At 39.9% G+C, this 57671-nt stretch carries 57 protein-coding genes and 1 riboswitch (1 of these 58 running past the window's edge); of the genes, 46 read left to right on the top strand and 11 right to left on the bottom strand.

Translation table 11 applies throughout. The features are described 5' to 3' along the window. Together LF817_RS11230 and LF817_RS11225 are read left to right on the top strand one after the other, a co-directional pair. A protein-coding gene (locus LF817_RS11230; protein ID WP_253935910.1) for an EAL domain-containing protein crosses the window boundary here: on the top strand, positions 1-263 show its end. It extends 454 nt beyond the left edge of the window; only the last 263 of its 717 coding nucleotides appear in the window; the start codon falls outside the window, past its left edge; its stop codon occupies positions 261-263. Positions 264-275: 12 nt separating this feature from the next. After that, complete coding sequence (locus LF817_RS11225; protein ID WP_253935909.1) at positions 276-809, top strand: PilZ domain-containing protein; 534 nt, start codon at positions 276-278, stop codon at positions 807-809. A 162-nt stretch (positions 810-971) separates the two neighbouring features. On the opposite strand, the gene LF817_RS11220 is transcribed toward LF817_RS11225, so the two are convergent. Continuing rightward, positions 972-1163 carry a hypothetical protein gene (locus tag LF817_RS11220; RefSeq protein ID WP_253935908.1) on the bottom strand — a complete coding sequence of 64 codons (192 nt, stop codon included), beginning with the start codon at positions 1161-1163 and terminating at the stop codon, positions 972-974. Positions 1164-1416: 253 nt separating this feature from the next. Between LF817_RS11220 and LF817_RS11215 the strand changes: the two genes are divergently transcribed. The 8 genes from LF817_RS11215 to thpD all read left to right on the top strand — a co-directional run bounded on the left by LF817_RS11215 (position 1417) and on the right by thpD (position 9603). Beyond that, positions 1417-3480 (top strand): cation:proton antiporter, encoded by a 2064-nt coding sequence (locus LF817_RS11215; RefSeq protein WP_253935907.1) that lies wholly within the window; start codon positions 1417-1419, stop codon positions 3478-3480. A gap of 605 nt (positions 3481-4085) precedes the next feature. Then, positions 4086-5576, top strand: coding sequence for a potassium/proton antiporter (locus LF817_RS11210; protein ID WP_253935906.1), 1491 nt, complete (start codon positions 4086-4088; stop codon positions 5574-5576). Between the two features lie 109 nt (positions 5577-5685). Further along, positions 5686-5838, top strand: coding sequence for a hypothetical protein (locus LF817_RS11205; RefSeq protein ID WP_253935905.1), 153 nt, complete (start codon positions 5686-5688; stop codon positions 5836-5838). Positions 5839-5957: 119 nt separating this feature from the next. Next, positions 5958-6152 carry a hypothetical protein gene (locus tag LF817_RS11200; RefSeq protein ID WP_253935904.1) on the top strand — a complete coding sequence of 65 codons (195 nt, stop codon included), beginning with the start codon at positions 5958-5960 and terminating at the stop codon, positions 6150-6152. Between the two features lie 253 nt (positions 6153-6405). After that, a complete protein-coding gene (locus LF817_RS11195; RefSeq protein WP_253935903.1) occupies positions 6406-6603 on the top strand; it encodes a hypothetical protein in 198 nt (65 codons plus the stop codon). 40 nt (positions 6604-6643) lie between these two features. Then, positions 6644-6904: a hypothetical protein gene (locus LF817_RS11190; protein WP_253935902.1), complete on the top strand. Its 261-nt coding sequence runs from the start codon at positions 6644-6646 to the stop codon at positions 6902-6904. A 132-nt stretch (positions 6905-7036) separates the two neighbouring features. Next, complete coding sequence (locus LF817_RS11185; protein WP_253935901.1) at positions 7037-8239, top strand: S8 family peptidase; 1203 nt, start codon at positions 7037-7039, stop codon at positions 8237-8239. A 461-nt stretch (positions 8240-8700) separates the two neighbouring features. Further along, the gene (gene thpD, locus LF817_RS11180) at positions 8701-9603 is read left to right on the top strand and encodes an ectoine hydroxylase (RefSeq protein WP_253935900.1); all 903 of its coding nucleotides are present in this window, start codon (positions 8701-8703) and stop codon (positions 9601-9603) included. 84 nt (positions 9604-9687) lie between these two features. Here thpD and LF817_RS11175 read toward each other — a convergent pair whose 3' ends face one another. Next, positions 9688-10410 carry a 3-ketoacyl-ACP reductase gene (locus LF817_RS11175; protein WP_253935899.1) on the bottom strand — a complete coding sequence of 241 codons (723 nt, stop codon included), beginning with the start codon at positions 10408-10410 and terminating at the stop codon, positions 9688-9690. Positions 10411-10597: 187 nt separating this feature from the next. Between LF817_RS11175 and LF817_RS11170 the strand changes: the two genes are divergently transcribed. The 12 genes from LF817_RS11170 to LF817_RS11115 all read left to right on the top strand — a co-directional run bounded on the left by LF817_RS11170 (position 10598) and on the right by LF817_RS11115 (position 22074). Beyond that, positions 10598-12019, top strand: coding sequence for an MDR family MFS transporter (locus tag LF817_RS11170; protein WP_253935898.1), 1422 nt, complete (start codon positions 10598-10600; stop codon positions 12017-12019). Between the two features lie 818 nt (positions 12020-12837). Further along, on the top strand, positions 12838-13455 hold the full coding sequence (locus LF817_RS11165; protein WP_253935897.1) for a DUF3267 domain-containing protein: 618 nt from the start codon (positions 12838-12840) through the stop codon (positions 13453-13455). Between the two features lie 223 nt (positions 13456-13678). Further along, positions 13679-13924: a hypothetical protein gene (locus LF817_RS11160; protein ID WP_253935896.1), complete on the top strand. Its 246-nt coding sequence runs from the start codon at positions 13679-13681 to the stop codon at positions 13922-13924. A gap of 497 nt (positions 13925-14421) precedes the next feature. Then, the gene (locus LF817_RS11155; protein WP_253935895.1) at positions 14422-14697 is read left to right on the top strand and encodes a four-helix bundle copper-binding protein; all 276 of its coding nucleotides are present in this window, start codon (positions 14422-14424) and stop codon (positions 14695-14697) included. A gap of 97 nt (positions 14698-14794) precedes the next feature. Further along, entirely contained in the window at positions 14795-15487 is a 693-nt protein-coding gene (locus LF817_RS11150; RefSeq protein WP_253935894.1) for a Na-translocating system protein MpsC family protein, read from the top strand. Between the two features lie 203 nt (positions 15488-15690). Beyond that, positions 15691-15966, top strand: coding sequence for a hypothetical protein (locus LF817_RS11145; protein WP_253935893.1), 276 nt, complete (start codon positions 15691-15693; stop codon positions 15964-15966). A 28-nt stretch (positions 15967-15994) separates the two neighbouring features. Continuing rightward, on the top strand, positions 15995-16207 hold the full coding sequence (locus LF817_RS11140) for a hypothetical protein (protein WP_253935892.1): 213 nt from the start codon (positions 15995-15997) through the stop codon (positions 16205-16207). Positions 16208-16222: 15 nt separating this feature from the next. Then, complete coding sequence (locus LF817_RS11135; protein ID WP_253935891.1) at positions 16223-16396, top strand: hypothetical protein; 174 nt, start codon at positions 16223-16225, stop codon at positions 16394-16396. 177 nt (positions 16397-16573) lie between these two features. After that, entirely contained in the window at positions 16574-17365 is a 792-nt protein-coding gene (locus tag LF817_RS11130) for a GNAT family N-acetyltransferase (RefSeq protein ID WP_253935890.1), read from the top strand. 407 nt (positions 17366-17772) lie between these two features. Continuing rightward, positions 17773-18552 carry a PAS domain S-box protein gene (locus LF817_RS11125; protein WP_253935889.1) on the top strand — a complete coding sequence of 260 codons (780 nt, stop codon included), beginning with the start codon at positions 17773-17775 and terminating at the stop codon, positions 18550-18552. Between the two features lie 486 nt (positions 18553-19038). Further along, positions 19039-20379 carry an NAD(FAD)-utilizing dehydrogenase gene (locus LF817_RS11120; RefSeq protein ID WP_253935888.1) on the top strand — a complete coding sequence of 447 codons (1341 nt, stop codon included), beginning with the start codon at positions 19039-19041 and terminating at the stop codon, positions 20377-20379. A 486-nt stretch (positions 20380-20865) separates the two neighbouring features. Then, positions 20866-22074 carry a Bcr/CflA family efflux MFS transporter gene (locus LF817_RS11115; protein ID WP_253935887.1) on the top strand — a complete coding sequence of 403 codons (1209 nt, stop codon included), beginning with the start codon at positions 20866-20868 and terminating at the stop codon, positions 22072-22074. Positions 22075-22310: 236 nt separating this feature from the next. Here the strand turns inward: LF817_RS11115 and LF817_RS11110 are convergent, their stop codons facing one another. Further along, complete coding sequence (locus LF817_RS11110) at positions 22311-22844, bottom strand: DUF420 domain-containing protein (RefSeq protein ID WP_371925047.1); 534 nt, start codon at positions 22842-22844, stop codon at positions 22311-22313. Positions 22845-23129: 285 nt separating this feature from the next. Between LF817_RS11110 and LF817_RS11105 the strand changes: the two genes are divergently transcribed. Beyond that, a complete protein-coding gene (locus tag LF817_RS11105; RefSeq protein WP_253935885.1) occupies positions 23130-23432 on the top strand; it encodes a hypothetical protein in 303 nt (100 codons plus the stop codon). A 146-nt stretch (positions 23433-23578) separates the two neighbouring features. Next, positions 23579-24115: a DinB family protein gene (locus LF817_RS11100; protein WP_371925042.1), complete on the top strand. Its 537-nt coding sequence runs from the start codon at positions 23579-23581 to the stop codon at positions 24113-24115. Between the two features lie 56 nt (positions 24116-24171). Here LF817_RS11100 and rlmN read toward each other — a convergent pair whose 3' ends face one another. Then, positions 24172-25257, bottom strand: a complete 1086-nt coding sequence (gene rlmN, locus LF817_RS11095) for a dual-specificity RNA methyltransferase RlmN (protein WP_253935884.1) — start codon at positions 25255-25257, stop codon at positions 24172-24174. 197 nt (positions 25258-25454) lie between these two features. Between rlmN and LF817_RS11090 the strand changes: the two genes are divergently transcribed. The 4 genes from LF817_RS11090 to LF817_RS11075 all read left to right on the top strand — a co-directional run bounded on the left by LF817_RS11090 (position 25455) and on the right by LF817_RS11075 (position 28948). Beyond that, on the top strand, positions 25455-26186 hold the full coding sequence (locus tag LF817_RS11090) for a ZIP family metal transporter (protein ID WP_253935883.1): 732 nt from the start codon (positions 25455-25457) through the stop codon (positions 26184-26186). A gap of 102 nt (positions 26187-26288) precedes the next feature. Continuing rightward, positions 26289-26945: a reverse transcriptase-like protein gene (locus LF817_RS11085; protein ID WP_253935882.1), complete on the top strand. Its 657-nt coding sequence runs from the start codon at positions 26289-26291 to the stop codon at positions 26943-26945. 193 nt (positions 26946-27138) lie between these two features. Next, positions 27139-27408 carry a 30S ribosomal protein S14 gene (rpsN, locus tag LF817_RS11080; RefSeq protein WP_253935881.1) on the top strand — a complete coding sequence of 90 codons (270 nt, stop codon included), beginning with the start codon at positions 27139-27141 and terminating at the stop codon, positions 27406-27408. Positions 27409-27733: 325 nt separating this feature from the next. Continuing rightward, on the top strand, positions 27734-28948 hold the full coding sequence (locus LF817_RS11075; protein ID WP_253935880.1) for an EAL domain-containing protein: 1215 nt from the start codon (positions 27734-27736) through the stop codon (positions 28946-28948). Between the two features lie 141 nt (positions 28949-29089). Here the strand turns inward: LF817_RS11075 and LF817_RS11070 are convergent, their stop codons facing one another. Continuing rightward, entirely contained in the window at positions 29090-29275 is a 186-nt protein-coding gene (locus LF817_RS11070; RefSeq protein WP_253935879.1) for an H-type small acid-soluble spore protein, read from the bottom strand. A 267-nt stretch (positions 29276-29542) separates the two neighbouring features. On the opposite strand from LF817_RS11070, the gene LF817_RS11065 reads away from it, so the two are divergent. The 3 genes from LF817_RS11065 to LF817_RS11055 all read left to right on the top strand — a co-directional run bounded on the left by LF817_RS11065 (position 29543) and on the right by LF817_RS11055 (position 34024). Further along, the gene (locus LF817_RS11065; protein WP_256558282.1) at positions 29543-30001 is read left to right on the top strand and encodes a flavodoxin; all 459 of its coding nucleotides are present in this window, start codon (positions 29543-29545) and stop codon (positions 29999-30001) included. A gap of 788 nt (positions 30002-30789) precedes the next feature. After that, on the top strand, positions 30790-33519 hold the full coding sequence (locus LF817_RS11060) for a UPF0182 family membrane protein (RefSeq protein ID WP_253935878.1): 2730 nt from the start codon (positions 30790-30792) through the stop codon (positions 33517-33519). Between the two features lie 301 nt (positions 33520-33820). Next, positions 33821-34024 (top strand): anti-sigma-F factor Fin, encoded by a 204-nt coding sequence (locus LF817_RS11055; RefSeq protein ID WP_253935877.1) that lies wholly within the window; start codon positions 33821-33823, stop codon positions 34022-34024. A 53-nt stretch (positions 34025-34077) separates the two neighbouring features. On the opposite strand, the gene LF817_RS11050 is transcribed toward LF817_RS11055, so the two are convergent. After that, the gene (locus tag LF817_RS11050) at positions 34078-35202 is read right to left on the bottom strand and encodes a DUF2515 domain-containing protein (protein ID WP_253935876.1); all 1125 of its coding nucleotides are present in this window, start codon (positions 35200-35202) and stop codon (positions 34078-34080) included. A gap of 188 nt (positions 35203-35390) precedes the next feature. Between LF817_RS11050 and LF817_RS11045 the strand changes: the two genes are divergently transcribed. Then, the gene (locus LF817_RS11045; RefSeq protein ID WP_253935875.1) at positions 35391-35600 is read left to right on the top strand and encodes a helix-turn-helix transcriptional regulator; all 210 of its coding nucleotides are present in this window, start codon (positions 35391-35393) and stop codon (positions 35598-35600) included. 361 nt (positions 35601-35961) lie between these two features. Here the strand turns inward: LF817_RS11045 and LF817_RS11040 are convergent, their stop codons facing one another. Further along, positions 35962-37518 (bottom strand): ABC-F family ATP-binding cassette domain-containing protein, encoded by a 1557-nt coding sequence (locus tag LF817_RS11040; protein WP_253935874.1) that lies wholly within the window; start codon positions 37516-37518, stop codon positions 35962-35964. Positions 37519-37725: 207 nt separating this feature from the next. Between LF817_RS11040 and LF817_RS11035 the strand changes: the two genes are divergently transcribed. The 3 genes from LF817_RS11035 (at position 37726) to LF817_RS11025 (ending at position 39424) form a co-directional block, all read left to right on the top strand. Continuing rightward, on the top strand, positions 37726-37881 hold the full coding sequence (locus tag LF817_RS11035) for a DUF1540 domain-containing protein (RefSeq protein ID WP_253935873.1): 156 nt from the start codon (positions 37726-37728) through the stop codon (positions 37879-37881). A gap of 61 nt (positions 37882-37942) precedes the next feature. Further along, positions 37943-38503 carry a hypothetical protein gene (locus LF817_RS11030; protein ID WP_253935872.1) on the top strand — a complete coding sequence of 187 codons (561 nt, stop codon included), beginning with the start codon at positions 37943-37945 and terminating at the stop codon, positions 38501-38503. Between the two features lie 411 nt (positions 38504-38914). Then, positions 38915-39424 carry a hypothetical protein gene (locus LF817_RS11025; protein WP_253935871.1) on the top strand — a complete coding sequence of 170 codons (510 nt, stop codon included), beginning with the start codon at positions 38915-38917 and terminating at the stop codon, positions 39422-39424. Positions 39425-39437: 13 nt separating this feature from the next. Here LF817_RS11025 and LF817_RS11020 read toward each other — a convergent pair whose 3' ends face one another. Both LF817_RS11020 and LF817_RS11015 read right to left on the bottom strand, forming a co-directional pair. Then, positions 39438-40088 (bottom strand): YczE/YyaS/YitT family protein, encoded by a 651-nt coding sequence (locus LF817_RS11020; RefSeq protein ID WP_253935870.1) that lies wholly within the window; start codon positions 40086-40088, stop codon positions 39438-39440. Positions 40089-40102: 14 nt separating this feature from the next. Continuing rightward, positions 40103-40525: a GNAT family N-acetyltransferase gene (locus tag LF817_RS11015; RefSeq protein ID WP_253935869.1), complete on the bottom strand. Its 423-nt coding sequence runs from the start codon at positions 40523-40525 to the stop codon at positions 40103-40105. 371 nt (positions 40526-40896) lie between these two features. Between LF817_RS11015 and LF817_RS11010 the strand changes: the two genes are divergently transcribed. Then, positions 40897-41670, top strand: a complete 774-nt coding sequence (locus LF817_RS11010) for an SDR family NAD(P)-dependent oxidoreductase (protein ID WP_253935868.1) — start codon at positions 40897-40899, stop codon at positions 41668-41670. Between the two features lie 910 nt (positions 41671-42580). On the opposite strand, the gene metC is transcribed toward LF817_RS11010, so the two are convergent. After that, entirely contained in the window at positions 42581-43768 is a 1188-nt protein-coding gene (metC, locus tag LF817_RS11005; protein WP_253935867.1) for a cystathionine beta-lyase, read from the bottom strand. Further along, positions 43761-44885 carry a methionine biosynthesis PLP-dependent protein gene (locus tag LF817_RS11000; protein WP_253935866.1) on the bottom strand — a complete coding sequence of 375 codons (1125 nt, stop codon included), beginning with the start codon at positions 44883-44885 and terminating at the stop codon, positions 43761-43763. The genes metC and LF817_RS11000 overlap by 8 nt, the downstream gene beginning before the upstream one ends. 83 nt (positions 44886-44968) lie before the next feature. Beyond that, a riboswitch (SAM riboswitch) is annotated at positions 44969-45085 on the bottom strand. A gap of 156 nt (positions 45086-45241) precedes the next feature. Between LF817_RS11000 and LF817_RS10995 the strand changes: the two genes are divergently transcribed. The 10 genes from LF817_RS10995 (at position 45242) to ilvA (ending at position 57493) form a co-directional block, all read left to right on the top strand. Continuing rightward, positions 45242-46114 carry an SMP-30/gluconolactonase/LRE family protein gene (locus tag LF817_RS10995; RefSeq protein ID WP_253935865.1) on the top strand — a complete coding sequence of 291 codons (873 nt, stop codon included), beginning with the start codon at positions 45242-45244 and terminating at the stop codon, positions 46112-46114. A 1134-nt stretch (positions 46115-47248) separates the two neighbouring features. Then, positions 47249-48154: a branched-chain-amino-acid transaminase gene (gene ilvE / locus LF817_RS10990; protein ID WP_253935864.1), complete on the top strand. Its 906-nt coding sequence runs from the start codon at positions 47249-47251 to the stop codon at positions 48152-48154. A gap of 362 nt (positions 48155-48516) precedes the next feature. Then, positions 48517-50232, top strand: a complete 1716-nt coding sequence (ilvB, locus tag LF817_RS10985; RefSeq protein WP_253935863.1) for a biosynthetic-type acetolactate synthase large subunit — start codon at positions 48517-48519, stop codon at positions 50230-50232. Next, a complete protein-coding gene (gene ilvN, locus LF817_RS10980; RefSeq protein ID WP_253935862.1) occupies positions 50229-50750 on the top strand; it encodes an acetolactate synthase small subunit in 522 nt (173 codons plus the stop codon). The genes ilvB and ilvN overlap by 4 nt, the downstream gene beginning before the upstream one ends. A 24-nt stretch (positions 50751-50774) precedes the next feature. Continuing rightward, a complete protein-coding gene (gene ilvC / locus LF817_RS10975; protein ID WP_253935857.1) occupies positions 50775-51806 on the top strand; it encodes a ketol-acid reductoisomerase in 1032 nt (343 codons plus the stop codon). Beyond that, entirely contained in the window at positions 51793-53337 is a 1545-nt protein-coding gene (locus tag LF817_RS10970; RefSeq protein WP_253935854.1) for a 2-isopropylmalate synthase, read from the top strand. The genes ilvC and LF817_RS10970 overlap by 14 nt, the downstream gene beginning before the upstream one ends. 12 nt (positions 53338-53349) lie before the next feature. Next, positions 53350-54456 carry a 3-isopropylmalate dehydrogenase gene (gene leuB / locus LF817_RS10965; RefSeq protein WP_253935852.1) on the top strand — a complete coding sequence of 369 codons (1107 nt, stop codon included), beginning with the start codon at positions 53350-53352 and terminating at the stop codon, positions 54454-54456. 18 nt (positions 54457-54474) lie between these two features. Continuing rightward, the gene (gene leuC / locus LF817_RS10960) at positions 54475-55893 is read left to right on the top strand and encodes a 3-isopropylmalate dehydratase large subunit (RefSeq protein WP_253935851.1); all 1419 of its coding nucleotides are present in this window, start codon (positions 54475-54477) and stop codon (positions 55891-55893) included. A 3-nt stretch (positions 55894-55896) separates the two neighbouring features. Then, a complete protein-coding gene (gene leuD, locus LF817_RS10955) occupies positions 55897-56484 on the top strand; it encodes a 3-isopropylmalate dehydratase small subunit (RefSeq protein ID WP_371925040.1) in 588 nt (195 codons plus the stop codon). After that, on the top strand, positions 56441-57493 hold the full coding sequence (ilvA, locus tag LF817_RS10950; protein WP_256558280.1) for a threonine ammonia-lyase: 1053 nt from the start codon (positions 56441-56443) through the stop codon (positions 57491-57493). The genes leuD and ilvA overlap by 44 nt, the downstream gene beginning before the upstream one ends. Positions 57494-57671 lie beyond the last annotated feature (178 nt).

The following is a 57671-nucleotide window of genomic DNA, read 5'->3' as shown; positions in this document are numbered from 1 at the left end:
GATTCTCGGATATAGAGTCTATAATCGAAAGCAAGCCGGATTACATTAAGCTGGATAAATATTTTACGCGCGATTTAGACACTTCTAAAGAAAAACAGTTGTTTGTGGAATTCATCATTCATTATTGTGAGCAATTAGATATGAAATTAGTAATTGAAGGAATTGAAAAGCCGACTGAGTTAGCTATTGTGAAATATTTGGGGGGCACACTTGCTCAGGGCTATGCGCTTGGCTACCCAGAGCATTTAAAAAATTTGAAATAACGAGGTGATGTGATGACACTTCTAGTAGTTTACTTCATCGTGATCAATTTGTTGCTGACAGGGCTTATCATCTATTTGCAAAAGCAGTCAAAAACTGAAAGAAAAAGAATCTATAGTTTACTTGATGAAGAGAGAAATAAATTGAAGAAGAAACATTCAGAGGACAAGAACCGCAGAGGGAACTTCCGTTTAACCTTAAATAGGAAAGATTGTACATTAGTATTAAAGGAGTCTACTCATGATAATATGGAAAAGCTCAAGGAGAGGTCTTTAAAAGGTTACATTGAAAACATCAGTGCTTCAGGGGTGAAATTCGTCTGCCGCTATGATCTTCCGGTAAAATTCAACTTCAAGGTGACAGCCGTATTTGAATTGAGAGGTGAAGAATTCTCCTTAAATGCGGATATAGTAAGGAAAGAGGAGCATACCAACCATAAACTGATGATTTATGGCCTGAAGTTCGTCGGGATGGCGGCAAAAGATCAAGAAAGACTTAGTATCATATTGCATAGAATTGAGTCGGAAAATAGAAAAAGAATTTCCTGAGCGAGAAATAACGTGAAAATGATTGAAACGCCTTTCACTTTTTGGTGGGACCGGCATATCCTAAGATAATAAGCACAGAACCTGTCAAAAGACGTTCTGCGCTTATTTTTTGTAAGCTAGTTGTCTTATTGCTATTCCAGACGCAATAATCGAATTCAGGTCTCAGCTGTTTTTAATAGAGTAAATCAAATGGATAATCTTTTTTAAATATTGATACGATAAGTATGCTATCCCAATAACTAGAAGGATCCCGAGGCTGAACCAGAAATAGCTTAAAAAATCGGGCATAAACAGAGTGAATAACGTAAAAATGACAGCACCGATCATAAAGAAAGTAATTAATCGAATGACCATAATCATCCCTCCGAAAGTGAATAGATATCATCAGTATAAAATAGTGCACCTCTCACTTACAATCGTTCTTTTCACCCAGTAAATGTAAGGGGTGTAAAGTTAGTATTAATTTTTTGAGGAACTGAAGATAAATTATTGCCATTTAGATAGGATGTATAGTATATTGTTGACTTATAAAATAAAATCGACCCATAAACCTTTATGTAGTTGACACTTAGTCAGTGATGGTCATTAAGATTGTGAGGAATTGACTATGGATATACCTTTGCAGGAACCTGTCATCATATTCGGATTAGCTGTTCTGATGTTTTTATTCTTCCCTATTCTAATGGGAAAGCTGAGAATCCCAGCCATTATCGGTCCGATTGTAGCCGGTATTATTATTGGGCCTAATGGGTTGAACCTGCTCGCTAGAGACTCGACCATTGAGCTTCTTGGGACTGTGGGATTACTATTTATTATTTTTATTGCAGGGTTAGAATTAGATATTGACGGATTTAAGAAATACAGGAAACGCAGCGTAGTTTTCGGAGTACTATCTTTCTGTATACCATTGGTCTTGGGAACGGCCGTTGGGGTGTATCTTGGCTTCAGCATCCCTGCTTCGATCTTGTTAGGGTCCATTGTCGGTTCGCACACTCTTTTAGGATATCCGATTGTAAGCCGGCTTGGGGTCACGAAAAATAAAGCGGTGACTACGGCTATCGGCGGGACTTTATTAACAGACACACTTGCAATGCTGGTGCTAGCAGTTATTACTGGTGCGGCAGAAGGGGAATTATCTGTCGGCTTTTGGGCTCAGCTTATCATTGCAACGACGTTGTTTGCTCTTGGAGTCTTAGTCCTTACCCCTTATCTGTCCAAATGGTTTTTCAAAAACTCGAACAATGATGGAGCCACTGAATTCAACTTTGTGATGGCCGTTCTGTTTGTAGCAGGAAGTATTGCCTTATTTGCAGGACTGCAGCCTATTATTGGAGCCTTCCTTGCAGGTCTGGCCCTGAACCGCTACATTTATGATCATGGTCCGCTGATGAACCGGATAAGGTTTACTGCAAATGCTTTGTTTATCCCGTTCTTCTTATTGTCTGTCGGAATGTTGATGGACTTAAGTGTGTTAATATCCAGTCCAGAAGCATGGGTAGTCACAGGATTGATTCTGTTCGCTGTAATATTCGGTAAAGCTTTAGCTGGATGGATTACAAGTAAGGTATATGGCTATACAGTAAAAGAGCGCAAATTGATTTTCGGCTTATCGATCTCTCAAGCCGCCGCAACACTCGCGTCTACACTTGTAGGTTTTGAAATTGGTCTCTTAAATCAACAGACGGTCAACGCTGTCATTGTGATGATTTTACTGACTTGTATCTTAGGCCCGTATTTTTCCGAAAAATACGCTCGAAAATTAGCTACCAGACAAGAGCAAAGCCCTCAGGATGAAACGATGCCCGAGCGGATTCTCATCCCACTTGCGAACCCAGGAACAATGGAGTCCTTAATGGATTTAGGATTCATATTGAAGAAGGCAAAAGGAACAGAGGAGCCGCTTTACCCATTGAGCGTAGTCCAAAAAGACTTGAAAAAGGCTACAGCAGAGGTGGCTCATGCTGAGCGGATGCTTGGTCACTCGGTCATATACGCTTCAGGTGCAGATGTTCCTGTGAAACTATTGACTCGAGTCGATCGGAACATTGGTCTTGGCATAGAGAGGGCAGTCGCTGAAGAACGAATTACTACGATCATTGCAGGCTGGAACGGTCAAAAAGTAGGAAGCCAGAAGATTTTTGGCGGAATTATTGATAACTTTTTAGAACATACCTACCAACGGTCTTTGATCACTAAAATTCAGCACCCTTTAAATATGACAGAACGGATCATTATGATCATACCTAATAATGTTGCTTTTAAACCAGGATTCGACGACTCAATCTCTATCATTAAAGATATCGCAGTCCAGCTGAATGCATCATTAAAAGGATATGTAGTAAAGGATAATTTGGACACGTACCAAAGTGTTTCTGACCGAATCCGTCCCGGGATTCAAATTGATTTATGTTCTGCTGAAAGCTGGGAATCACTATATGAAGAAAATCTGCAGGATATTAAAAACAACGACCTGGTTATTCTTGTCAGTGCACGCCGGGGAACGGTAGCCTGGCATCCTGAGTTAGAACGACTGCCTAAGATACTTGCGGATATGAGCCGCGGCAGTCTGATCGTGTTTTATCCTACAGAAATGAAAGAAGCAGATATTCGTGGCACCCGCGGGACTGAGCTGCCAAAAGAAGTATTATTTAGAAGTGATTATAACGACTGAAAAAATGCCGGTTTGAGAAAACCGGCATTTTTTATTTTACTTTGTTAAACCTCGTTGTTGAATTTTCAGAAGTGAATTATTATATGAGACAGCATATTGTTGAAGAATCGATTGGTTAGTGGGATTGAGGTGGCGGGGAATGGCTCACATCTCCCTGTATGCAAAGTATCTAAACTGAGTATTCAACGGAGCTTATAAGAATATCAACACCCAAATTTAACAAAGCCATTATTTTATATAACCCTTGAAGTGTTTGAAGTTAAGTTTCCCTAAGTTTATGGTATTATAAGATTAAACCTTCATTTAATTACACGTTTTGCTATTCATTTCCTCTGCATTGCTCAATGATTCACGCATAAGACTTCTTTTCGGTTCTATTACATAGAAGGATCTCCTTTGTATAACGCACAGACTACACATGTACAAACACTACAAGCAATATTTAAACGATTGATATCGCCGAGAACACTTCGTTTTCCTCTGCGCGGAGAGATAACTGCCTACTTAATCTATGTTCCCTCTGAATGAAATAGTACGCACCCATATATTCCGGTACATGAAGCTATTTAAGAACTTTAATTCAATAAAAGGAGACTCTCATATTTATGCTTTTTGAATCATTTGGAACAGATTCCTTTTTACTTATTACAGCTTTATTGTTTTTCAGCGGAATCTTAGTAGCAAGGTTTTCTAGTCGCTGGGGGATACCATCGCTAGTGCTTTTTATCTTGGTAGGTATGCTCGTAGGAAGTGATGGATTAGGTTTAATTTATTTTGATGATGCCCGGGTTGCTCAAATTATAGGTGTGTTTTCTTTAGTGATCATCCTGTTTGAGGGTGGGTTACATACTAAATGGTCAACCGTACGATCTGTGGCTGGACCGTCCTTATCTTTAGCAACGTTAGGTGTCTTAATTACCTCTTGTATAGTCGGCTTTGCGGCATATTTCATATTGGACATCAGGTTGGTTGAAGGCCTTTTATTCGGTGCTATTGTTGGTTCAACGGATGCGGCTGCAGTTTTTGCAGCATTAAAAGAACGGAATATCAAAGCAAAAATGGGTGCAACATTAGAAGCGGAATCGGGAACAAACGACCCGATGGCTGTATTTTTGACGTTATCCCTCATTGAATTGATCATTATGGAAGATAGCAGCATTTTCATGATGATCCCAACGTTTTTTATTCAAATGGGTTTAGGCTTAATTCTTGGTGTTGCGTTCGGCAAATTAGCCTCTTTCTCCATCAATCATATAAAATTGGACTCAAGTGCTCTTTATCCGATTTTTTCCGTTGCTTTTGCTTTAATAACGTATAGTGTTACATCATTTGCCGGAGGAAGCGGTTTTCTGGCTGTTTACGTTGCTGCACTTGTTATAGGCAACTCTGAGTTAACATACCGTTATTCCATTTTTCAATTCAATGAAGGATTTGCCTGGATGGCTCAAATTCTTATGTTTATTATTCTCGGGTTATTGGTGTTTCCTGGACAGTTATTCACATTAGAAATTATGATAAACGGATTTCTTTTATCAGCTATCCTAATAATCATCGCCAGACCGGCCGCTGTATTTGTATCTACGATTAAAATGAAATACAGCTTAAAGGAGAAAACTTTTCTTTCTTGGGCAGGACTTCGTGGCGCCGTGCCGATCGTGCTTGCTACGTTCCCTATTGTAGAGGGTCTTGATAATAGCCAGACGCTTTTCAATATTGTATTTTTCGTAGTACTTACTTCGACTTTAGTGCAAGGTTCCACCATTTCCTATGCAGCGAATTTACTCGATCTCGTTGGGCCGAAAAAAGATGTCCCTCACCACTCCATAGAGTTGATATCAATGGGGAAAGCGTCTGCAGAAATGATTCAATATCAAACGAATCGCGAATCAGCTATCGTAGGTAAAAAGCTCCGTGACGTATCATTTCCAAACCGTGCAAATATCAGTGCGATTATCCGAAATAACCAAGTAGTCACCCCTTATGGCGAAACTGAGATTAAAGATGGCGATTTTCTATATATATTAGTAGAAGCTAAATATAAAGAACAACTTAAAAAAATATTAGAGCAAAAAACGATTCATGAAGATGGATCGTGACTAGAAAAGTGCAGGGCACCTTAATTGGGTGTCCTGCACTTTTTAATATTTTATTGTATGAAAAAAACCTATACACAAAAGCTATGGATAACGAAAGGAAGTGATTGCGATGTCAAAAAAAGATAAGAAAGTGAGTCGACAGTTCAAGGAAAATAATAATCATGGAGAGACTAGAAACGGACGGCTCAGTCAATTCAAAAACCATAACAGTGAGCCTGGAACTCAGCCGAATGAATTTTTCAGCAAAAAGGAAGAAGAATAAATTCAGCCTATCCACCCGCATTTTCACTAACAGCATCCGATTATGTAATATGTGGTATATTTCTTAATTTCTCAACCTATACTGTCTAAATAAACATCTAAAGTAAAGGAGAGATATAAGTGGATAGGGAATGGCTGCATGAACAAGTAAAAAGTGTAAAAGGGCAAATCTGCTCGGGGACATTAAAATTCAAATGTCGTGATGATTACTTTCTTCAACAATTAGATAAAGTGAGAGAATGTGAGGATGGATTAGTGGATACGAATACTGTGTCCCCGACTTTAATCACATTGATTCAAGCATTAAATAAATGAGAAGCATCCTAATCGGGTGCTTTTTTAGATTTATTTTCATGTATAGGAAGGATTATGTATATATTTGTCGAAATAGTTCGATATAGGGCATAGATATAGGGGGCATTATCATAGGCCGGGACATACAACTTATAGAAATAGAGACCTGGCAAATGTATTGATGCAGTTTAAAACATGTAGTTCGACTGAATATAAATATATTAAAATAAGTCGATGGATGTATAGGTGCTTCACTACCAGGGAGGTGGAAGTTTTGTTTGGAGATGGAGATTCAGATTCTATGAATTATATAGTAGTCCACCTAATCTCTTTAAGTACTTGTACGGTTGTTGCAGGAATGATTGTGGCAGCTGCCTTGCGCGAATTTAAACTTCCAACTGCGGTTTCAGGTTTTATCGCTTCGTTACTATCACTGGTGGTAGCTTATTTATATTACCAGACCTTTTTATAACAAGAGCCTGACTATAGGAAATTGAGAACGAAAGGATAGATTGACAATCGAACCAATAAAAGAACTTTATTTTGGTAAGAAAAAATTAAAAATACACGGGAGATATAGTGTAAGAATCGACAATACGATAGTCATTGAGCCAAGCGATGCCCCAGAGGAGCAGATCGATCAGTATATAGGTGAACAGAAAAAAGCGGACAAAGTGTCTGTTAAATCTTACTATGGCGTACCTCCAAGGGAATTACCAGGACCATATGTTATGAAAAAAAGTCTCGGCTTATTAATCCTGGGGAAAGAATAGTTGCCCAATCCTAGCGTGTAAAGTGCTTTTAAGTACCCCCAATTGACAAAGGGTTTCCCAAGTCGAAACAGCAGGAATTCCTCCTTAATTTGGTGAATGAGTTAGTTATACCAAAAAAGGAGGAATTTTTTTATGAGGTTTAAAGGTTTAGCAACACTGTCATTAGCTTTTACCATGGTACTTTTACCTGATTCAGGTGAAGCTTCTGCAGAAAAGAAAGTTGATTCCCTTCCCAAAGTAGAAGAGAATACTAAGGCGGAGCAAGGGGATTACGTTAAAGGTGAGGTAGTCGTTAAATTCAAAGAAGGAAAAGGAAAAACTGGTGAAAGGGCTGCATTAGACGGAGTAAAAGCTTCAGAGATTACCGACGATGATGCCGTGGATTCCGATTTTAAAGTGTTGAAGGTGGGTAATGTTGAGGCTGTTGTCAAAGCGTTGAACAAAAACCCTAATGTCGAATATGCAGAACCTAACTATGAATTTGATGCTGCCTGGACTCCAAATGATACTTATTATAATAGCGTACAATATGGGCCGCAAACGACAAACACACCGGCGGCCTGGGACATAACAAGAGGCAGCAGGAATCAACAAATTGCAGTAATTGATTCAGGAGTGGATTATAACCATCCGGATTTGAATGATAAAACAGTGCGCGGGTATGACTTTGTTGACAACGATAATGATCCTATGGATGAAAATGGACACGGTACTCATGTAGCTGGTACTGCTGCGGCTGAGACTAACAACAGTCAGGGAATAGCCGGAATGGCTCCTGATACAGAAATTCTAGCGGTAAGGGCGCTCGATGCCAGCGGAAATGGATCATTAGCTGCTATTGCTGACGCCATTCGTTATTCAGCTGATCAAGGAGCAGAAGTCATCAACCTTTCGCTAGGATGTGACTGTGATACTCAAACCCTTGAAGATGCGGTGAATTACGCTTGGAGCCAAGGTTCACTAATCGTTGCTGCTGCAGGAAACGATGGAGTTTCTACCACTTTTGAACCTGCTTCCTATAGCAACGTTATAGCTGTAGGGGCAGTCGACGAGAATGATGATATAGCATCCTTTTCGAACTATGGCACATGGGTTGATGTTACTGCACCTGGCGTAGATATTGCCTCTACGGTACCGGACGGAGGTTACGCCTACATGTCCGGGACGTCAATGGCATCTCCTCATGTAGCGGGATTAGCTGGTCTATTAGCCAGTCAAGGTAAAAATAATACTGAAATTCGTTCTGCCATCGAGAATTCAGCTGACCCGATTAGCGGTACAGGATCCTACTTTAATGATGGGCGAATCAACTCTTATGAAGCTCTAAACTATTAATCTGTATTTTATAAAACTGACTTTAAAGGTGGGGGCCTTTTAAGTCAGTTTTTTTGTGTGAGGAAAATGTATTGAAACTTCACTAATACTATATAGAAATAATTTTCAAGGGATAAAAGAAGTCATTAAAAAGAGGGGATTCTGCGGTCATTATTTACAATGTTGTTCACTTATGGGGAACAGAATTGCAGCCAAAAATGTAATGAATAAGGTATAACTATGGAATGAAAATAATGAAGAGAAGTGGTGAGAGCCGATGAGGCCACCTTAAAATTAATGTGTTAAAATTATCTCTTTCTTGCTCGCTTTATCAATTGTTTTCGAACTTTTTCGACTTTTATTAAAATTTTTCTGAAATAGTAGTTTATTCATCTTGTTAGTGGGAACCTAACCCGTACGTGGGGAAGTTCCATGGTTTGATAATAAAGTGAAAAAATTTTATCTAAGGAGTGTATTGTAAAATGAAAGATCTTTATCCTTCAAGACAGAATAACAAACCTGAAATTTTTGAGCGAAAGGATCCAGTGATTCATACTGATCGATCTAAGGATGATCAAGCACCTATCTCAACAGAACAGCTTGACTTCTATGAAAAAAATGGATTTCTCCAAATTGAAAACTTTTTCTCGGATGAAGAGGTTTCAAATATGCAAAAAGGAATTTTTGAGTTACAGGAGGACAGTGACGGCGTTCAATCGGATAAAGTCATCAGGGAGCCTGAGAGTGATGAAATCCGTTCCATATTCCATGTTCATGAAGATGACAACTACTTCAAAAACATAGCCAATGATCAGAGGCTGCTGGATCTCGTTAATCATTTACTGGGAAGTGATGTGTATGTCCATCAATCCCGTATTAACTATAAACCAGGATTTACTGGAAAAGAATTTGATTGGCATTCTGATTTTGAAACATGGCATGTTGAAGATGGAATGCCAAGAATGAGGGCAGTCAGCTTGTCTATTGCTTTGTCCGATAATTACACGTTTAACGGGCCTTTGATGCTCATACCTGGGTCCCAAAACTATTATGTCAGTTGTATAGGTGAAACGCCTGACGATAATTATAAGGAGTCTCTACAAAAGCAAAAACTCGGGGTTCCTGATCACGATAGCTTGAGATGGCTGGCTGAAAAAGGCGGGGGCATCTCAGTCCCAACAGGAAAAGCTGGGTCTATCACACTATTTGAAAGTAATACCATGCACGGTTCCAATGGTAATATAACTCCATATAGCCGTAACAATCTATTTATGGTTTATAATAGTGTCGAGAATCAGCTCGTGAAACCGTATTCCGGCGGCAAGGAACGACCAGAGTTTATTGCCGTACGTGATGGGGTCCGAGACTTAAGCTACAGCAAATAAATATTCTATGGAATTTCCCCGAAATGAAAAAAGCTCGAGGCATCATTACTGCCTCGAGCTTTTGTGTGTTTTTATGAAATGGATTCAAAAAGGGTTCGTCGCCCATTGAAGGGAAGTTTTAATGAAGATGCGCTGGTTCAATTTAAGCTGTGACACCATATATTCCGCTAAGTCTTCAGGCTGCATGAATTTATCCTTGTCTTGCTCTTCAAGTTTCTCGCCGAAAGCTAACTCAGTGGCTACAAGGCTTGGATTCAGGGTGAAAACTCGGATATTGTTTTTGCGGACTTCCTGCATAAGTGCTTCAGTCATACCCTGGATGGCAAATTTCGATCCGCTGTAAGCTGTGGAACCAGCCGTACCTTTTAAACCGTTACTTGATGAAATATTGATAATATTTCCTTGATCCTTTGCAATCATCTGAGGGAGAACGGCACGTGTAACATGATATGTTCCAAATACATTGACTTCAAAAGTTTTTTTCCAGTCCTTAGGATCGATTTCCAAAAAAGACCCCTTTGCGCTGATTGCTGCATTGTTAATTAAAATGTCAGCTGTTCCGATTTCGTTTTTTAAATGTGCGACAGCCTGGTCGACAGCCTCCATATCAGAAATATCTGCGACAGCATAACTGGCCTTCACTCCTAATTCCTCAGCCTCTGAAACCACTTCTTTTAATCTGTTTTCTGTGCGGGCGATTAAACCGACATGAACGCCTTCACGTGCAAATTCGAGAGCGGTGGCACGTCCAATGCCTCGTCCCGCCCCTGTAATATAAGCGACTTTTCCTTTAATGTCTTGTCCCATATAACCCATCCTTTCTGATTTACTGCTAGTGTAAGTGTAATGTTTATAAAATTTATTATCAAAAATATGGATTACACTATATTAATGATTAGGTGCCTAAACAAAATTCTTTCGGTCGATGAATGGATGTGTTAATATATTTCGATGTACGAAATATTAGCCAGATCGACGGGAAAGAAGGAAAAACATGGTTGGAAATAGTGAAACAACAAGTTCAGAAGAGAAAATAAATCGGGGACCTTTAATGCTGGTTCTCATCTCTGGAGCGTTTGCCGCGATTTTGAACCAGACTTTATTGGCCACAGCATTGCCGCATATTATGAAAGATCTTGATTTGAATGCAAGCACGGCTCAATGGCTTACTTCGATATTTATGCTGGTGAATGGGATTATGATTCCGATCACAGCTTTTTTGATTGAGCGATTTACTACGAGGGCGTTGTTTCTAACGGCAATGGGATTGTTTGCTGTTGGTACTGCAGTCTGTGCAGTAGCTCCCAACTTTCCGATCCTGATGGTCGGACGGATTGTCCAGGCCTCAGGTGCAGGAATTATTATGCCTTTAATGCAAACTATTTTAATGATGGTCTATCCTATAGAAAAGCGAGGATCAGCCATGGGAATGTTTGGGCTGGTAATATCTTTCGCTCCTGCTATCGGCCCGACTCTGTCAGGTTGGATGGTTGAGCAATTCCCATGGAGGAGTCTATTTTATGTGATTTTACCAGTAGTAATCATTGACTTTATTATTGCATACTTCATTTTGAAAAATGTAACAAATCAAACCTATCCAAAAGTGGATGTATTATCTATCATTCTTTCATCACTAGGGTTCGGAGGGTTACTGTATGGCTTCAGTACGGCTGGAAATACGGGCTGGGGTGACCAGCAGGTACTTATATCCATGGCTGTAGGTGCTGTTGCTCTTACAACTTTCATATTAAGACAATTCAAATTAAAACAGCCCATTCTTGAGTTTAGAGTATTCAAAATAAAAGTGTTCACTCTAACAACGGTACTAGGAATGGTAGTGTTCATCGCGCTGATCGGTGGAGCTACTGTACTGCCGCTGTTCATGCAGAATATGCTTGGTTTCACAGCGCTTGAGTCCGGTTTGATGCTTCTGCCGGGAGCCCTCCTGATGGGTTTTATGAATCCTATTACAGGCCGGCTTTTTGATAAATTCGGGGCGAGGTGGCTTGCCATTATCGGTCTATTGATCGTGACTACTACCACCTTTATGTTTACAAACTTGGATTCACAAACGACGTTTACGTATTTAGCTGTTGTAAATGCAGCGAGAATGTTTGGAGTGGCTATGGTCATGATGCCGGTGACGACGGCAGGATTGAATCAGCTGCCTACTCACTTGATCCCGCATGGGACCGCGATGAATAATACGATGAGACAGGTTTCAGGTGCTGTTGGCACAGCCCTTCTTGTCACTGTAATGACTAATGGAGCGATTCCTGATGAAGGAATCAATGGGTTGATTCACGGGGTCAACGTGTCATTCATAGTGGCGGGTATAGCCGCCCTTGTCGGTTTAATCTTATCTTTTTTTATAAAAAGTTCTAAGGCTGAACAAAATATCCAAGTAAATTCTTAAAGAATATATTAAGATTATTTATTGAAAGACCGAAAGAAAAAAGTAGAAGTTCACTTGCTACATATAGGTGTCTTCTACTTTTTTTATTGGCTATGTTAATGGTGGTTGATGACATTGCGAAGTGGTTTATTCAAGAATATGGCAGGATACTTGAAGACTTGATTCCGAGACATTGGGTAAGTAGATCAGGGCGGCGGGGCATGCATCGCTTTCCGTGGGAGCCGCCTGAACCTCTTCAGACTTTATCTTCCGGGGTCTCACCAAGCAGTCTCTTCCCACAAGAGTCTCCCATTCCCCGCCGCCCCTCACTATGATTTGCATCTCGAAATCGCCCGAACTACTTATTGTGGGGCCAATAAACTCCAGTGCTATAGTTATTACATTTTAATTTGAAAACTCCTGCACTTTAAGCGAGTTTCAAGCATCTTCTCGCATATAATAGTCTCGCTGGTTATCACTCAAAAGCTGTTATTATTTATGTGAAGCACCGAATAAGATGTTTCTGTTATCCTCTTAAGAGCAAGAAGATCCGGGAAATTGCGAGACTCCTTTTATAAAAGCGGAAGCGCTTTGGTCAGCGGTGTATGGACTGTACTGAGGTGGCGGAGATAAAGGAAACACGAAGAACGGAGTGATTCTTAATGAGAATAAGGTCAAGTTGAGCGTTCATATAATGTAAAGTTTTGAGTGGCTATGTTTGCCTTAAGAAAAGCTTTAAACTTCAATTCAAGGAGCGACTGAGGTCGTCATATAGTTCGGCGTTAGAAAATCCTTTAAAAATAACTCCCCAAAAAATATCGACATGAAGGAGTCGCACGATGAAAATAAAAAATACATTACCGAAGAATAACGTTAATAAACACAATGAGCTCATAGAACAGGGGTGGATTCCTTTAAAAGAACCTTCTTCAGTATTTGCGGCCACTATATTTTCGATACCCCTTATGATAGTTAATACATTCATCACGCTAGGAGTTTTATATTTAGCCTCTGGATTTTCTATCAATGAATTCTTAATCATTGATAATTCCATAACGATCACTATAAATTTATTCTCATTATTATTTTTTTTATTGTTGATTTTTATCTTGGTAGTGGTACATGAAGCGATCCACCTACTATGCGTTCCGGACTTCCTCAAATCTGAAAAGACCTATGCCGGGTTAACATTTTTTGGAGGATATGTTTATACGGAGGAGAAACTCAGTAAAAAAAGGTTTCTATTAATTATGGTCGCACCATTTTTCATACTCTCCATATTGACCCCTCTCGTTCTTGGATTATTTGGGTTATTGAACTCGACTATAATATTATTGGTGATTTTTAATGCGGCTGCATCCTCTGTTGACGTGCTTGGAGCACTCATTATTTCTTTCCAGGTACCGAAGCGGGCAACTATGGTAAGTAATGGGATTAGATCCTATTGGAAAAGTTAAAAAGAATCAAGGGGTAGGAGAATTTGGAGCGGAAGAACAATGGGTCTCGGTACAAAAAGGAAATGATATGGGAACCCCTTTTTACGAAGCGAGGGGCTTTACGTTTATGTTCGAAGATAGAAGCTATGCTAATCAAGAAGAGGAACAGTATATTTCTTGCAGTATCACCAATATATTTAACGTAGATGGCAATGGTTAAATATGACGAGGAGGAAACAGGAGTATGTATTTGGTTATAGTAGTCTTTGCGATGATTTTATTCACAGGGGGACTTTCACTTGCAGCATTTGTACATCCGTTATATGGACTTTTAACAATCATCGGCGGACTAATGCTCGGGTTTGCTCATGTTCCATGGAAAGAAGTGAAAAAGGAAAAGAAAACGAAATTGTTATATATTGGATCAATGGTTTACCTGCTCATTGCAATGGGCGCCGCATTTATATTAATGACCTATTTTATCCTATAAAAACTTCTGGTGAAGCAGTTAGAAGGATATTCATGAATCAGTAAGCTTATACTTTTACTCTCTTTTATGAAAAAGTTAAAATCAAATGTAACATAGGGAAGGTGGTAAAATGGGAAGCTTTTTCAAACGATTATTAGGCCAGCGATCGTGTTATATATGTAAAAAGAAAGCAAAGAACCCAAGTTATTATTTGGACGATGAAGGAAATAAAGTACCCGTCTGTTTTAGATGTTTGTCTTACGCAGAGCGGCGGGCATTAAGAAAAGCATAACTTTTAACGATTTACCCCTTTTCAATTAACTCAGATAGCGTTACAATGTAGATTAGGAAAAAGGGATAGTACTTTTTCCCCCATAAATGTGCTAGTTGAATTGAAACGCAACAAATAAATAATCTTGGTAAAAATGTACTGGACAAATAGAGCTAGACATAAGCCAAAAAAGGACTTGTACCTTTTTTGGCTTTTTTTATTGGAAAATTTAGGAGGATCACCGGGAATGGAAGGATTAGATAGAAAGAAGTATGAAAAGTCACTTCACTTGCTTACAGGATTCCATCTAGCAAAAAAGAGTATGGAAGCTTATCACCATGCAAAAAATACAGTGGAATCGGATTCACCAATTGCTGATGAGATCACAAGTGCATGTGCTGCGATTTGTCGAGACTGTGTGGAAAATATTAAGCAGCTGAACGATGAAGAGTTACACGAAGTTATGAAAATCTGTCTGGCAAATGCCATGATGTGTGATGAACTGTATTCTAATGTGAAATAAAATGATTGGCAGCCCTGTTTAATTTCTATAGATGAGTGGAACTTTATTGATAACTAAAGCGATTGGTTTTAATTTCAATATAAAAAGGATGAGATCTATGGAAAAAAATTCAGTACACGCAGAAATTGCAAGTTATACAGGAAAGCTGTTCAGGGATAACTTCGGAAAAGGACCCTCTTCTGTTTATGTTTCTATTGAACATCCCTTTATCACTATTTATCTTAGTGACTTTTTAGCCCCTATGGAAAGAGTGTTAGTAGGGCAGAAAAATTTTATGAAGGTTGAAGAGACACGTGATTTTCTCATGCAGGAACTCTTACCTGAAATTAAGGCGACGCTGCGCGTGACAGCGGACATAGATGTTGAAAACATTTATTATGATTGGTCGCTTAGAAATAAATCAGGCATTCTGGTCGCCGTAATCAAAGAAGAAAACAGTGAGAAGCAAATAGGTGATCTTTCCGATTACCCTAAAAAGGATGAAGTTCACAATGAAATTATCAGGGTGAGTAAGCTGGCTGAGAAGGCACCTGAGAAGGTTGAGTCCATATATTTGAACTCAAGGACACTTCTTGTCGATCGTAAAGGTATCCTTGTACGTATTGAAAAAGAATTGATCAACTCAGGTTTCAGTGAACAACTTCGTTTGAGCAAAAGACAGCTTGAGAAAAGGTTACTTGATCCTACAGTGTTTGAAACGATTCTTGGAACTCAAATCCAGGATATATTTGTGGACTGGGATTTCAGCCTGGATAAAAGCTACATCATATTTATCTTAAAACCAAAATAAAGACTGGTGGAAATGTACTAGACAATAGAGCTAGACATAAGCCGGAGAGGATATAATCCTTTTCGGCTTTTCCTATGAAGAAAATGGAAGTACTCCAATTTATTTTGAGGGAAGGGTGAACCGTCATTACTCTTAAATTAATTTCAACACTTCATTCAACAAAGAGCCATTTAAAATTAAGAGTAAAAAAAGGAGGAAACTAAATGTTCGGAATTGCCGACTTATTAAAGCTGCTTCTATCAGCTTTTATTATACTGCCGGTTGTATCGGTAATTCGTGAAGGAGGCTATTTGATAGCGAGTCACTTTCTCGGCGCCAAAAGCTCTAAGGTGACTGTCGGATGTGGACCTCGCATTTTCAATTTAGGGGTATTTGAGATTCGTAAATATTATTTCATGTACAGCTGGTGCACCTATGAAGAGTTAAAAGTCGATAAAAATTGGGCGCATCTTCTCGTATATTCAGCCGATATTAAGTAATATTGTAGTCGCTTTAGGTGTGAATGGGTTGTTGGCGTCAGAATCAATTGGTATGGAAACCTTTTGGCAGCAGTTTATCTTTTATGCCTTTTATTTTGTGCTCTTCGATATACTTCCACTGTATTATCCTGATGGTCAACCGAGTAACGGGAGAGTCATATACGACCTTATTAGACATGGCCGATTGACGGATTATCAAAAATATGATCCACAGGAAGAATTGGAGCATGGAACCAATTAATAAAGGGGGATATGAATGGGATACAAACTAATAGCAAAAGATGCAAAAGAAATCGTCATTGAATTTGCGAAAAACAACAAAGAAATAGTATTTGAAACGTATCAAGAAGCCAACGAATTTGCTGTTAAAGTAAAGAAAGAAAATAGGTGGACAACAGGTTATGAATTTTCCATTATTGAAGATGAATAGTTGGTAGGGAACTGGTCTATAGAAGAGCTTAGGCCAGTTTTTTTATATGCGAATATATCGGTTGTGATACTATAAAATATATAAATTAACTCTTTAAGTGGCAAACTTTCTTTGCTTAGCAATACTAACTTTAATGCAGTATTCCAAGGAAAAGTGAAGAAATAGGAGGAAATCGCAGTGTCAAAAGATGAAATCTTAAATATTTTTCATAAACAATTGAGAGTGGATATAGAACCCCAGGGATATAAACGAGAAAAAACAGAATATGTAGTAAGGCACGTATCTAACTACAATGAAGATGGATTCATTTCTTCATCCAATATTAATGAAGTAAACGCACATGAGGTCATTCGTTCAGAATTGAAATACTTTAATGAAATTGGCCAGGGATTTGAGTGGAAAGTTTACAGCTATGACCAACCAACAAATTTGTTAAAGATATTAGAAGCCGAGGGATTTGAAGTGGAAGATCGAGAAGCATTGATGGTAATGGAGATTAATGAAGATCATCCGTTTCTGAATTTTGATTTACCAGCAAACTTGAGAGAAATTACTAGTATGCAGGAGATCAGAGAGTTGATTCAATTAGCAGAAATGGTCTTTGGAGAACCCTTGAGTGAATTAGAAAAAAGATTGTGTCGTGATAAACTACAAAATCCTTTATCTATATTTTTATATGGAATATATGAAAATGAAGAACTTGTCAGTGCAGGATGGATGTATCTTGAAAATGGGACTTCATTTGCCAGCTTTTGGGGAGGAGCCACAAAGCAAGAGGCTCGCGGCAAAGGGTATTACTCCTCCTTACTAAAAGTTCGTGCTCAAAAAGCCTTTGAACATGGGTACCGTTTTATGACAGTTGATGCACTTCCCACCAGCCAGCCCATCCTAGAGAAGAATGGTTTTGAATGCCTGGCTTATTCTTATGGATGTCAATCACCAAAACAGAGCATTCCTAAGTATAAATGAGTTCATTTCGTAGCAGAAATTAATTATCGGTTAAAAATCTGCACATGAGTACACTGTTATCAATGTTGATACAAATGCCATAAACTCGTGTGAACAGACTGCTTAAAAAATGGGGACCACCAAAATTCTTCATCCTTTTGCATTGAAGATTGGCCGAACCAGCTGCAGTCTCTTTATTGTCAGCGTTTTAATGTGCCATCCTTCCTTTAAACTTCTCCCTTAAAATTTGGGTACATAAATCTAAGCTTACAGAGCTGGTTGCACATGAAAGCCATCCTTCTTTTTTTCAAATTTAGGAAATTTTTTTATATATAGAAGGATAATCCATCCGTTATATCGAAGTGATATCTATGGACGACGTTTGACTGTTCTTTGTTACTATTCAGCTTTTATTGAGGAGAGATTAGATGAGTCAGCTAAGCAACAGTCTTACAGTTAATGAAAAAGAAGAGCTGTATAAGCAAATCATTGAGCATTCCTTTGAACCTACCATCATTCATTCGGGGAAAATTATTTTGTATTTAAATAAAGCAGCGGAAGATTTTTTAGATGCACACAGAAACGAACTGATTGGAAATTCAGCTTTAGCTTTTTTTAAAGAGGATAAGAAAAAAGAAATAAGCGATCGAATAGAGAGAGTGCACAATAAACAACAAGCTCCTGGGCGTTTTGAAGAGTTTTTGATTAAACCGGACGGGAGCTTAGTAGAAGTTGAACTTACGTGCGCTCCTGTAGAATTCGGTGACAAAAGAGCTATTCAAACGGTATTCAGAGATATTACGCAATATAAGCTGACTGAGTCTCAACTATCAGAAGTCAGGCATGAAATTTATGAGATTGCTACAGCCATAGTCCCTGTCTCAGATGGCGTATCAATTATCCCTCTGGGAGGGCGGATTGATAGTGTACGGGTTGATCAATTATTGGATACTATTCCTTTAAAATTGAAGGACTCTGATCTGGATTATTTAATCATCGATTTTTCAGGGATCTACAAATTGGATGAGGTAGTTGTCGGGTTTCTATTCAATATCAACGACATTATCAGGCTGCTTGGTATACACCCTGTATTTACAGGTATACGTCCCGAGCTTGCGAGAAAAGCTGTACAAATCGGAAAGGATTTAACCGAGATGCACACAGTAGGCACCGTCAAACAAGCTATACAAAAAATCAATAAAACATAAGGTGAAGCTGCTGAGGATGGGTGCCCCCAAACATACAGCAGCTTTTTTAATTACGAATTCATCCTAGTTCTTTTTGTATGATTTCCTGAGAGAAGTGAAGTTTAGGATGAATAGAATTATAGCTGTTAAAACTGCTGGCCCTGCAACATCTAATATTTGTTCTGTATTTCTAGGGATTCCATTGTGCGAAAAGTTAATATCGCATAAACAGCATCGATTCCAATGGATGTTTTCCTAACTTTCCTTTTTCCTTAATATAGTCAGCATCGTAGTAGATGCTGTTTTTAGTAAATTGAGTGGGGTGTTCGAAGTGGTGAGGCTTGAAGTGTTATAGTAAACTTGGGAGAATACTATAACGAAGCTTGGCACGAATTTCACTCAGAAAATGAGCCTTACAGCTACCGTTCTTTAAAGTGAGTTTTTGAATGATCCTTTATGAAGTGACTCATTGATAAGGATTTGGCCCAATAACGAAAGGAGATACCTATGTACGACATTACAATCATTGGGGCAGGAGTAAGCAGTGTTTTTTTAGCTTATACACTACTGCAGACAGAAAGCGGCCTTTCTATACATATTATCGATAAGGGAAAAGAACTAAGCGAAAGAAAATGCGGGCTGGATGAAGGTAAATCATGTGAATGTGAGGATGGCTGCAGTAAATATATAGGCTTTGCAGGTCTTGGCATGTCAGAAGGGAAATTCAATTACACAAACGATTTCGGTGGAGAACTCGGCAAAAAAATCGGCAAAAATAGAGTTAGCGAACTGATGAAGGAAGTGGATGAGATTCTTTGTTACTTTGGAGCGGAGCAAGTCGATCTGTATAGCACTAAGAATGAATCATTAGCTGCCAGGGCATCCGCCCATTCCTTAAAAGTTCTATCAACTGAAGTCCGCCATCTGGGATCAAATCTTGCATTGGAAGTTTTTCAAAACATGTATGAATCTATTAAAGATCGCATAACGTTTACCTTTAGTGCCCAAGTAGAATCATTAATCAAAAAAGATTGTTTTACTATTGGTACAAATCAAGGTAACTTTCACAGTGAAAAATTAGTGCTCGCAACAGGGATGAGCGGGAGTGAATGGCTGGCTTCACGAACAGCCAGCCTCGGGCTCTACCCTGGAAAAACGCGTCTCGATCTTGGGTTGAGAGTGGAAATGAAAGGAGATCAGCTCGACTCCATACTTAAAGAAACGTTTGAAACGAAATTACAGTACAGAGACCGCGGTTATACTTCAACTACGTACTGCATGAATCCTAAGGGAAGGATCATTCGCAAGTATCAGCACGGCCTCGTCATGGCGGATGGTCAAAACCAACACGAAAAAGAAGTACCGAGTACTAATTTGAACTTCACGTTATTCACTCCTCGTCATTTTCATTCCTATGATGCAGCCATGAAGGAAGCGAAAAGAGTGATCGGAGGAATTAATGATAAAAGGGAAAGGGTAGTCGTGCAAAGATTAGAGGATCTGAAGAAAAATACAGCCACCTCATGCATCGAAAATAACTTGATCCGTCCATCACTTAAAGGAGACACAGGGAATTTGAATGATGAAGTCCCCGGGCTTTACATAGAGACTTTGCTGCATTTCTTTGAAGCATTAGAAGGGCTGATGGGAGAAACTATTCATCCTGACACACTTCTATATGGTATGGATGCAAAGTTTTATGAGCCAAAAATATACACGAATGAGAAATTCGAGACTGAAATACCAGGGTTGTATTTAGCTGGTGATTGTTCAGGAGATACTCATTCATTGTCCCAGGCAGCGGCTAGCGGTATTTATTTGGGGAAACTATTAAGACAAAAGAATTAATAAGGATTCACGCCTGGCTGTTTGTTTTTGCTGAAAAAAAGGTTTAGAACGGCTATGCTATGTGGCAGAGAAACCTTACTGAAGCAGAGGGTTTAAATGATTGACTAATACCCGTTATAAATGATGTGAGAGACAATGTGGGACCGTTGATATTTCAAATAAATCACGTGCGGTTCCTCGTTTTTAAGATGGAATAAGTGATACAAACGAAGCGCAGAAATTATATCAACACTATATAGGAGCGTGCCATCTAATTGTCACCAATGACTGTCTAATTTCTCTTATCCTAAAAAGGGGAATTAGATTTTTTATTGAAAATAATACAGAGTAATTGACCGGCTTCTGGTAGAATAGATGTTTAATGTCTATTATTATATTGTTCTTATTAAAAAATAGGTTATAAAGTATTAAAAAATGGGGATACCCAGACGGTGGAGGATAAAGCCACTTTTAAGTTCAGTTATTCAGGAAAGGTGTTTGAGATTGATGATTCATAATCCAACAGGAAAAGAGCGGTTCGGACTGGCTCTGCTTCTCGGAATGTTAGGGATACTTGGTCCTCTTAACATAGATATGTATTTACCTAGCTTCCCTCAGATCGCTAATGATTTCGGCGTCCGGGCTTCGCTCGTGCAGCTTAGTTTGACCACATGTTTAATAGGACTTGCGGTCGGCCAAATCGTGGTAGGTCCAATCAGTGATGCACAGGGGAGAAGAAAGCCATTATTGCTATTTATTTCTTTATTCGCCCTATCTTCTCTTCTTTGCGCTATAGCTCCGAACATAACAATTCTAGTTATCGCTCGATTTTTACAAGGTTTTACAGCGTCAGCAGGTATCGTGTTGTCTCGCGCTGTAGTAAGAGACGTGTTCAGTGGAAGAGAGCTTACGAAGTTTTTTGCCCTATTGATGGTTATAAACGCTACGGCACCTATGATCGCTCCTATGACAGGGGGAGCAATTCTACTGCTTCCATTTGCCACCTGGCATACGATTTTCTATTCCTTGGCAATTCTCGGACTGATAATAGTGTTGACAGTGGCTGTGAGACTAAAAGAATCTCTGCCGCCTGAGAAGCGGATTCCAAGCACCGTCAAGCACTCTATTAAAACAATCGGGAATTTATTGAAAGATCGTTCCTTTATCGGGTATGCACTCACTATAGGATTTATCCATGGAGGAAGCTTTGCTTACGTTTCAGGTACTCCATTCGTATATCAGGGGATCTATGACGTATCGCCTCAAGTGTTCAGTATTCTGTTTGGGATTAATGGACTGGCTATCATATCAGGCAGTTTTATTATCGGAAGGTTTGGCGGCATTATCCATGAAAGGAGTTTGCTGCGACTGGCAGTCATTACGGCTGTCAGCGCAACATCGGTACTTCTTGTTATGACGATCATTGAAGGCCCGCTTGCTTCCATTGTCATTCCTATTTTCATTTACATGACTTCGATGGGAATGATTCTTACAAGTACCTTTACTCTTGCAATGGACAAACAGGGGCATCGTGCAGGGAGCGCCAGTGCTGTCCTCGGTATGCTTCCCTTATTATTTGGATCGATGGTTTCTCCGCTTGTTGGTATAGATGAGACGACCGCTGTTCCTATGGGCGCTGTATTGTTCGTAACATCTCTTATAGGTGCAATCACCTTTTTCACATTAACCAAAAAAAGCCAATTAGCACAAACTTAATTTCACAGCCATAAGAAAAGAGTCCGTTCCCTATTTGAAAAGATAAGGAACGGACTCTTTCTTTAAAAGCTATATTAAACCTTGTTGTTGAATTTTATGCAATATGACACCCATGCTTGCATTATAATTTCTGCTTTTCCTGCAGCCTCTAAACTACGAAAATGTCTCAAAACAACTACTTTATGAATAAGAACTTATATGAATATCATCGCAGAAATTTAGCCGGGTCTTGGTGATTAGTAATATGGTGAGATCATCAGGTAGACGATGACACCGGTCAGGCTAACATATAACCAAATAGGCATGGTCCAGCGCGCGATCTTACGGTGTTTGTCCACTTTCATTGCTAAGCCGCGGAATAAAGTCAACAGAGCTAAAGGTACGATAGCTGCCGCAAGAAAGATATGTGTAATCAATATAAAATAATAAATAGTCTGCATAATTCCTTCTCCACCATAAGAAGTTGAGGTGGACATAGAATGGTAGGTCAGATAAGAAATAAGAAACAAAGCTGTTGTCGTAAAAGCTGCGAATATGAACCGTTTATGCCAGGTTATATTTTTCTTTATGATCATGAATAGAGCAGCTGATAAAAACACGAAGGTGAATGAGTTGAATATCGCATTCATTAAAGGCAGCACTGTGATGTCGAAGCTCGTTCCACTGCCTATTTCAGGAACGAATAACAATGCTACGACGATGGCATTGATGGCGATTGATAGTCCAACAACCCAGGGCACATAGTTGAAATCCTTATTTATTTGCAAAATAATAACCCCATCTCATTTATAAGAATGTTCCCAATCTAGTATATAGAAAATAACTTTCAATTTCATTATGAAAACGACTAGAACGGTGACGAAAATGTTAAATTTATTGTCGTTTTTTCATAACTTACATAGAAAAGTTACTTTCAACCCTTAATTTATGATACTCTTTATAAAAATTTACGCAGCTTTAATGGGTAGAGGGAATATATAAGACGAAGAAAGAGTAATATCTTAAGTGGTTAACGATTCATGACTGTGTGAAAGATTATAAAGGAGTGTAATAACTTGTCTTTAATAGAAGTTACGAACCTTAAGTTTTATAGTCAGTTGTCCTTGAAGCAGGTAGAAGACCGTTTGTTACTCACTGGAGATTTTTCTGGGGAATTCTTGGCAAAACACGAAATGATAGACCCTTTCTTATACGTCATCTTATATGTTCGAGGAGGAGAGAGAATAAAAATTCTCGATGAAGGGACAGCAAAGCTGTACATCCCTTCTAAAAAAGAATTTGATCCGCAAAATTACAATAAGATCATTCGATTTGCAATGGAAAATTCCACACAATTTAAAATAAATAGTAAACATTGATGAAGCGGCCTTATCATAGAAAATAAGGCCGCTTCATCTTATAAGACAACATTTTTCCATCATGATAGAGGACTAACAATAAAATTAAAGGATTTCCATCAGGTTTGCCGAATTTAATAATTAAGTGAATTTTTGAGGTGATGAATATGGAAACCCTGGATGAAAAAAGATACATGGTTGAAGAGACCGCAGGCTATGCTCCTTCTATTGGAAGGTTACTATCCATGATGCATTACGTTCGTATCACTACATTAGAAGCGGCACAGGGACTTACATCTGAAGAACTTGATTATCGTATAGGTGGTCAAGGAAACTCAATTGGGTGCCTTCTGTACCACATGGCGTGCGTTGAAGAGGTATATCAAATCGTGACTTTTGAAGACCGTAATCCGACAGAAACAGAATTTGAGAAACTTGGTGTAGGATTGGAGCTGGGTGAAAAAGCTCATCAGATCATCTGTAACCGCGACCTGTCGTTTTACATAGAGCAATTGTCTCATGCGAGAGCCCGAACAATGGAGTTGTTTACAGGAAAGGATGACAGTTGGCTGGATGAAGTCTCACCTTTTGGCCAGGATCATGAAGCAAATAACTACTTCCGATGGTTTCATGTATTCGAGGATGAAATTAATCATAGAGGTCAAATTCGCCTGATTCGACGGCACATGGAAAAGAACAGATAGACACAATATAAAACAATCTCATCCAAAAAAGCATGAGGCATAAAGCCTCATGCTTTTTAATTGGTTTGAACTTTTTTCTTCTTTTGAGCTTTTTCTTTTTCAATCTGTTTACTTCTCAGCTGACCGCACGCTGCGTCGATATCCGTACCATGTTCGGTCCTTACACCGCACTTGATCCCACGATCCATCAGTGTCTGATAGAACGTAAGAATCGCTTCTTTTTCACTTCGTTCATAAGGGTTGTCTGCAACTGGGTTGTACGGTATTAAGTTCACATAGGATAAGTGCCGCTTATTTTTCAGCAAGTCCGCAAGCTGCTCAGCTTCTTTTTTATGATCATTCACATCTTTTAAAAGAATATATTCAAAGGTGATCCGCCTATTCGTCTTTTCTAAATAATAATCTATAGCCGGCATCAATTTTTCTAAAGGATAAGCCTTATTGATTTTCATGATCTTCGTACGCAGTTCGTTGTTTGGCGCGTGAATGGACAGGGCTAAATTAATCTGGATACCTTCATCCGCAAACTCGTACATCTTAGGTGCGATTCCACTGGTTGAAACAGTAATATGACGGGCACCGATCGACAATCCTTTATTGTCATTAACCACTTTCAAAAAGTCTATAAGATTTTCATAGTTATCGAATGGTTCTCCAATTCCCATGACTACAATGTGGCTGACACGCTCATCATTTCCCTGCTGATCCAGATGCTGCTGCACCTGCATGATCTGTTCTACGATTTCTCCACTTGATAAATCACGGTTTTTACGCAGCACACCGCTTGCGCAGAATGAACAGCCGATGTTACATCCGACCTGAGTCGTTACACAGACGGAGAGGCCATAGTTGAAACGCATCAGAACAGTTTCAATTACGTTCCCGTCATGTAATTTAAAAAGGAATTTTACTGTACCGTCTTTAGACTCCTGCTTTATTTCTTCTGATAAAGATTCAATTGTAAAATGTTCTTCTAACACGTCAATACAAGACTGGTTCACGTTTTTCATATCAGAAAATGCTGTGATACGTTTTTGGTAAAGCCAATCCCACACCTGCTTAGATCGAAACTTTTTCTCTCCATGTTCCGTAAGCCAGTTCGTCAGTTGTTCAAATGTCAATCCGTAGATGGATCGTTTCATAAATACGCTCCTCGTAAAAAAATTCGCTATTCCTATATTAATCGATTTAGTATCTGTAGACAACCCTGAACCCTTATGTTAGAGTTTTCTATTAATTTTAAAAATGCGAGTACTATTATAACTTCTCAATATCCATGGAGGTACATATATTGAAGAGGACAGGGCTTCTATCCCTTTACTTCTTCAGGAGGATTTCTATGGATTCTAATGTTTTATTTATGATTTTGTGTGCACTGACCACAGGACTGGGGGCGCTCCCGGTTTTGTTAATTCGCAGCATTTCGCATCGCCAAATGGATATGATTCTCGCTTATACTGCTGGGATTATGGTGGCGGCCTCTACATACGGCTTGATTCCCGCCTCTTTGAAATTAACGAACCTCTATGTGCTGTGCATTGGAGTATTGGCAGGTGCACTGCTTTTAAACTTGCTAGAGCAGTTTATTCCACATGTTGATGTACAACATGATCGACTTCAAGTACTTCTTCCTTATCAATCTTTCATGATGGTTATTGCAATGACCTTGCATAATATTCCCGAGGGGCTGTCGGTGGGAGCCAGCTTTGCAAGTGAGACCGAACACCTTGGGGCAGTTGTTGCACTATCTATAGGATTACAAAATGCGCCTGAAGGATTTCTCGTCGCACTATTTCTTATTAATCAGAAAGTTAATCGTTATTTTGCCTTAAGCTTGGCTTTATTGACTGGTTTTATAGAGTTCATAGCAAGTTTCATAGGATATAAATTAGTTAATATGGCGCTGTTCCTCGTTCCTTATGGGCTCGCATTTGCAGCAGGAGCTATGCTTTTTATCGTTTATAAAGAACTTATTCCAGAAACCCATGGTCATGGTTACGAAAGAGTAGCCACTTTCTCCTTTCTATTAGGGCTATTAAGTATGATCGGGCTAGTAGAATGGTTCCGCTAAGTTCTGCTTAAGCATGGAAATAATTAATATAGGCGAGTCTTTTAGGGTAAAATGGGAAAGGAACTCCAAAAATTAATTACATACCCTAAAGGTGGGTTTTAAATGAATGTTAGAATCGAATGGACTTATAAAAAGCCAAAAGGAATAGAAACAACCTTTCATTCTGAAGAAATGAGTGCGCGACTAGGCATTTTAATCGCAGAAGATCTTGATAGAACGGGTCGATTAAAAAATTTAATATTTGTGGACGATCTAGACCGTACGTGGAACTTAAAGGAATTAAAGCAATATATGAAAGGAATAGAAACAGAACCTCACAACGTAGTCGTATATTTTGACGGCGGATTCGATTTAAATACTAAACAGTCAGGTTTAGGCTGTGCGGTCTATTATGAACAAAACAAACAAAATTTCCGACTCAGAAAGAATGCTTTAGTCGATGAATTGAATACGAACAACGAAGCGGAATACGCGGCACTTCACCTTTCATTACTTGAACTGGATTTGCTGGGTGTCCATCATTTAAGGGTTAAATTTGTAGGAGATTCTCAAGTGGTCATTAACCAGCTAAAGGGTGAATGGCCTTGCTTAGAAGAAGAATTGACAAAATGGGCGGACCGAATTGAAAATAAAATGGATAATATGGGTATTAAACCTGAGTATGCGCTCATCTCTAGAAAAGAAAACCGGGAAGCGGACAGGTTGGCATCTCAAGCTTTAAAGGGGATAGAGATAACGAGTACCAGCGAAATAAAATAAAGCAAACAAAAGAAGGAGCTTACCTCACAGCTCCTTCTTTTGTTTTTTACTATTGGTGGTTTACAAAAATTATAAGCTGTTTTACAATAATTAAATCGTAACCATTACTATTCATTGATTTAGATGCGTAATTAATAAATTAAAAGTAAAGGTGAGAGAAAAATGCAATTATAAATTGAGGAGGCGTCGATGGATGGCCAAAAAATCCAAAATCGCAAAAGAAAAGAAACGTCAAAAAATGGTGGATGAATATGCAGAACTCCGAAAAGAGTTAAAAGCAAAAGGTGATTATGAAGCACTCAGGAAACTTCCGAGAGATTCTTCCCCAACTCGATTGACAGGTCGCTGCGAAATTACTGGGCGTCCAAGAGGTTATATGAGGAAATTTAACATGTCACGTATTGCTTTTAGAGAATACGCCCACAAAGGTCAAATACCAGGTGTGAAAAAATCCAGCTGGTGATTAATAAGAGAGGATTCTAAATGAAAACAAAAATACCCGTAACTGTACTAAGCGGTTACTGGGGGCACGTAAAACAATAAGGAGAAACCGAAAAATCGCCGTTATTGTAAATGATATGAGCACTGTTTGCATGACGATCTTCCCAGTTTCGTAACTGAACAATGAGTATCTAAATTATCATTCGTAGAAAACTAATTTAAATTAAATATCAAATGACAACATTAGAAGTCCGGATATATAATGAATATATTCGGATTTTTCTACGGCATTAACTAGTGCACCTCACAGAGAATAAAAATTAACTTAGTAATGAGGAGGGGGAATTATGGATCCACTAGATATCGTAGGTAATTTACATAAGGTAAAACCCATATATCAACCGGTCATTAGCGCAATTAAACATGACGTGGCAGGTTATGAAGTTTTGGGAAGGTTTCAAACAGAGGGTGAATGGGAAAGTTTAGGTGGTTTCTTCCATGATGATGATGTTCCTGAAGAGTTTAAAGTGGAAGTCGACCAGCATTTATTGAATATGGCATTAGAAGAAATGCTGGCTGCGGATAACGATGGTTATTTGTTTATTAATCGAAATGCCAAACAATTAATGGTGAATAATGGAGAAGACTTATTAGACACTTTAATATCCTTTGAGAAAAGAGGCTTCGCCATGAGCAAGGTTGTGATTGAAGTGACTGAACACGACTTTGATGAAGACTTTGAAGAATTGAGTCATCTATTGCTCTACTATAAGACATTTGGACTTCAAATCGCCATTGATCATGTAGGAGCAAAAAGCTCTAATATAGATCGAATTCGACAGCTTGAACCACACATATTAAAAATTGATACGAAATCGATAAGAAATCATAATTCAGAAGGCTTTTATGATATTATGTATTCCTTATCTATGCTTGCACATCGTATAGGAGCTGCTTTACTTTTTGAAAATATTGAAGATGATTTTCAGCTTTACTTTGCCTGGAAGCATGGAGGCAGGTACTATCAAGGATTCTATCTGTCGCGCCCAAACTTCCAGCTGTTAACGAAGGAATCCATTTCTTTAAATATAGTTAATAAAGTAGGGGCTTATATTCAACGGGAGAAATCGCTTATTGAACAAAGACTCAATCTGAATTTAGCCTGGGAACTAAAAGTGAAAACCTTGCTTACAAAATGGGAAGGGCCGAAGAAAGTAGACGCCTTCATTGATCTAGTGAAAGGTCAATTCGATAAAGAGAGCTTTCGTATGTTTGTTTGTAACAGTGATGGACAGCAGGTTTCATCAAACTTTCGTAAACAGGAAGAAAAATGGATCGTTGAAACATCCAAGAAGGGATCAAATTGGGCGTTTCGTCCTTATTTCTTAGAAAATGTTATGCAAATGAAAACGTGGAAGAAAGGCATTTTATCTGATATCTATTCTGATATTGAAACGAAAGATTTGATCCGGACTTTCAGCTTTCCACTAACAGAACAACATTTTCTATTTATCGATTTGAATTATTCATTTATGTACGAGAATGAATGTTTACTTGTTTGAGGGGTTAGAATGAGTTGAACAAAACAGGAAGTTGACGCATGAAAAAGGAATCATTGCGGGAGATCACTCCCATAGTTTTATCACCCATACGACAGTAAAATCAATATGAAGGCCATCACTTTCAAAGGTGATGGCCTTTTATTATTGATACACTTCATTTAATTCGTCTAAAGATACATCAAGTTCATTTTTCGGGTCACTGAGATCATAGATTCTTGCAGTTTCGCCATTTTCATTAACGTGCTGGATATAGACCTTCATATTATTGAATGTCACGCTCGCCATGACTGGAGATGCGGCGATTTCTTCAGCTCTTTGTCTATTCATTAATGCAGCCTCCTTTTACTTAGTATCAATACTATTTGCAATTAGTCAGAGGATATTCAATAAATAGCGGGTGAGAATTTGTAACAGGTTAGTACATTATTGATTTTTAAAGAAATCCTTTGGGATAGAAATGTTGAATACTCACTTATCAATTCAACAATCACTTTTACATAGCCAAGTTAAGAAGGATCACTCAATTGACATTGATAATCATTATCAATTATAATTAATATGTTGATCATTATTATCAAGGAGAGGTTATGAATAATGAAGATAATACTAATGTACGCAAGTATGTCTGGGAATACAGAAGAAATGGCAGAAATTATACAGGGTAGATTGAGTTCACAAGAAGTGGACGTATCGATGTTTCAAATAGATATGGATGATATTGAAGTAGCTGATATGCTTAAGTACGATGCGGTGATCTTCGGTACATATACATGGGGAGATGGTGATGTTCCATATGAGCTGGAGGACTTGTATGATGATATGGAATCGGTTAATTTAACAGGTTTACCTGTCGGACTATTTGGCTCATGTGACTCTATGTATCCTGCTTACGGTGGGGCCATCGACAAGTTTCAGGAAAGGTTTAAGGCCTGCGGGGCTGATGTAGTGGTAGAACCTTTGAAAGTGGAATTGACTCCTGACTCTGAAGATGCTGAGCGCTGCAGCCAATTTGCCGAAAATTTCAAATCTCAAATTCATGTAAAAATAAAATGAACATATTTTTTAGTAAAACACTATTCCTTTATCGGCTATAGTGTTTTTTATTGAAAAACAAGCATTTTTACTAGGTGATTTTTTATTTATTTGGCTATGTTAAAGATGGTTGTTGATATTGATAAGTGAGTTATTCAACAATATGGCAGGGTAGTAGAAGACTCAGTTTCGAGATAGTCTGGGTTCGTTGCCCTATTAAGAGGCAGGGGTGGTTGGGAAGCGAGTGATTTCCCGGACCTCCAAACGCTATCAAACGTAACGGAAACAGCTCTAACATCTCGAAACTGAGTATTCCACTAAAGGGAGCTTATAGAAATATCAACACGGAACTTTAACAAAGCCATTTATTTAAAAGCTATATGAGAACTGTTTACAAGTTATGACACCTGCTAAAAAGTAGGAATCGATTAATAGAAATTGTAAGAAATGATACCTTGAGCTATGTTAAGCGTGGTTGTGGATTTTTATATGTGAATTATCCCATGATATGACAAGGTTTTTGAATACCACATTTTCTCTAGCTAACGATATCGATCTTCCTTATTAAGTAGGGTATATGATCATCAACATGGAAATTTTAAAGAGCAATGCTGTTAAAGGTCAATTAAATTTCGGAAGGATGTTATAATTATGTTTGCTACTTAGACAGGTTTTTTTTCATATTTAAGTTGTAAAAGACAACGCAAAGGATAAAAATGAAACAAATACTTTATTTATACGTACATAGAAATGAGAAAGTAAACATTCATCAAGAAAGAACAGGTATGTAAACGTTGAGGGGGAGCAAATTGGATAATAAAACTACAAATATTAATACGAAGCAAAAAAACCAGTTGAAGAAGTTTGGGACCATCGCAGGCAAAATCTTTGGAGTCCTTGTGGTATTTGCTATCATCGGCTGGCTTTCGCTACACTGGGTGGTTGATTACATTTGGATGGATTCTCTAGGATTCAAGGAAGTCTATACTACGATCTTAAGCAGTAAGGTCATATTAGGGATTATAGGTTTCGTTGTATTTTTCATTAGTGCCTACTTTACAGCCTCCTGGATTCGAAGAGGATATGTATCACACTTCAATAAATCTCAACTGCCTGCTTTCATTTCAAATAAAAAGTGGAGCCGGTTGACAATAGCTGGCTTGTCAGTTTTTGTAGGTTTTTTTGGCAGCAGTATCGTACAGGGGATCGGGTGGGAACTGTGGCTTAAGTTCCTTAATCATACATCATTCGGTATAGTTGATCCGCATTTTGACATGGACGTTTCGTTTTACATGTTTGTTCTTCCTTTTATAAAATTCGCTGTTTTTACATTGTTGGGTCTTGCTGTTTTTCTTCTGCTTATAGAAATGGGATTCTATTCACCTTATCAAATGTACCGCAAAAGCCGTATGGCACAGTTCCATATGGGGGTGACTTTAGGAGGGATCGGACTCTTATTAGCAGCGGTTCATTTATTGCAGCCTTTTGACTCCTTACTGACTAACGAGGTCAATATCTTTCAGGATAGTGTAGTACATGGATTAAGCTACACAGATAAGGTTGTCAATAACCCAGCTTCCTATGTGCTGGCAGCTGTTGCGGTTATCGGCGCAGTGTGGATGATCTTTTCTTTGACCCGTGGAAAATTATTCGCTATGTTCCTTCCCATCATCGTGTATGTCGGCTTAGTTCTGGTAGCGCAGGGCGCTTCAGTAATTGTACAAAATTACGTCGTATCGCCCAATGAATTTTCAAAAGAAAGTCCTTTTCTTCAGCATAATTTAGACTTTACTAGAGCAGCTTATGATCTGGAAAATATTGATGAGAGGGAACATCCTGGCAATCAATCACTGGATGAGGCAATGGTAGAGCGTAATCAACTTACATTTGATAATGTAAGGATCAACGATGCCAGACCAATTCTCGATATCTATAACCAGCTCCAAACCTTCCGTACGTATTATCAATTCAACGACATTGATGTAGATCGGTATGAAATTGATGGAGAATATCAGCAAGTATTTCTCGGAGCAAGAGAATTGAACACGAGTGACCTCCCTTCACAGTCAAAAACATGGTTGAATGAAACCCTTAGATATACTCATGGCTATGGTGTAGCCATGAGCGATGTAAATGAAATCACGTCTCAGGGACAGCCGGAATATTTGCTTGAAAATGTTCCATCTGAAGGCGTTCTTGATATTGAAACTCCGCAAATTTATTTTGGCGAAGAGAATGCTGGAAACGTCATTGTAAATAGTGAAGTCGATGAGTTTGACTATCCGGCAGGAGACGAAAACGTTTCTTCACGTTATGAAGCGGATAGTGGTATTCCTTTATCAGGTTTGAACCGGCTGCTTTTTTCTATCAACGAAGGTTCCTTCCGCATGTTTGTTTCAGAGCAGCTGAATGAGGATAGTCAGCTGCTTGATACAAGAAACATAGTGGACCGAGTAGAGCGAATAGCTCCATTCTTAGAGTATGACGAGGACCCTTACATTTTCGTTAAAGAAGATGGCAGCCTTTCATGGTTAATGGATGCCTATTTAAACGCTGAAAGTTACCCTTATTCAGAACCTCACCAGGGAGACGAAAGTTATATACGGAATTCAGTAAAAGTGGAAATTGACGCCTATACGGGAGAAGTTAATTTCTATGCAGTCGATACAGATGAACCATTACTTCAAACGTACCAAAAAATGTTCCCTGATCTCTTCGAAGAAGAAATTCCAGAGGATGTCCAGTCTCATTTTCGTTACCCTATTGATTTGTTTAAAATCCAGGCTGAAATGTATGGTACGTATCACATGCAGAATTTAGAAGTGTTTTATAATAGAGAAGACTACTGGCAGTTCCCAACTGAGAAATACTTCAACGAGGATATTGAAATGGAGCCATACTACATTACAATGAAGCTTCCAGAATATGATGAAGAAGAGTTTGTTCTTATGATGCCATACACTCCGCGAAACCGCCAAAATATGATTGCATGGATGGGTGTCAGTAACGATGGTGACAAATATGGAGAAACTTTTGTTTATCAATTCCCTAAACAAGAAAATGTCTACGGACCACAGCAAATTGAGAATCGAATCAACCAGGATAGTACCATTTCACAGCAATTGAATCTTTGGTCGCAAGGTGGATCCGAAGTAATTAGAGGTAATCTTTTGGCCATCCCGATAGAAGATACCGTAATGTACGCAGAGCCGATATATATAGAATCCTCTAATGAAACATCACTTCCCGAGGTGAAACAGGTAATTTTGGCTTATGGTGATGAAATTGTCATGGAGCCTACCTTTGATCAAGCCTTGGAAAGGATGCTTGGTTTAATTGATCCTGATGTTGATGTTGAAGAAGGAGATGAAGAAACTGTAGCTCCTGAGGAAGAACAGGCCCTGGGCGAATCTGAAGAAATGTTGGAGGAAATTTCCTCTCTCTTTGATAATTATCAAGATGCACTTTCAAGTGGCAACTGGGAAGAGGCAGGAGCCATTATGAGTGAAATCGAAGATCGTTTGAACGAAAATGAATAAGTTCTTGAAGGAGTAGGAGTTGTCCTGAAAGTCTTTTTATTTGAGAGAACCAAGGTGAAAGTGCAAAGCCTTTTTAATTGAGGAACTCTCTTATGAAAAATTACTATGGCGTATAGCTTAGCTTCTATAAAAAGAAAACAAGGCAGTCTCAAAAGTCCAGGAAATAGACTTTTTGGGGCTGCTTCTTTTCGTGGAGGAGTCCCTCCTTTTTTAGAATAGCTTTGTTTTATTCTTAGCGCATAACGTCTATTCATATCGTACAGACTAAGAATTATGCTAGCTTTAAATTAGGAGGAACGTCATGAAAATTTGTTACCAATGTAGAAAATGTGATCGTCAAGTGGGGGAACTTGAGGCAAAAAAACCAGATGTCTCACAGTTAGGATCAGACGTTTTAAATGATACGGACGTTCAGCAGTCCATACTAATGCAGGGCGGGGGGCAGTTGACCATCCGGACAATATGCGATAATTGTTTAGAAGAAGAAAGGTTTTCTGCCCGTTAATATAGTGAAACTACAAGTCCTTACTACCTTAAGTAAGGACTTTTTTATTCCAACTAATTTTTGTTGAATAATAAATGTTTGGTGTATGCTGCCATTTCAAGTTGCTCAATCATATGACAATATGTTTCTTGAATGTCTCCGTTCAGCTCGTTGTAACTCTTTTTAATCCAGTTGTGGGCTTTTTTGTTTTTATACCAGTCTCCTGCTTCAGCTTTTTCGTGTATCCAGTCCTTCCAAACTAGTGTTAAGGATGGACTATAAATACGCAATGATTTTACTTGGAGTGAGCAGGGGCTGTTATGAAGCTCGTGCACGCTCCCTGGGGCAGTTTCTTTCACATCATTAAAGAGGTGAGGCCAGAAATCTTTTCGTGACCCGGTGTGAGGGTTCATATCAGCCCAATCAATTGTTTGGGCCAGACGGGTTTTTACGGAGAAAAGTAAGTCATACAACCCTTTCCCAAGGTTGATGCGATCTTCTAAAGATGAAAAATGATGTACTGTACCTCCAACAACCTTGGTCTTTTTTTGTAGAGGAGTAGTATATGGAAACAATATGTGATTGAAATCGAAGAGGTCCTGTAGCTTAAAAAGGATGGTATCAAGTACAGTTTCTTTATATAGTTTATTTTGGATGACGCGTTTTTCAATGTATTGTTGTTCGTTAATTATAAGAGCGATCGTCAATTCTAAGCTGTTTCCGTGAAGCCGGAAATTTTCCCAAAAAGGTCTCATGAATGATGAAACCTTCAATTCAGGTAATAAATGAAAGAGAGGCTGGTTTGTTTCCTTGCTTTTTTCATATAAGAGAAGTTGAGGGTATGCATCTTGAAAAATCAGCCAGTTGCCTCGTTCCAGAAAACAGAAAAAATTATTTTGTTCTGTTTGATTCAAAAGCATTGGGAGGTATTCTCCTTTTAAATCGGTCATGTTCCACCCGGCGTTTCTTGAGACGAGGTGAGCCAAAAGTGCCCAATGTATTTCGTTATGTTTCTGAAAAAAATCAAAATATGCCTGAGTTCTCGTTACGTTATTTTGGTTCAATTTTTCTGTTTCAGCTCTGATGACTCGTAAGGTTTCCTTATCCTGATCGGTTATAGGACTATCATTACTATGGGGGGGATTCAATTTTAACTGCCTGGCCACCATGTTTAGTTGCTTTTTTACAGATTTGAACATTTTGTTACCTCCTTTCAGGAAAATGCACCCGTATTAAAATGTATTTAATTTTAGATTGCATCATGAGGATGTGGAAAATAATTGTAGTTTATTATTAACCGTTTAAAATTACCCTATTCAGAGAAACAATCGTGTTGACATTATTGTATTTTGTAAAGTGCACTTTTATAAAAAGGTGATTTAAAATCATGAAGAATCTTATCAGAGAAAATCGTAAGAAAAGTAATTACACACAGGAAGACCTTTCGCAACTACTTCGGGTATCTCGACAAACGATTATTTCACTGGAGAAGAACAAGTATAAACCTTCCTTAGTACTTGCTCACAAGTTAGCGCAGCTTTTTGAATGTACGATTGAAGATCTTTTCATTTTTGAGGGGGATGAGAATATTGAATGATATGTGGATGGGCTTATTTGGGTTAATCGGTTGAGGATTAGGAATGTTATTAACTTTTTTTATTTACGAAGAAACTGGGAAAGAAAAAGCATATCTATGATGAGCGGCAAGAATTTGTTAGTGCAAAAGCAAAAGCAAAAGCAAAAGCAAAAGCAAAAGCGGAAGGGTGGAATACGACCCTTGTCCTCATTTTGATCGCATGGGGGCTTATCATTGTATTTGACGGTATTTCGGTTTCCTTCTTCATTATGACAGGCTTATATATAGCTCATTGCTTAACACTAATGGGTACCAGTATTTATTTTTCGACTCGTAATTATCAAAAAAACAGACACGCCCCGCAGTGGCATGTCTGGTTTATTTAAAATACTTTTGTTGTCCAATCCTCACAATTCCACACGTCGGTTACGATCCCCTCATAAAACTCGGGTTCATGTGAAATGAGCAGGACACTGCCCTTAAAGTCCTGTAAAGCTCTTTTAAGTTCAGCTTTAGCATCGACATCCAGGTGGTTGGTGGGCTCGTCGAGAACGAGCAAATTCGTTTCTTTATTAATCAATTTACAAAGGCGTACTTTAGCTTTCTCTCCACCGCTTAGCACCTGGACTTTACTTTCAATGTGTTTTCTTGTAAGCCCGCATTTAGCTAATGCAGAACGGACCTCTTGCTGGGTGAAGTGAGGGAACTCTTGCCATATTTCCTCGATACACGTATGATTGGATTCATTTTTCAGTTCTTGTTCGAAGTAGCCGATATGAAGATGTTCACCTAGTTCTACAGTACCTGAAACTGGTTTGATTTCCCCCAGGATGCTTCGTAGCAAAGTTGTTTTTCCTATACCGTTTGCACCGGATAAAGCAATCTTCTGACCGCGTTCCATTTCCAAATTAAGCGGCCTCGATAATGGCTCTCCATAACCTATCACAAGATCCTTTGTCTCAAATAAATATTTACCCGAAGTTCGAGCTTGCTTAAAGCGGAACGAGGGCTTAGGTTTCTCTGCATCCAGCTCAATGACATCCATCTTATCCAGCTTTTTTTGACGGGACATGGCCATTCTGCTGGTTGCCGCATTGGCCTTATTCCTGGCTACAAAGTCCTTTAAGTTGGCAATTTCTTTTTGCTGTTTCTTATAGGCAGCTTCGACTTGTTGTTTTTTCATTTCATAAACACGCTGGAATTCTTCATAATCCCCAGGGTTGCGAGTCAACTCCTGGTTTTCCATATGATAAATTAAGTTGACGACGCTATTTAAAAACGGAATATCATGTGATACGAGAATAAAAGCGTGTTCGTACTCCTGAAGATAATTTTTCAACCATTCGATATGTTCTACATCAAGATAGTTCGTCGGTTCGTCTAAGAGAAGAATATCCGGCTTTTCTAATAAAAGCTTGGCGAGAAGAACTTTCGTCCGCTGTCCACCACTTAAGTCATGGACATCTCTGTCCAACCCAATGTCATCTAACCCCAGACCATTGGCTATTTCTTCAACCTTTGCATCGATTGTGTAAAAATCATTATTAGTCAGAGCATCTTGAAGACGTCCGGTTTCTTCCAGCAATTGTTCTAGTCCATCCGGGTCCGCATCTCCCATTTTGCCAAAAAGGTCATTCATCTCTGTTTCCATGTCAAACAAATATTGAAAAGCAGTGCGCAGTACATCGCGTACAGACATCCCTTGTTTTAAATCGGCATGCTGATCTAAGTAGCCGACTCTGGCATGTTTGGACCATGTGATTTTACCTGCATCCGGCTCAAGTTTACCAGTGATTATATTCATAAATGAAGACTTTCCTTCTCCATTGGCACCAATCAGTCCAATGTGCTCTCCTTGTAATAGACGGAACGATACATCATCAAAGATGGCACGATCTCCGAATCCGTGACTTAAATTTTTAACTGTGAGTATGCTCATTTGATACACCTTTTCCTTCGTATAAGTTTAACCTTCCTCATTATAAAGGGGATAGCCAGGATTATAAAGGTATTGGGGTCAGAAATACGGCCGTGTTATACTTGATATGCCTAAAGAAGGCATTATACACACTACCTTTAAGTATAAAAATTACCTCGAATGACACACCACTCCCTGGAAAAAATAACACTGAGGGGGTGTATGTCAATGGCACAAGATGTATTATGCGAAGTAAATAATTGTAAGTATTGGGGTCAAGGAAACAAATGTACGGCCGATGCGATTTATGTAGTAAGCCATGCAGGAGATCAGGCCTCAAAAAGTGAAGAGACAGATTGTAAAACATTCGATCCAGAAGTTTAATTGTTAGGGGAGGCCAGTAGCTGGCCCCCTCTCTTTTACATATGATTATGGAGGATGAAAAATGGACGCAAAAACAAGAACACAGTTTGAAAATCTTGAATCAAAAGAAAAGCAAACTCAATATGACGCTTTCACATATATAATGGAGGTTTCAAAAGTGAAAGTCGATTGGGCTTATGAGGTTTGGGATAGACTACTTGAAGATTTAGAACATAAAGACCCGCACAGGGGGTCCAGAGCCGCTCAATTTCTTGTTCATTTGGCTATCAGTGATCCAGATGAGAGGATACTTGGAGATTTTTCGAAGATCTGGGCAGTGACGAAAGATCCTAAATTTGTAACTGCAAGACATAGCTTGCAAGCGATCTGGCGTATCGGATTAGCAGGAAAAAAGCAAAAAGATTTAATAATGAAGCATTTTGAATCACGATTCTTATTCTGTATCGACGAAAAAAATTATACATTAACCCGTTTAGATATTATTGAAGGGTTAAGTAAATTATATATAGAAAGACAAGAAGAAGATATAAAAGAAAAAGCACAGGAACTTATTGAAAATGTAAGCGAGGAAAAATATAAGAAGAAATATTCTAAATTATTAAAAGGGATGAAAGACTCGTGAAATGTGATAAGAACGAATTGGTTTTCTTATTATGATAAGCAGAGTAATTCTCGACATTGATGGTACTTTATTAGACCGTGAAAAATCTGTGGTGATTTCTTGTTAATCAATGCGAAAGGTATTGTGATTACATCGAGCATATCCCTGAAAAGCTTTACACAACGAAGTTTATGGAATTAATCAGAGAGGGTATGGGTTCATAATAAGGTTTATCCTCCAAAGCTGCAATAATCATAGGAATGTAGGGTATTTGGAAAAGGGCAGATGATTTTAGTGCTATGAATGTCGAATGTATAATAGATGGATTAGAAAACGTAGAGTCAATGATAATTCGTTTAACACAGCGTCATTTTAAATAAATAAGGCTGTAGTGCTGATGTAGACTGCAGAATTAAAAAGAGGTGTCTTAATTTGGTGATCACTTACATCCCTCCTAAACTTGAGACTTCCACAAGAGAAATAGCTATTCAAAAAGGAAAATACATAATCGGTTACATGCAGAGATATCAGCAGGGTATAGAGGGGCAACTGGATACAGGGGTCAACTTAGAAGTTGTAAGTGAAGAGACAAACGATGAGTATACTATTCAACAGGAACTTTTCCATTCAAATGCAGGTTTAGTTTGGACGATATTCAAAGATGAAGTCGTTATTGGTGATATACAATCAAATCCTGATGGTACAAAGAAGCACCGGATCATCGCAAACGTAAAGGGGCACCATCCTATCCAAGTAACTTCTACATGGAAACGAACTGGAAAAATCAATAAAAAAAGTTCTACGGTCATCAAGGGTTTATTTAATCATAAAATACAAATTGATCCTTTACACGAACTTAAAGAGATTGATTCCTCTCTGTTAGCAAGTATCGTATATATTTTTTGGAGTTCCCACGAACAGCCAAATAAAAAGCGATCTTAAATAAGACCGCTTATTACATCGAATGTACTCGGCCTGCTTCTTTACTTGATTTTTTTGTCAAGGCATCGTCAAAAAGACTGACGTAATGCATGAAAAAGTGTATAACGACCCCGCTAAATAGCGTGATAATGAGAGTTCCCAAGCCTATCGGTCCGTTGAAAAAGAATGCGATAATTACCAGCACTACGCTTATTAAAGCTCTAGAAATCGAAACATTCAAACCTGTGAGGTTTTTTACAACAAGCATCGTGCGGTCAAACGGATTAGGCGCGAAATCGGCCTGCAGGTTTATAGCTATACCTAGACCGGCAAAAAACAGCCCCATTAATAAGCAGAACATCTGCATACCCCATGTTTCAGGAGTGAATAGACTTTCGGTAGAAAAAACCCAAACATCAATGAAGAAACCTGTAAGCAAAGCAGTAAGTAAAGCCAAATATTCAGGTCTCTTCTTTTCTGCGATGGCATTAAAAAGGATCATTGAAAACCCTACCACTATCTCCCAGCTTCCAATCGTCAACCCAAACGTCCGGTATAAGCCGACGAGAAGAGCATCAAAAGGCGAAGTACCTAGCTGCGAATGAATCGTTAGGGCGATTCCAAACGTCATGACGATAATACCTATTAAGTAAAAAAATAATCTTTGTGTTGACCGTTTATTCAATTTACCGCTCCTTTCTACACGTTCTTAGTCATAAGTAAATGAGGAATCCCATCTTCTACGAACTCATCTCCCTCTACTTTATAACCCAACTTCTCGTAAAACCCTTTAGCATGGACTTGGCCGTGCAATTTAATGGTAGTCATAGCTTTTTCGGCTGCTACTTTTTCTAAGGATACAATGATTTTTCTCCCGTAGCCTTCCTTACGATAGGAATCAAGAACGCATATTCTCTCAAGCTTTGCCGTGGTGTTTAAAAACCTTATTCTTCCAGTACCGGCTGGAACTGATTTATGATAAGCGAGAATATGATCACAGTATTGATCGTGTTGATCGAATTCGTCATCTATCGGAACACCCTGCTCTTCCACAAATACCTTTTTCCTTATATAAAATACTTCTTCTAATTGAGTCGAGGTTGTAACCTTTACTATTGACATAATTGTTCCACCTTCTTCGTGAAAGGACATCTATTCAATCATATACGGATATCCGAACTTTTCCAATGAAAAAAGGTCGGATGTAAAACTGGCCAAAGAATAAAGGAGAGGGGAGGTTCGCTGTAGCGATTTCCTTTTTATCTAAAATGCTGAGTATGTTGTGAGAATAAGCTTTCTTCATATTAAATTTCCCAAGTTTACAATGGTGCCCCTGGAGGGAACTATTAAAAATAAGAAGGAATTCTTAGTGAGCCGTGCAAACTTTAATAGTTGCGCGGCTTTTTAATAATAGTACAGGATAAATGAAGCGGCTGATCTTATTTTGAAGAAAGGCTATTCTGTTAAAAATATATAAAAGGAAGGTTGAAATAATGGGGAAATTGGACGGAAAGGTTGCTATGGTAACAGGAGGCGGCCAGGGAATTGGACGAGCGATTGTGGAACTGTTGGCTTTGAACGGGGCAATTGTTGTAATCGCTGACTATCAATTGGAAAATTCCCAGGAAGCGGCAAAAGAGATTGGTGGGAGAGTGAGTGCCAAAAAAGCAGACGTTCGATCTTCTGAACAAGTTCAATCGGTTATTGAAGGGATTGTTCATGATCATGAGCGTTTAGACATTATAGTAAATAATGCAGGCATTTCTACAATGGACACGGTCGTTAATTCGAAAGAAGAGGACTGGGACCAAACTTTTAACGTTAATGCTAAAGGAGTTTATTTGTGTTGCAAATATGGGGCGAAGCAAATGATTGATCAGGGAGGGGATGGAAAAATCATCAATATTTCATCACAAGCAGGTAAGAATGGATATAAATATTTAGGTAGTTATTCAGCTTCCAAGCACGCGGTTCTAGGTCTTACGAAAGTCCTGGCACTGGAACTGGCTGATTACCAAATTAACGTGAATGCAGTATGTCCTGGAATCGTGGAGACGGATATGAAGAGAAATGAAAGGAAAAGAGGGGGAGCACTTAGGGGGTTAAGTGCTTTGGATGTAGAAGCAGAAGATCATTCTCAAGTCCCTCTAGGACGAACAGCTACTCCGGAAGATGTCGCCCACGCTGTTCTGTTTCTTGCAAGTTCAGGTTCTGACTATATTACTGGAGAAAGTGTGAATGTAACGGGCGGAATGACGATGAACTAATGACTAGCTATGTTGTTTTTGATTTTTTTAAAAAAGTTATTCAACTATATGGCAGGATACTTGAAGACTTGAATTCGAGACATTGGGTGAGTGGAGCAGGGCGGCGGGGAATGACTCGCTTTCCGTGGGAGCGCGGTGAGCTTCCTCGGACGTCCCGTCCTGCGGGATCTCACCAAGCACTCTCTTCCCACAGGAGTCTCCCCATTCCCCGCCGCCCCTCCCTAAAGATGTGCTTCTCGAAATGATTTGAATAAGACTTTGATAATAATAGGAGCATCAAACTCCAGTGATCTAGGTATAGCATTTTTAGTTCTAAGATCCTCTGCACTTTAAGGTAATATCAAGCTCCTTTGCATACAAAAGTCTCACTGGTTATATTCAAAGACGTTATTGATTATGTGAAGCAGCGCACACGATGTTTCCGTTATCCTCACAAAAGCAAGAAGGGCCGGGAAATTGCGAGACTCCTTTTGTAAAAGCGGAAGCGCTTCGTTCAGCGGCGTATGGACTGGACTGAGCTGACGGAGATAAAGGAAACACGAAGAACGGAGTGATTCGATGTTGACTTATCGTACAGAAGTGAAGGAAGTCTCAATAGCCGCTAAGCGCTGGAGCTGGATAGTCCCCCATAAGATTTATGGACTGATTTAAGGCTCTAGACTAATTTACGTGTAAGAGCTGGGAGCACAGTACATGGTGAGATCCTCGAGGGCGCTAGCCCGAGGAAGCTCACCGTACGCCCATGGAAAGCGAGTGATTTCCCGGCCCTTCAAACGCTGTCAATCATAACGGAAACAGCTCGAATATCTCGAAACTAAGTCTTCCACTATAGGAAGCTTATATGAATATCTAAATGTAAATTTAACACAACCTAAAAATAAAATAGCCGCATTCAGCGGCTATTTACATTTCAACCCGATTGGACACTTGATAAATTGTTTCTTGCTTTCACGTAAGCTAAACCTGTTTCAAAATCCTTGATTAAATCGTCCGGATTTTCTAATCCGACCGACAGCCTCAGTAATCCATCTGTAATTCCGCGCTTCAGTCTCTCTTCTTCCGGCATAGCGGCGTGTGACATTTTTGCAGGGTAAGAAAGGATGGATTCTACAGCTCCAAGGCTGACTGCAAAGACTGGAAGCTCAATTTTTTGACTGAACGAACGTACTTCTGCTTCATCCTTTAATCGGAAAGATAAAACAGCTCCCGCTCCTTTTGATTGGTAAGCGTGTGTTGATGCACCTGGATGAGAGCTGAAACCAGGATAATAAACTTCCTCAACCTGTGGGTGTCCGTGCAGGTACGTGGCTACCTTATAGGCAGATTCGGATGATTGTTTCAAACGGCAGTCCAATGTTTTTAAGCCTCGCAGCACAAGCCAGCAATCATGAGCACCTAAAATTGAACCAAACGAGTTTTGTAGAAATGATAGCTGATCAGAAAGTTCAGGGTGATTTGTAACTGCTAATCCTGCCACAACATCACTGTGTCCCGCAATGAACTTCGTTGCACTGTGCAGAACGAGGTCAGCACCTAATTCAAGTGGACGTTGTAAAGCGGGTGTCATAAACGTGTTGTCTACAAAAGTGAGGCAGTCGTTGGCTTTTGCCAGTTTACTTACCGCCTGGATATCCGTAATATTGAGGAGCGGGTTTGATGGAGTTTCGATATACAACACTTTTGTATTAGGCTGAATAGCAGTAGCAACTTCATGAAGATCTGTCATATCGACGAATGTATGATCTATGCCGAATCTGTACAGAACATCATGAATCATCCGAAAAGTCCCCCCGTACACATCTTCGGAAATAACGACGTGATCTCCTTTGGATAATAGCATGAACGAGGTAGAAATCGCAGCCATACCAGAAGCGAATGCGAAACCACGGGAACCACCTTCAAGACCAGCAATAGTTTCTTCTAAAGCATCTCTAGTAGGGTTTCCCGACCGGCTGTAATCGTAAATGCCTGGGTTATCGAAATCAGCCTGGTGAAAAGTTGATGCTTGTTGAATAGGCACACTCACTGCACCAGTTTGTGAATCAAACTTGTGCTTGTTATGAAGCAGCCGTGTTTGAAATGTATGGGACTCAGTCATGATAAATCTCCTCCTTTTTTAAATAAGCGAGTGATTGTTCTAAATCCTGCTTTAAATCTTCAATGTGTTCGATACCTACAGAGAACCTTAACAAACGGTTACAAACTCCGTAACGGTTTCGAGTTTCCTCTGGGATGTCCGCGTGAGTCTGGGTACTTGGATACGTAATGAAACTTTCTACGCCACCGAGGCTTTCAGCAAACGTAATTACGCTTAATTGCCTCAAGAAAGGGTCGACGCAGTACTCAGACTGTAATCGGAAGGACAACATGCCACCGCGTCCTGGGTAGAATACGTCTGTTACCGCTTCATGATTTTGTAAATAATGAGCAAGCTCTTTGGCATTCTGTTCATGTTTTTCCATTCGTAAAGCTAGTGTTTTCATTCCTCGCATCAATAGCCAGGAGTCGAACGGAGAGAGTACCGCTCCAGCTGTATTCTGAAAGTAGCCTAATTTTTCACATAGGCGCTCATCTTTTGCTACCAGAGCCCCTGCCAGGACGTCATTGTGACCTCCTAAATATTTAGTGGCACTATGAATGACGATGTCAGCTCCTTCTTCCAGTGGCTGCTGGAGAAGAGGGGTATATAAGGTATTATCCACAATGAAGTAAGCCCCATGTTTTTTAGCTATCTTTGAAATGGCTTTAAGATCAGCCGTATACATTAGTGGGTTGGTTGGCGATTCAATGTAAATAGCTCGAGTTTGCTCTGTTATGTAGTTTTCAAGGTCATCAAGTTTTTGGCTGTCACAATATTTGAAGGTGATTCCGTAATGGTCGGTCAAATACTCGAATAAGCGGTAACTCCCACCATATAAATCCTCGGAAACTACAATTTCGTCTCCCGTTTTAAAAATGGAGAGAGCCGCTTGAATAGCTGCCATTCCAGAACTAAAAGCAAAAGCAGCTTTTCCTTGTTCTAGTTCTGTTAAAGATTGTTCCAGCAAAGTGCGAGTAGGATTTCCAGTTCTCGTGTAATCAAACCCGGTGGATTCTCCAATCCCGGGATGTTGATAAGCCGTTGAAAAATGGAGAGGAGCGTTGATTGATCCAGCTGCATCTCCGTTATTCTTCCCTGTATGAACTAATTGAGTTTCGGTTTTTTTAAAAGTCATTAGGATTCCCCTTTAAAACAAATTTTGATATCAAAAAAAGTCTCCCTCATAAGAAGAAGACTTTTGCGCTTTTTTAGCTCTTCTTCTTATCTTCCAAACCACATTCGATCATTCGGTTTGCTGGAGTTAGCACCTTACTGGTTGAACCAGTGGTTGCTGAGGCTTCGACGGGCCAGTCCCTCTGCCTCTCTTGATAAGAGATTTAATATTTATAAAATTCTTTCATCCTAATGTACACTACTGGAAATGTTTTGACAAGGGCATAAAAGGAATTAAATTTTATTTTAAATTGAAAAGGGTTTAGACGCTTTTATCTAGAATGGAGTTAAATAACTGATTAAAGGAGTTTTTTACATATGTATGTTGAATTAGTTGTAAATAGTCAAGCGACTTTAGGAGAAGGTCCATGCTGGGATCGCCATGAAGATGTATTGTACTGGGTCGATATTTTGGAAAAGAAGATCGGAAAGTACGTTCCAGAAACAAGAGAAATTGAATATATTCAGCTCGACAGCTACGTAGGAGCGGTTGCACCCCGGGAGCAGGGAGGATTAGTTGTCGCCTTGCAGAAAGGCTTCTACTATCTTGATTGGGAAAAAGAATCGCTGCAACCAATTGCCGATCCAGAGAATCACCTCCCTATGAATAGGTTCAACGATGGAAAATGCGATCCAGCCGGACGCTTCTGGGCAGGAACGATGGATTTGGCGGAGGAATCCACGACAGGGGCCCTGTATTGTCTTCAAAAAGATTTAAAAGTAGAGAAAAAAATTGATAATGTGGGAATTTCAAATGGGTTAGCTTGGTCTCCTGATCAACGTTTTATGTATTTTATAGACACTCCGACAGGGAAAGTTTTTCAATATGAATATGAGATAAATACAGGTAAAATTACAAATCCAGAAGTAGCGGTTCAGTTCCCTGAAGGAATCGGTCATCCGGATGGTATGACGATCGATGAGGAAGGTATGTTGTGGATTGCACATTTTGCCGGCCATGGAGTATCCCGTTGGAACCCTCATACAGGTGAACAGCTTGATTTTATCGAAATTCCAGCAGTTAACGTCACTTCGTGCACATTTGGAGGAGAGAATTTAGACGAATTATACGTTACGACAGCCAGGAAAGGGATGTCAGAAGAGGATTTAGAAGAATACCCTCAGGCAGGAGGAGTTTTTAAAGTGAAAACAGGAATCAAGGGAAGTCCTTGTTACAGGTTTAAAGGATGAATAAGTTTAGCTGCAAAACATGAAAAGGAGAAAGAAATTTGGTTTAGAATTAAAAATGAGGCCATTTCGACTGAATTATATTTTTATCATACCCTTCAGTAGTGAACTGTGAAGTTTAAAGGTCTGCGGTCTGCTCATACGATGCTTACAATCATAGTGTAAACTTGCTGAGGAATTTATATATTTGAAAGATGCTTGAATCCGAGTGGATTCAAGCATCTTTTTATTTGCATATTTTTGCACATATGTGTATTGGGGATTTTATGGAAATATATATATAAAATTGAATTTCATTACTTGTGAATAAGTATGCTTTTCTTCTATATAAATATCACTTTCTTCCTTATTAATATAACAAAAATATATTACCATTTAATCAATAGCATATCTGTGAATATACCTGCTTCAGCTATTTCTGGTTTTTTTAAAAAATTAGAGAAGATTGATAAGCTGATCATGATTCATCCACTGCTGATGATTATTTATGCGAATCACACCCTATTTATTATAGAGGATCTATTAGATAGTCTTTGGTGAATTCACCTATTTTGTAACGAATCTATAGAGGGATTATAAAAAAGTAACACTTAAATCCTTAACTGTGCAATATTTTGCAGGTGTATGATTGTTCTTATCAATAGAATTATTTAATATATCTTAAATAGTACCTGAAGCGCTAGTTATAATAGACAGATTGTTCGACCTTTATTTATTCATCCTATTAAACAAAGAATTGTTACAGGGTAATCTCCAGGAGGTGAAATACTCTTATAAAAGGTGAAAATAAGCATTATTACAACATTAGGCCTTCAGTTTTCAGATAAAAAAGAAAAAAAGAAATTTTGTAAAAAGGGTGTGAGAACAAGTGTAGCCTGCATGAAAACGCTTTCTAAGTTTATTCAATAATCTAATTAGTCAGAAAACTTATTGAAAACCTGTTGACCTTTTTCCGGAATGGGTTTAAAGTAGTCCTCAATCAACTATAACGCATCCCAAAAACCAATGGCCGCGCAAGTTGATTCATGTGGAAAGATCGACCTTTTGACCCTTTGGTGCAGGAGTGCATGCCTGCACCGGGTCACCCAAACTTTAATATGTATATTAGACAAATCTAAAAAGAAAGGAGTGCTTTTAATGAGCAACCAGTGGATTTATTTAAGCGGGGAATACGTTGATAAAAATGAGGCTGTTGTAAGCGTCTATGACCATGGTTTCCTTTATGGAGATGGTGTGTTCGAAGGCATTCGTGTTTACGAAGGCAACATCTACAAATTAGACGAACATTTGAAACGCCTCTTTGATTCAGCGAAATCAATCATGCTTCACATTCCATACGAAAAGGAGGAATTGGAGCAGATTATTGCAGAGACTGTCCGCAAAAATAAGCTGGAAACAGCCTACATCAGGGTTGTCGTCTCGAGAGGGACCGGAAATCTTGGTCTTGACCCAGCGAGCTGTTCAAATCCTCGAGTGGTTGTCATTGCTGAAGCACTTGCTTTATTTCCTAAAGAATTATATGAACGTGGTGTCCGACTTGCATCTGTATCAAGCAGAAGAAACCGGCCGGATGTATTACCACCTCAAGTTAAATCCTTAAACTATTTAAATAATATTTTAGTGAAAATGGAAGCAAATCAAGCAGGCGTAGATGAGGCACTTATGTTAAATGATCAAGGATATGTGACAGAAGGATCAGCAGACAATATTTTTATTGTGAAAAACGGAACAATTTATACACCGCCTGTTTATTTAGGTGCTCTTGAAGGAATCACGCGAAATGCAATTATTGACCTTGCAGAGGAGCATGGCTATAAGGTGAAACAGGAACCATTCACAAGACATGATGTGTATGTAGCTGATGAAGTATTTTTAACAGGTACAGCAGCAGAAGTTATCGCTGTAGTAGAAGTGGATCAACGTAAAGTTGGAGACGGATCACCTGGAGCTGTAACTAACCACCTATTATCAGAATTCAGAAAAGTAACGACGACCGATGGACATCAAGTCTATCCATCTAAAGAAAAAGCGCAGGTAAGCTAATTATAATTTCATAAAATTAACTCGAAGACAGGAATAAAGGAATAAGATCAGGCTTTTACAGAGAGCCGGGGTTGCTGGAAGCCCGGAATTGCCGCTTATTTCCGACATCATCCTTGAGTGTCCCGACTGAACGCGATAGCTAGTAGGTGGGATCAGGTGTACCAAAGCACCTGTTATCAAAACGTGAGCTTGATTTTATAGAGCTCCAAGAGGCGTACGAAATGTACGTAAATGAGGGTGGTACCGTGGAAGATCCAAGACCTTTTCGCCCCTCCTTTCTTTCTACAAGTGTCTTTTTTGTAGAGGAATTGAGGACGAAAAGGTCTTTTTATATTTAAGTGAAACATAGGAGGGATTAAAAAATGAAGGCTGAAGCAACTCGAAAGGTGAATTCAGCACCTCGTACAGGTGCAGATTTGTTGGTAGATTCATTGATTGAACAGGGTGTTGATACTTTATTCGGATACCCAGGAGGAGCGGTTCTCCCGATTTATGACGCAATCTATCGTGCTGAGGGATCCTTTGACCATGTATTGCCGCGTCACGAGCAAGGTGCTATTCATGCAGCGGAAGGTTACGCGAGAGTTTCTGGTCGCCCTGGCGTGGTCATCGGTACATCAGGGCCTGGAGCTACAAATTTAATTACAGGCATTGCCGATGCGATGATGGATTCCCTGCCGGTCGTTATTTTTACAGGTCAGGTGGCTAAAGGAGTAATTGGTACTGATGCTTTTCAGGAATCAGATGTGATGGGGATTACTACTCCAATCACCAAGCATAATTACCAAGTGCAACAGATTGAAGAGCTGCCCCGAGTTGTGAAGGAAGCTTTTCATATAGCTACGACAGGAAGACCTGGTCCAGTAGTTGTAGATATTCCAAAAGATATTTCGTCCACCGTTCATGAGGCAGAAGTAGATTCTACTTTCCACTTGCCTGGATACCAGCCGAATGTTCGCCCGAATCCAATACAGATTAATAAACTGCATGAAGCTATTCTGCAGTCGAAGAAACCAGTTATATTGTCTGGAGCGGGAGTCATTCATTCGAAAGGTTCGGAAGATTTGGCAAGTTTCGCTAAAAATTATAATATTCCGGTAGTTACTACGCTGCTCGGTCTGGGTGGTTTCTCAGGAAGTGACAAACTATCTCTAGGAATGGGCGGTATGCATGGAACGTATTCCGCGAACATGGCACTTTACGAATGTGACCTATTAATTAATATCGGAGCGCGGTTCGATGATCGTTTGACGGGTAACCTGGAGCACTTTGCACCTCATGCGAAAGTGGCTCACATCGATATCGACCCTGCGGAAATCGGTAAAAACGTTCCGACTTCCCTTCCGATCGTATCGGATGCAAAAGCAGCGCTTCAAGCACTGAATAATCGAACTGTATCTCAGTTGGATCATAAAGACTGGATAGAAAAAACGAGTTCTAATAAGAGTGAGTATCCGCTTTGGCATGATGATTACGAGGATAAGATATCCCCGCAATGGTTAATGAAAAAAATTCATGCTTATACTCAGGGAAAGTCAATCGTAACTACTGACGTAGGGCAGCACCAAATGTGGGCGGCTCAGTACTACAGTTTCCATCAGCCTAACAAATGGGTTACTTCAGGTGGTTTAGGTACGATGGGCTTTGGTTTTCCTGCCGCTATCGGTGCCCAATTAGCTGAGCCAGAAGCAAGCGTGGTAGCGGTCGTAGGAGATGGTGGATTCCAAATGACGATGCAGGAACTGTCTCTTTTACAAGAAAGGAAAATCCCAGTGAAAATCGTCATTGTTAATAATCAAGCACTAGGTATGGTAAGGCAATGGCAGGAGAAATTTTACGAGGGACGTTATTCCCATTCACTCGCCCAATCGCAGCCTGATTTCGTTAAGCTGGCAGAAAGCTATGAGATTCCTGGCTATAAGCTGGAAACGAAGGAGGACTTGGAAAAAGTTCTGCCTGACGTCTTGAATGATCCGAACCCAGCCGTAATAGATTGCCGTGTCATGCAAATGGAAAATGTTTATCCGATGATTGCTCCCGGCAAAGGACTTCATGAAATGATAGGGGTGACACGATGAAACGAATTGTAACAGCTATCGTTCACAACCGGAGTGGTGTTTTGAACCGGGTGACGGGCCTGCTGTCGAAGCGGCAGTTTAATATCGAAAGTATTTCCGTTGGGAGAACAGAGACGGAAGGTGTATCAAAAATGACGTTCGTCGTGGAAGTTGAAGATGAACGGAAGTTGGAACAGCTGACGAAACAGCTCAATAAACAGATTGACGTATTGAAAGTTTCCGATATTACTGATAAAGCGATTGTAGCTAGAGAGCTGGCAATGGTGAAAGTTATCAGCAACCCACAAATACGCAGCGAGATCCAAAGCATTATTGAACCGTTCAGGGCAACTGTAATTGATGTAAGCCGTGAAAGCATGACGGTTCAAGTTACTGGAAATTCAGACAAAGTTGATGCTTTGATCGATCTTCTAAGACCTTATGGAATCAAAGAACTTGCAAGGACGGGGTTAACTGCCTTCACAAGAGGGCACCAACCTCAAGTAGCAGAAATCAAATCATATTCATTACTAAAATAACTCACATTTGAAAGGAAGATTATAATGGCTAAAGTTTATTATCACAATGATATCCAAGATGAGGTACTAAAAAACAAGAAAGTTTCAGTTGTAGGTTACGGTTCACAGGGCCACGCGCACGCACAGAACTTGAAGGAAAGCGGCTATAATGTCGTGGTAGGACTAAGAAAAGGGAAGTCCTGGGATAAAGCTGAAGAAGACGGGCTTGAAGTTAAAAGTGTGGCGGACGCTGTTGCAGAATCTGATGTAGTGATGGTTCTTCTTCCAGACGAACATCAGCCTAAAGTTTTCGAAGAGGAAATCAAACCGAATCTGAAGGATGGCGCTGCTTTAGCTTTCGCTCACGGGTTTAACGTGCATTTTAACCAGGTTGTACCTCCAAGCAACGTCGACGTGTTCCTTGTTGCTCCTAAAGGTCCAGGTCACCTTGTACGTCGTACATTTGAAGAGGGTGCAGGCGTTCCCGCTCTATTCGGAGTTGAGCAGGATGTAACTGGCGAAGCTCGTGAAGTAGCTCTAGCTTATGCTAAAGGAATCGGAGGAGGACGCGCAGGAGTTCTTGAAACGTCTTTCCAGGAAGAAACAGAAACGGATCTATTCGGAGAGCAGGCTGTACTTTGCGGCGGGCTTTCAAGCCTTGTAAAAGCAGGATTTGAAACACTTACCGAAGCTGGATATCAGCCGGAAGTTGCTTACTTCGAATGTATGCACGAACTGAAATTGATCGTAGATCTGATGTACGAAGGCGGACTTGAAGGTATGCGTTATTCTATCTCCGATACAGCACAATGGGGTGATTTCGTATCCGGACCGCGCGTCATCAATGAAGATACTAAAGCTCGTATGAAAGATGTACTATCTGATATCCAAACTGGTAAATTCGCTAAAGGCTGGATCATTGAAAACCAAGTGAACCGTCCTGAATTCAACGCGACAAATGCTCTGGAAAACAATCATCAAATTGAGAAGGTGGGGAAAGAATTACGCGAATTAATGCCTTTTGTTAAGAAATCTCAATCAAAAGAAAAGGATGTGGTCTCCCATGGCTCGCGTTAATGTATTTGACACCACCCTTAGAGACGGCGAACAGTCAGCTGGCGTAAACTTGAATCGTCTTGAAAAAATTGAGATTGCTAAACAATTAGAGCGTTTTGGTGTGGATATCATGGAAGCAGGCTTTCCTGCTTCCTCCCAAGAAGATTTCAATGCAGTAAAAGAAATCGCAGATACGGTCCGTAACTGTTCAGTGACTGGGTTGGCACGTTCGTTCAAGAGCGATATCGACTCAGCTTGGGAAGCTCTAAAAGGAGGAGCAGAGCCAAGAATTCACATCTTTTTGGCTACTTCCCCTATCCACATGACGCACAAGCTGAAAAAAACTCCCGAAGAAGTTGTTGAAACGGCAGTGGAATCCGTAGCTTATGCTAAGCAGAGGTTCCCACACGTGCAGTGGTCAGCCGAGGACGCGACTCGTTCTGATTACGACTTCCTCGTTCATATTATTGAAAAAGTAATTGAAGCAGGTGCAGATGTTATCAACCTTCCTGATACGGTAGGTTATACGACTCCTGATGAATATGCAAAACTTTTCAAACATGTACGGGAGAATGTCCGTAATTCAGAAGGTGTCATATTTTCAGCTCACTGCCATGATGACCTCGGGATGGCAGTAAGTAACTCTCTTTCAGCAATTGAAGCAGGTGCAGGCCAGATTGAAGGTACTATTAATGGCATCGGTGAACGTGCTGGTAATGCAGCATTGGAAGAAATTTCAGTCGCTCTGGAAATTCGTAAAGATCGATATGATTTCCAAACAGGTCTGGTGCTTAAAGAAATCAAGCGTACAAGTGATCTTGTGAGCAAGCTTACAGGTATGCAGGTGCCAGGAAACAAGGCGGTAGTAGGACGAAACGCCTTTGCCCATGAATCAGGAATTCACCAGGACGGTGTTCTTAAAGAGGCTACCACGTATGAAATCATCACACCGAATATGGTAGGAATCGAATCCAATAATCTCGTGCTAGGTAAACATTCAGGCCGGCACGCTTTCAAGCAAAAAGCGGAATCATTCGGGTTCGAATTATCGGAAGCTAAATTAAAAGAGGCCTTCAGTTCTTTTAAAGACTTAACCGGTAAGAAAAAAGAAGTAACGGATGAAGATTTGTTCGCTATTCTTACAGATAAACAAACAGAGAATGAAGATGTTCCTAAATATGAACTAAAAGCTTTTCAAGTGCAATATGGAAGTGTCAATCGTCCCACAGCTACTATCTTGCTGACTCGTCCTGATGGAAAAGAAGCAGAAAAAGCTGGAACGGGCGAAGGAAGTGTAGAGGCGATCTACAATACGTTAGATGATTTGCTGGATGAAGAAGTCCATTTACAAGATTATCAATTGAGTTCAATCGGAAAAGGCAGAGATGCTTTAGCTGAGGTATACGTTCAATTGACAGTGAATGGTAAAAAAGCGTCAGGACGCGGCTCTGCTCAAGACGTTCTTGAAGCCTCAGCTCACGCATTTTTAAACGCAGTCAACCGCACACTTCATTTAAGTCAAACGACCCATGTGAAAGAAGTCCAACTATAGGAGGGGAAAGGTATGGAAAAACATATCGTAATATTGCCTGGTGATGGCATCGGTCCTGAAGTAACAAAAGCGGCTAAAGGTGTTCTAGAGACCGTAGCCGCAAAATTCGGCCATAATTTTACATTTGAAACTCATGAAATTGGCGGGGCAGCCATTGATAACCAAGGCACCCCTCTCCCAGAAGATACGGTGGCAGCTTGTAGAAAAGCAGACGGAATATTGCTAGGTGCTGTCGGCGGACCGAAATGGGATGATCTCCCTGGACACATGCGGCCAGAGAAAGGTTTGCTTGGAATCCGTAAACAGCTTGGGTTATTCGCTAATCTTCGTCCTGTAAAAGGGTTTGATGCTTTGCTTCATGCTTCACCTCTAAAACCGGAAGTCGTAGGCGATAGTGATTTGCTTATTGTAAGAGAGTTAACAGGCGGCCTCTATTTCGGAGAACCTAGTGAACGCCGAAACAACGGCCAGGATGTCGTGGATACGCTAGCCTATTCGCGCAGTGAAATCGAGCGAATCGTTGATCAATCATTCAAAAGCGCCAAAGTTCGCAGAAACAAACTCACATCTGTAGATAAGGCGAATGTGCTGGAGTCCAGCAGAATGTGGAGAGAAGTTGTTGAAGAGAAGAAACAAGAGCATCCTGATGTTGAAGTTGAACATATGCTGGTGGATGCTGCAGCAATGAAACTCGTCACTAATCCCGGCTACTTTGATGTAATCGTTACTGAAAACATGTTCGGTGATATTTTAAGTGATGAAGCTTCTGTTTTGACAGGCTCGCTAGGAATGCTTCCTTCAGCAAGTATCCGCCAGGATGGATTAGGTTTATATGAGCCAGTTCATGGCTCTGCGCCAGATATTGCTGGGCAAAATAAAGCCAATCCTTTGGCAACCATCTTGTCCGCTGCGATGATGCTGCGTCATTCATTTAATATGAGTGTAGAAGCAGATGAAATCGAATCTGCCGTACAGTCTGTGTTAAACGACAAGTATCATACGGCGGATCTGAAGGTGAAAGATGGAACGCAAGTGAGCGGAAGCGAATTAGCTGAAAAAGTCTCTGAACAGATGACTTCAAACGATACGACAGATGACATCATGAGGTGTTACGCATAGAGAAAGGAGAGACCGGAAATGGGGCGACCTAAAACGATTGTAGAAAAAATATGGGATCAGCATGTCATTCATAAAGAAGAAGGAAAACCAGAGCTGATTTATATTGATTTGCACTTGGTCCACGAAGTTACTTCTCCTCAGGCCTTCGAAGGCCTGAGGATGAAAAACAGGAAGGTGCGTCGTCCAGACCGTACGTACGCGACAATGGATCATAATGTTCCCACACGTCATCGTCATATCATCAAGGATCAAATCTCTAAAAAGCAAATGGATACTTTAGAACAAAATTGTGACGAGTTTGGAATTCCTCTTGCAGATATTAATCACCCTGATCAAGGAATTGTGCATATTATCGGGCCGCAGCTCGGTTTGACCCAGCCTGGTAAAACGATTGTATGCGGAGATAGTCATACGTCTACTCATGGCGCATTCGGTGCCCTGGCTTTTGGGATAGGAACGAGTGAAGTAGAGCATGTACTTGCAACTCAATCTCTATGGCAGGCGACTCCCAAAACGCTGCAAGTTAAAGTTGACGGAGAGCTTGGTACTGGTGTGACTGCGAAAGACTTGATATTGGCGATCATTGCTAAATTCGGTGTACGGTTTGGGACTGGGTATGTTGTGGAATATACTGGAGAGGCCATCCGCAAACTTTCCATGGAAGAACGGATGACAATCTGCAACATGTCAATTGAAGCAGGCGCACGAGCTGGTCTGATCAGCCCGGATGATACAACCGTTGAATATTTGCGCGGAAAGCGTCATGCACCGAAGGGTGAAGAATTTGAAGCTGCGGCTGAAGAGTGGAAAGCATTGGCTACGGATCCTGGAGCTGAATATGACGCTCACGTAGAAATCAATGCTTCTAAAGTGGAACCCCAGGTTACATGGGGGACGAATCCATCTCAATGTGTTCCTGTAGGAGCTAAAACGCCTGATCCATCGGTACTGGACGATGTTCAGGAACAAGACAGCATCCAGAGAGCGCTTGATTATATGGGACTGGAAGCGAATCAGGAAATACAATCCATCCCTATTGAACACGTTTTTATAGGGTCGTGCACGAACTCACGTATCAGTGATTTGAGAAAAGCAGCTGAAATTGTAAAAGGCGGTAAAGTCCACAAAGACGTTACAGCAATTGTAGTTCCTGGATCACATTCTGTAAAACAACAAGCTGAAGCAGAAGGTTTGGATACAATTTTTCTAACTGCTGGATTCGAGTGGCGCGACGCAGGCTGCAGCATGTGTCTGGCCATGAATGATGATATAGTTCCTCCAGGAGAACGCTGTGCTTCCACATCAAATCGTAACTTCGAAGGACGCCAGGGAAATGGAGCAAGGACACATCTGGTAAGCCCTGAAATGGCGGCTGCTGCAGCGATTGAAGGAACTTTTGTAGACGTCAGAAAATTTGGCGCGAAAGTAGGAGGGTAATCTATGGAGCCTATTAAACAACACGAAGGGTTAATTTACCCGCTTGATCGTTCAAATGTAGATACTGACCAGATCATCCCAAAACAGTTCCTGAAACGCATAGAACGTCAAGGATTTGGTCAGTTTCTTTTTTACAATTGGAGATTTAACGACGATGGATCCCTTCGTGAAGATTTCTCCCTGAATGATCCGATGTATAAAGAAGCAACGGTTCTAGTAGGTGGTGAGAACTTTGGCTGCGGCTCATCACGTGAGCATGCCCCCTGGGCCATACAGGATTATGGCTTCAAGGTTGTAATCGCCACAAGTTTTGCGGATATCTTTTATAATAATTGCTTTAAAAATGGTATTTTACCGATAGTCCTGCCTCGTCATGAAGTGAATGATCTTCTAAACCAGGCAAAAGAAGAAAAAGTAATGATTGACATAGATCTCGTCAATCAACTTGTGAAAAGTGATCATGGTTTAGTATCAGCATTTGATATTCAACCTTATCATAAAGATATGTTGTTAAATGGCTGGGATGAAATATCTGTGACGTTGAATTATGCTGAAGCCATTGATCAATATGAAACAGAAAAAGCCAAATAAAAAAACAAGGAGTGAAGACGTTGGGGATTTCTTAACGCTAGCTAAAGTCTTTGAAGCCAAAGAACAATTAAACGATGTGGTGCATCAAACACCGTTTAAAACCTCTGAAACATTCAATCAGTGCACGGGACAGCAGGTGTACTTGAAGATGGAGAACCAGCAGAAGACAGGTGCATTTAAAGTGAGAGGAGCTTCTTTCAAAGTCTCCCAGCTGACTGAAGAAGAAGCGGCATGTGGTGTGATTGCTGCCTCTGCAGGAAATCACGCACAAGGAGTAGCCTTAGCTGCTTCTAAACGAGGCATTCCTGCCCAAATCTTTATGCCAGAGGCAACTCCTCTAGCTAAAGTGCAAGCAACTCAAGCTTATGGAGCGAAAACTGTCCTTACAGGTGAATCTTTTCAGGAAGCCTATGCAGCAGCCATGGAAGAGCAAAAGCGCTGTGGAGCCACTTTTATCCATCCTTTTGATGACGTGGACGTGATGGCTGGCCAAGCTACTGTAGCTGTTGAAATGCTTCAGGAACAGCCCGATTTAGATACGATTGTCGTACCTATCGGTGGAGGGGGATTAATTGCCGGCATCGCTTATGCGGCGAAGCAGCTGAAACCTGACATTAAAGTAGTAGGTGTTCAATCGGAAAGGGCACCATCTACGTTCAACTCTTATTATAAGTGTGGACCAAAAAAATTGAACTCTGTTTCAACGATTGCTGATGGTATAGCTGTTAAGCAGCATGGAACAAAAACGTTCCATTATATCCGTAAGTATGTGGATGCTATCGTCACAGTCGACGAACAGCAAATTGCTGATTCCATTATGAAACTTCTTGAGAGAGAGAAGACACTTGTTGAGGGCGCAGGAGCAACTGCTCTTGCAGCAGTTTTAGCTCAAAAGCCTGCTTTGGCTGGTAAGAAGTGCGGTGTTGTTGTAAGTGGCGGAAACATGGATGTTTCCAAATTACCACACGTTCAACAGCTAGCTACTACAAAGAGAATGGTCATGGTTTAAGAAAGATGAAGTTGAAGGCGCCGGTCAAATGGGATCGGCGTTTTTTTTTTGAGGCTACCCTGAAAATAAATACTGCTTTAAGGCCGCACTAAATAAAGGGGATCTTATTACTTTTTTTAAAATCCCTGAACCATTCTGATATTGATTTCACCATTCATCTAAGCCGACTGTGGCGATA

It is taken from the genome of Halobacillus sp. A1 (genome assembly GCF_024189295.1).
Lineage (GTDB): Bacteria > Bacillota > Bacilli > Bacillales > Halobacillaceae > Halobacillus_A.
This window is presented reverse-complemented; position numbering and strand designations above follow the sequence as displayed.

Excerpts from the sequence above, each read along its gene's own strand:
- LF817_RS11125 (WP_253935889.1), top strand. The coding sequence starts at position 17,773 with ATGAGTCAGCTAAGCAACAGTCTTACAGTTAATGAAAAAGAAGAGCTG.
- thpD (WP_253935900.1), top strand. The coding sequence starts at position 8,701 with ATGAAAGATCTTTATCCTTCAAGACAGAATAACAAACCTGAAATTTTT.
- LF817_RS11100 (WP_371925042.1), top strand. The coding sequence starts at position 23,579 with ATGGAAACCCTGGATGAAAAAAGATACATGGTTGAAGAGACCGCAGGC.
- LF817_RS11065 (WP_256558282.1), top strand. The coding sequence starts at position 29,543 with ATGAAGATAATACTAATGTACGCAAGTATGTCTGGGAATACAGAAGAA.
- leuB (WP_253935852.1), top strand. The coding sequence starts at position 53,350 with ATGGAAAAACATATCGTAATATTGCCTGGTGATGGCATCGGTCCTGAA.
- LF817_RS11155 (WP_253935895.1), top strand. The coding sequence starts at position 14,422 with ATGGAAGGATTAGATAGAAAGAAGTATGAAAAGTCACTTCACTTGCTT.
- LF817_RS11165 (WP_253935897.1), top strand. The coding sequence starts at position 12,838 with ATGAAAATAAAAAATACATTACCGAAGAATAACGTTAATAAACACAAT.
- LF817_RS11215 (WP_253935907.1), top strand. The coding sequence starts at position 1,417 with ATGGATATACCTTTGCAGGAACCTGTCATCATATTCGGATTAGCTGTT.
- LF817_RS11160 (WP_253935896.1), top strand. The coding sequence starts at position 13,679 with ATGTATTTGGTTATAGTAGTCTTTGCGATGATTTTATTCACAGGGGGA.
- leuC (WP_253935851.1), top strand. The coding sequence starts at position 54,475 with ATGGGGCGACCTAAAACGATTGTAGAAAAAATATGGGATCAGCATGTC.
- ilvE (WP_253935864.1), top strand. The coding sequence starts at position 47,249 with ATGAGCAACCAGTGGATTTATTTAAGCGGGGAATACGTTGATAAAAAT.
- LF817_RS11070 (WP_253935879.1), bottom strand. The coding sequence starts at position 29,275 with ATGAATAGACAAAGAGCTGAAGAAATCGCCGCATCTCCAGTCATGGCG.
- ilvA (WP_256558280.1), top strand. The coding sequence starts at position 56,441 with ATGCTGAAGCCATTGATCAATATGAAACAGAAAAAGCCAAATAAAAAA.
- metC (WP_253935867.1), bottom strand. The coding sequence starts at position 43,768 with ATGACTGAGTCCCATACATTTCAAACACGGCTGCTTCATAACAAGCAC.
- LF817_RS11115 (WP_253935887.1), top strand. The coding sequence starts at position 20,866 with ATGATTCATAATCCAACAGGAAAAGAGCGGTTCGGACTGGCTCTGCTT.
- rlmN (WP_253935884.1), bottom strand. The coding sequence starts at position 25,257 with ATGAAACGATCCATCTACGGATTGACATTTGAACAACTGACGAACTGG.
- ilvB (WP_253935863.1), top strand. The coding sequence starts at position 48,517 with ATGAAGGCTGAAGCAACTCGAAAGGTGAATTCAGCACCTCGTACAGGT.
- leuD (WP_371925040.1), top strand. The coding sequence starts at position 55,897 with ATGGAGCCTATTAAACAACACGAAGGGTTAATTTACCCGCTTGATCGT.
- ilvC (WP_253935857.1), top strand. The coding sequence starts at position 50,775 with ATGGCTAAAGTTTATTATCACAATGATATCCAAGATGAGGTACTAAAA.
- LF817_RS11225 (WP_253935909.1), top strand. The coding sequence starts at position 276 with ATGACACTTCTAGTAGTTTACTTCATCGTGATCAATTTGTTGCTGACA.
- LF817_RS11150 (WP_253935894.1), top strand. The coding sequence starts at position 14,795 with ATGGAAAAAAATTCAGTACACGCAGAAATTGCAAGTTATACAGGAAAG.
- LF817_RS10995 (WP_253935865.1), top strand. The coding sequence starts at position 45,242 with ATGTATGTTGAATTAGTTGTAAATAGTCAAGCGACTTTAGGAGAAGGT.
- LF817_RS11030 (WP_253935872.1), top strand. The coding sequence starts at position 37,943 with ATGGACGCAAAAACAAGAACACAGTTTGAAAATCTTGAATCAAAAGAA.
- LF817_RS11175 (WP_253935899.1), bottom strand. The coding sequence starts at position 10,410 with ATGGGACAAGACATTAAAGGAAAAGTCGCTTATATTACAGGGGCGGGA.
- LF817_RS11050 (WP_253935876.1), bottom strand. The coding sequence starts at position 35,202 with ATGTTCAAATCTGTAAAAAAGCAACTAAACATGGTGGCCAGGCAGTTA.
- LF817_RS11210 (WP_253935906.1), top strand. The coding sequence starts at position 4,086 with ATGCTTTTTGAATCATTTGGAACAGATTCCTTTTTACTTATTACAGCT.
- LF817_RS11055 (WP_253935877.1), top strand. The coding sequence starts at position 33,821 with ATGAAAATTTGTTACCAATGTAGAAAATGTGATCGTCAAGTGGGGGAA.
- LF817_RS11035 (WP_253935873.1), top strand. The coding sequence starts at position 37,726 with ATGGCACAAGATGTATTATGCGAAGTAAATAATTGTAAGTATTGGGGT.
- ilvN (WP_253935862.1), top strand. The coding sequence starts at position 50,229 with ATGAAACGAATTGTAACAGCTATCGTTCACAACCGGAGTGGTGTTTTG.
- LF817_RS11010 (WP_253935868.1), top strand. The coding sequence starts at position 40,897 with ATGGGGAAATTGGACGGAAAGGTTGCTATGGTAACAGGAGGCGGCCAG.
- LF817_RS11000 (WP_253935866.1), bottom strand. The coding sequence starts at position 44,885 with ATGACTTTTAAAAAAACCGAAACTCAATTAGTTCATACAGGGAAGAAT.
- LF817_RS11045 (WP_253935875.1), top strand. The coding sequence starts at position 35,391 with ATGAAGAATCTTATCAGAGAAAATCGTAAGAAAAGTAATTACACACAG.
- LF817_RS11090 (WP_253935883.1), top strand. The coding sequence starts at position 25,455 with ATGGATTCTAATGTTTTATTTATGATTTTGTGTGCACTGACCACAGGA.
- LF817_RS11040 (WP_253935874.1), bottom strand. The coding sequence starts at position 37,518 with ATGAGCATACTCACAGTTAAAAATTTAAGTCACGGATTCGGAGATCGT.
- LF817_RS11145 (WP_253935893.1), top strand. The coding sequence starts at position 15,691 with ATGTTCGGAATTGCCGACTTATTAAAGCTGCTTCTATCAGCTTTTATT.
- LF817_RS11120 (WP_253935888.1), top strand. The coding sequence starts at position 19,039 with ATGTACGACATTACAATCATTGGGGCAGGAGTAAGCAGTGTTTTTTTA.
- LF817_RS11135 (WP_253935891.1), top strand. The coding sequence starts at position 16,223 with ATGGGATACAAACTAATAGCAAAAGATGCAAAAGAAATCGTCATTGAA.
- LF817_RS11220 (WP_253935908.1), bottom strand. The coding sequence starts at position 1,163 with ATGGTCATTCGATTAATTACTTTCTTTATGATCGGTGCTGTCATTTTT.
- LF817_RS10970 (WP_253935854.1), top strand. The coding sequence starts at position 51,793 with ATGGCTCGCGTTAATGTATTTGACACCACCCTTAGAGACGGCGAACAG.
- LF817_RS11170 (WP_253935898.1), top strand. The coding sequence starts at position 10,598 with ATGGTTGGAAATAGTGAAACAACAAGTTCAGAAGAGAAAATAAATCGG.
- LF817_RS11015 (WP_253935869.1), bottom strand. The coding sequence starts at position 40,525 with ATGTCAATAGTAAAGGTTACAACCTCGACTCAATTAGAAGAAGTATTT.
- LF817_RS11185 (WP_253935901.1), top strand. The coding sequence starts at position 7,037 with ATGAGGTTTAAAGGTTTAGCAACACTGTCATTAGCTTTTACCATGGTA.
- LF817_RS11075 (WP_253935880.1), top strand. The coding sequence starts at position 27,734 with ATGGATCCACTAGATATCGTAGGTAATTTACATAAGGTAAAACCCATA.
- LF817_RS11085 (WP_253935882.1), top strand. The coding sequence starts at position 26,289 with ATGAATGTTAGAATCGAATGGACTTATAAAAAGCCAAAAGGAATAGAA.
- LF817_RS11205 (WP_253935905.1), top strand. The coding sequence starts at position 5,686 with ATGTCAAAAAAAGATAAGAAAGTGAGTCGACAGTTCAAGGAAAATAAT.
- rpsN (WP_253935881.1), top strand. The coding sequence starts at position 27,139 with ATGGCCAAAAAATCCAAAATCGCAAAAGAAAAGAAACGTCAAAAAATG.